This window comes from Nocardia barduliensis, assembly GCF_013315795.1.
Classification (GTDB): domain Bacteria; phylum Actinomycetota; class Actinomycetes; order Mycobacteriales; family Mycobacteriaceae; genus Nocardia; species Nocardia barduliensis.
The window spans coordinates 1-56,159 of the sequence record NZ_JABLTE010000018.1; the positions used below are offsets into that span (position 1 = coordinate 1).

Below are 56,159 nucleotides of genomic sequence, written 5' to 3' on the forward strand. Positions count from 1 at the left end.
GGGTCAGGTTGCGCAGGGCGCGGGCGGGGCGCTGACGCAGGGTTGCCATCCTGGTCATGCGGTCGGTGAAGGAGACGACGCCGAGGGCGACCGGGCGGCGGGTGGCTTCGTAGTCGTCGAGCAGAGTGTCCGGCTCGCCCGCGAGCACTCGCACCAGCAAGGGGCCGAGGGCTGCGGCGTCCTGGATGCCGGTGTTCATGCCCTGGCCGCCCGCGGGGCTGTGCACGTGAGCGGCGTCGCCGGCGAGCAGGATGCGGCCGCTGCGGTACCGGTCGGCGACCCGGTGGTGCACGCGGAAACGCGAGCTCCACAGCACCTCGTGAACCCGCACCGCGCCGCCGGGGCCGCGGGCGTCCAAGAGGGCTTGGACGTCCTCGACGGTCGAGTGCTCGGGCGCCGTCTCCAGCGTCGCGACCACACGGAAGCGGTTCGGCTCGTTCTCGTCGGGCAGCGGCGCGACCACGGTGACGCCTTCCGGTGAAAGGTGCAGGGCCACTTCTTCGCGGGCGATCGGCCAGTCCATCCGCACGTCGGCGAGCACGAAGGATTCCGGGTAGGTGGCGCCGGTGAACCCGATGCCCGCTTGCTCGCGGACGACGCTGTGCATGCCGTCGGTCCCGATGACGTAGTCGGCGCGGATGCTGCCGGGCGTACCCGCGGCATCGGTGTATGCGACGGTGACGCCCGCGTCCTCCTCGGTGACCCGGCTGACCGTGTACGGGCGGTGCACGTCGCCACCCGCCTTGCGCAGCCGCTTCAGCAGCACCGCCTCGGTGGTGTCCTGCGGCGTCATCAGGGTGTACGGGTACCGCGTCGGAAGGCCGTCGAAGTCGATGGTGGCCAGCGTGCGGCCGCCGTCGTGAATGGTGAAACGCGCGACGACGTCACCCGTGGCGACCAGTTCCTCCGCGATGCCTAGTCCCTCGAGTACTTCCAGCGTCCTGGCGTGGACGACCGCCGCCCGGGATGTGTTCGCGCCTTCGCTCAGCCGGTCCAGCAGGACGAAATCCACCCCCGCGTCGGCCAGCGTGATGGCGGCGGTGAGCCCGGCGGGACCCGCGCCGACGATCACGACGGAGGTTGCGGCGGGCAGTGGGTTCGGGGTGGCGTTCATCGGAACTCCTCAAGTCAACGTTTGTAGGCCAACGCTTGTTGGCATAACCGTAGCGCCGCATGGACTAGGAAGTCAACAATTGTTGGCCTACACTTGTTGGCATGACCGTTCAGCCTGATCAAGCCCCCGCTCGCCGCTCGGACGCGACGCGTGCGGCGATTCTCGACGCGGCCCGCGCACGGTTCGCCGCCGAGGGTTTCCGCAAGGCGACCATCCGCGCCATCGCCGCGGACGCGGACATCGACCCGTCCATGGTCATGCGGTACTTCGGCAGCAAAGACGGGCTCTTCGCAGCCGCGGTGGACGTCCGGCTGGATCTGCCCGACCTTGCCGCCGCGGAGCCGGAAACCCTGGGCGAGCTGCTGGTGCGCCGCTTCTTCGAAGTCTGGGAAGAGCAGCCGAACAAGGAGGTGCTGTTGACTCTGCTGCGCTCATCGATCACCGACGAGGCCGTCGCCGAGCGCGTCCGCGCCATCTTCACCGAGCAGATATTGCCCGCGGTCCTGCGTTTCGGCGATCCCGCCGACGCCCCGCGCAGGAGCGGACTGATCGTCACCCAGATGCTCGGCCTGGCCCTGTGCCGCTACGTCCTGCGCCTGCCCCCGGTCGTCGCCCTCACCCGCGAGCAGATCATCGCCGAGGTCGGCCCCACCCTCCAGCGCTACCTGACATCGATTCCGGCCATATGAGGAAGCGGCGGTATCGGCTGGTACCACGCGGTACTACGGTCCTATGGCTGGCCTGAACGTTCGATTCTCCGACCAGGAACTTGCCGCCTTACGCGAACGCGCGGAGGCGGAGGGGCGCAGTATGCAGCAATTCGTCCATGATGCCGTTATCAAGGCGATCAATGAGCGTTCCAGGCTTTTCAACGAGGCCGCCGATCACGTCTTGCGCGTTAGTGAGGAGCTGAACCGGAGGCTCGCCTGATGGAGTACCTGACGCTGCCGGAGCTGCTGCATCTCGCGAAACGCTTGGGTACTCCAGCGGTGCGTGACTACGGCTTGCTCGATTCCGCTCTGGCCCGACCGCAGTCCAGTGTCTTCGGACAGGATGCCTACCCCGACATCTGGCAAAAGGCTGCCGCGCTGATGGAATCGATCGCACAGTGCCTTCGTCAGGTCGGGTTTCCGGCCAGCAGCGCGCCCAGGGCGCGCAGGTGGTCGGTGCCCGCGCCGAGGGCGAACTCGTTGTGTTTGGCGGCGGTGAAGTAGTTGTGCGCGATGTGGTCGCGGTCGATGCCGACGCCGCCGTGCACGTGGACGACGGTGTGCGCCACGCGGTGGCCCGCGTCGGCGGCCCAGAATTTGGCGGTGTGCACCGCCTCGGCCGCGGGCAGGTCCTCCGACAGCAGCCAGGCCGCCTGGGTCACCGCCAGGCGCAGGCCCTGGATGTCGATGTAGGCGTCGGCGAGCCGCTGCGCGACGGCCTGGAAACTGCCGACCGCCTTGCCGAACTGCTCGCGCTCCCTGGCGTACTCGGCGACCAGCTCGAGCGCCCGTTCCAGCGTGCCGAGCTGCGCGGCGCTCAGGCCCAGCCAGGCGCGAGTGAGCAGCCAGTCCAGGATCCGCGCGCCGTCGGCGACGGTGCCGAGCAATTCGGCGGGCGTGTCGGTGAACTCGACCGCGAACTCCGGGCTGCGGTCCACGACCTGCTGCGCGGTCACCGTCGCGGCCCCGGGATCGACCAGGAACACGGCGGGCGTCCCGGAAGTCGTGGCGGGCACCAGGATTCGTTCGGCTCGGTTCGCGAACGGCACGGTGGTCTTGGCCCCGGTCAGCCGCCAGCCGTCGCCGGTCTCGACGGCGGTGGTGGTCGGCGTCGCGGGTTCCCAGTTGCGCTCCTCGGTCAGCGCCACCGTGAGGATGGCGGTGCCCGCGCCCGCCCGGGTGGCCAGATCCCGCTGTGCCGCATCGCCGAACCGTGCCAGCGCGCCCGCGCCGAGCACGATCGACCACAGGTACGGCACGGCCGCGAGGTGCTTGCCCAGCTCCCGCAGGATTGCGGTCTGCTCGAGCGCGCCGAGGTCGCTGCCGCCGACCGACTCGGGCAGCGCCGCCGCGAGCACACCGGTCTCGGCCAGCGAGGTCCACAGCGGCTGGTCGAATCGCTCGGTGTCGGCTCCCGCCCTGTCGAGTTCGCGCAGCCGGTCGGCGGTGACCAGCTTCCCGCACACCTCGCCGGTCAGCCGGCCGAGATCGAGCTGGGCTTCGGTGGGAGTGAAATCCATCGTGGTGTCCCTTTCGATCAGCGCGCCGCGGCAGGCTGCTTGAGGGCGGTCATGGCGATGATGTCGCGCTGCACCTCGTTGGTGCCGCCGCCGAAGGTGAGGATGAGCGCGGCGCGGTGCATCCGCTCCAGGCGTCCGCGCAGTTGCGCGCCGGGGGAGTCCTGGCGCAGATAGGCCTGCGGGCCGAGCACCTCCATGAGCAACCGGTAGGCCTCGGTGGCCAGTTCGGTGCCGTACACCTTGCACGCCGAGGCGTCCCACGGCCGCGGGGCAGCGTCGCCGCCCGCGTCGGCCCGGCTGGCGATCTCCCAGTTCAGCAGCTTGAGGTATTCGACCTTGGCGTGCACCTTGGCCAGGTTGAGCTGCACCCATTCCCGGTCGATCACGCGGGAGCCGTCGCTCGCCTTGGTCTCGCTCGCCCACTCGACGGTCTGGCGCAGCGCCAGCGCCAGCGGCGCGGCCGAGGTCAGCGCGACGCGCTCATGGTTGAGCTGGTTGGTGATCAGCGCCCAGCCGCCGTTCTCCTGGCCGACCAGCGCGCTCGCGGGCACTCGAACGTCCTGGTAGTACGTGGCGCTGGTGTCCGGCCCCGCCATGGTGTGCACGGGCGTCCAGGAGAAGCCCTCGGCGGTGGTCGGCACGATGAGCATGCTGATGCCCTTGTGCTTCTTGGCCGTCGGATCGGTGCGCACCGCCAGCCAGACGTAGTCGGCGTAGGCGATCAGGCTGGTCCACATCTTCTGGCCGTTGATCACGTAGTCGTCGCCGTCGCGCACCGCGGTCGTGCGCAGGCTGGCCAGGTCGGTGCCCGCACCCGGCTCGGAGTAACCGATGGAGAAGTGCAGTTCACCGGCCGCGATCTTGGGCAGGAAGAACTTCTTCTGCTCCTCGCTGCCGTAGTGCATGATCGTGGGCGCGACCGAGTTGATGGTGAGGAACGGCACCGGCGCGCCCGCGATCGCGGCCTCGTCGGTGAAGATCAGCTGGTCCATCGTGGGTCGGTCCTGGCCGCCGTACTCCTTCGGCCAGCCCAGCGCGAGCCACCCGTCGTGGCCCATCTGCTGGACTACCTCGCGATACACGTTGCCCTGCCCGTACTCGCCCGTCTGCGCGCTCAGGGCCTCCCTGCGTTCGGGAGTGATGAGCCGCGCGAAGTAGTCGCGCAGCTCCGCGCGCAGCTGCTCCTGTTGCGGCGTGTACGCAATGCGCATGGCATGAACCTCATCGGGATGGTCAGTGGGATCGGGTTCCCCCGATCATTGCATATGGACTGAAACATGTTCCAGTATTGATAGCGAATCCCCCCGATGACGCTCCGGTGGAGCGGCTCGGCTTGTTAGGCTTCGGCCGTAGCGGCGGTAAAGGAGTTGCCATGAAGATCAGTGTCGATCCGGACCAGTGCGAAGCGAATGGAATCTGTGTCGGAATCGCCCCCGACGTGTTCGAACTCGATGACGAGGACGTACTGCACATCGCGGAGGCCGACGTGCCCTCCGATCGGCTCGCCGATGTCGAGGACGCCGTCGCGCAGTGCCCCAAGGCGGCGCTACGGCTGCAGTGAACCACCCTTGCCGTAAGTTGGAACACGTTCTAGAGTCGGCCGCGTGAGCAATGATCTGAGCCTGGCGGGCCGAGTAGCGATCGTGACCGGCGGCGGCGCCGGACTTGGGCGGGCCGAGGCGCTCGCGCTGGCCGGAGCGGGCGCGTCGGTCGTGGTCAACGACCTCTCGGAGTCGGAGGCGGTCGCCGACACGCTCGGGGCGATCCGGGCGCTCGGTGCCAAGGCGGAGTTCGTCGCGGGCAGTATCGCCGAGCGCGCGACCGCCGACGCGCTGATCCGCACCGCGGAGGAGTCCTTCGGGTCGGTCGACATCGTGGTCAACAACGCGGGCATCACGCGCGACCGGATGTTGTTCAACATGTCCGACGAGGACTTCGACGCCGTGCTCGCGGTGCATCTGCGCGGTCACTTCCTGCTGTCGCGCAATGCCGCCGCCTATTGGCGCGGCAAGTCGAAGCAGGCGGGCGCGCCGGTCTACGGCAGGCTGGTCAACACCTCGTCGGAGGCCGGATTGCTCGGCCCGGAGGGGCAGGCCAACTACGGGGCGGCGAAGGCGGGCATCACCGCGCTGACCCTCTCGGCCGCGCGGGCGCTGTCCCGCTACGGTGTGCGCGCCAACGCGATCGCGCCGCGTGCGCGAACCGCGATGACCGAGGCGGTGTTCAGTCCCGCTCCGGAGGGTGGGGTCGACCCGCTGTCGCCCGATCATGTGGCCCGGTTGGTTGCCTACCTGGCATCGCCCGCGGCGGACGCCGTCAACGGGCAACTGTTCGTCGTCTACGGGGGGATGGTGGCGCTGATGGCGGCGCCGGTCGTCGAGCGCCGGTTCGACGCGGGCTCGGGGCAGTGGTCGGCCGAAGACCTCGCCGACACGCTGGGCGGCTACTTCGCCGACCGTCCGGAAGGGCGGACCTTCTCGGCATCTTCGCTGATCGAGCTGGGTTGAGTGACGGCGGCTTGCCGCCGGTGCGTTACTGATCAGCTGTCCAACTGTTGATCATGGGATCGGTGCTTGGTAGACATAGGGACGGGTTATGTCGCACCTCACAAAGGTGGGATCTTTACTCGATGACACCGGTTCCAATTTTATATGCCGATTTTTCGAAAAATTGCACTTCAAATGTGTGAAAAGTGCTACCGGCAACACGGTGAACATGTTCTAATCGTTCCGGCGGTGCGGCCACGGTTGATACGCGCCGTGTGCTGTGTGGGCCGGTTGAGCAAGGAGGATCGCGGATGAACGAGGTCCTTGCCGTGCCATTGCGGGCCGTCGGTGGATTCTTCGAACTCACCGCCGATGTCGCACGCTCCAGCGTGCGCAGGCCCTTTCAATGGCGGGAGTTCATCGACCAGTCCTGGTTCATCGCGCGGGTCTCGATCGTGCCGACATTGCTGGTGGCCATTCCGTTCACCGTTCTGGTGAGCTTCACGCTGAACATTCTGTTGCGCGAGATCGGCGCGGCCGACCTCAGCGGCGCCGGCGCGGCTTTCGGCGCGGTCACCCAGGTGGGGCCGATCGTCACGGTGCTCATCGTCGCGGGGGCCGGCGCCACCGCGATCTGCGCCGACCTGGGCGCACGCACCATCCGCGAGGAAATCGACGCCATGCGGGTGCTGGGCATCAATCCGGTACAGCGCTTGGTGGTGCCGCGGGTGCTCGCCTCGATGTTCGTCGCGCTGATGCTCAACAGCCTGGTCTGCACCATCGGCATCGTCGGCGGATTTCTGTTCTCGGTGTACCTGCAGGACGTGAACCCCGGCGCGTTCGTCAATGGCATCACGCTGCTCACCCATCTGCCCGAGCTGATCATTTCGGAGGTGAAAGCCGGGCTGTTCGGGCTGATCGCCGGACTGGTCGCCTGTTATCTGGGCCTGAATGTCAAAGGTGGACCCAAGAGTGTCGGTGATGCGGTGAATCAGACCGTAGTCTTCGCTTTTATGGCCCTGTTCGTCGTGAACGTGGTGGTCACCGCCGTCGGCATCAAGTTCACGGCCCGGTGACGCGATGGCCTTCGTAATCGAATCCCGCTTCCCCCGCACGATCCGGCGAATGCGCCGGATGTCGGACTCGCTCGATTCGGTGGGCAAGCACGCGGTGTTCTATGCCCAGGCGCTCGGATCCCTTCCGCGCGCGCTGCTGCACTATCGCACCGAGACCATCCGGCTGATCGCCGAGATCAGCATGGGCACCGGCGCGCTGGCGGTGATCGGCGGCACGGTGGTGATCGTCGGGTTCCTCACCCTCTTCGCGGGCGGCACCATCGCCGTGCAGGGCTACAGCTCGCTGGGCAATATCGGCGTCGAGGCGCTGACCGGCTTCTTCGCGGCGTTCATCAACGTGCGCATCGCGGCGCCGGTGATCTCCGGCATCGGCCTGGCCGCCACCATCGGGGCGGGCTCGACCGCGCAACTGGGCGCGATGCGGGTCGCCGAGGAGATCGACGCGCTGGAGTCGATGGCGATCCGCCCGGTGCCCTACCTGGTCGGCACCCGCGTGCTGGCCGGGATGATCGCGATCGTCCCGCTCTACGCGCTCGCGGTGATCGCCTCGTTCCTGGCCAGCCGGTTCGCCACCGTGGTGATCTACGGGCAGTCGGCGGGCGTCTACGACCACTACTTCTCCACGTTCCTCATCCCGACCGACATCCTGTGGTCGTTCGCCCAGGCGATCCTCATGTCCTTGGCGATCATGATGATCCACACCTACTACGGCTACAACGCCGCGGGCGGACCGGTCGGCGTGGGTGTCGCGGTGGGCAACGCGGTGCGGACCTCCCTGGTCGCGGTCGTCACGGTGACCCTGCTGGTCTCGCTGGCCATCTACGGCACCTCCGGCAACTTCCATCTCTCCGGATAAGCGACATGGCGGAATCGAAGCAAACGGAAAGCCGCCTCGCGCAGGCGCTGCGCGGCGGGCTCGGCCTGAAGCTGGCCGGGGCCGCGATGGTCCTTGCGATGGTCGCGATCGTCGCGGTCGCGTTGATCATGTTCGTCGGCGGGTTCACGCCGACGGCGACCGTGACGGTGGACGCCCCGCGCAGCGGGCTGGTCCTCGACCCGGACGCCAAGGTGAAGGTGCGCGGGGTGGAGATCGGGCGGGTCGCGTCCGTCGACCACACCGCCGAGGGCGCCAGACTGAAACTGGACCTCGATCCGGATCTGTTGCGGCTGGTGCCGTCCAACGCGGACGTGGACATCAGGTCCACGACGGTCTTCGGCGCGAAGTACGTCAACTTCGTCGTCCCGCAGCAGCCGTCGTCCACGCCGCTGCGGCCGGGCGCGACGCTGACCGCGCAGCGGGTGACCGTCGAGTTCAACACGCTGTTCCAGCACCTGTCGGACGTGCTCGCCAAGATCGAGCCGGAGAAGCTGAACGCGACGCTGTCGGCCCTGGGCACGGCACTGCAGGGCCGCGGGGAGAAGCTTGGCGCACTGCTGGAGCAGAGCGACGCCTACCTGCGCGACATCAACCCGTATCTGCCCACGCTGCAACAGGATCTGGCGAAGACCGGCGAGGTCACCGACCTGTACGCGGACACGGTGAACGACCTGCTGCGCACCGTGGACAACTTCACGGTCACCAGCCAGACCCTGGACCAGGAGCGCGACAGCCTCGACAACGTCCTGGTGAACCTGGTCGGGCTGGCCGACACGACCGGTTCGGTATTGCGCGAGAACGAGAACCAGCTCGGTACGGCGCTGGATCTGCTTCGCCCGACCACCGGGCTGCTCGAGGACTACGCGCCCGCGCTGTACTGCCTGATCGGCGGCCTTGGCAAGGCGCTGCCGATGGGTGAGGCGGTCTTCGGCGGTCTACAGGAAGGCGTGGCACTGAACACCGGCTTCATGTACGGCGCGAAGCCGTACACCTACCCGGAGGACCTGCCCAAGGTCAACGCGACCGGCGGCCCGCAGTGCGCGGGCCTGCTGGACCGGGTACCGGGCAGCCACGCCGACTACGTCGTCACCGACACCTCGGAGGGGCATGTGTACACGCCGTCGACGACGCTGACGGTCAACCCGCCGAAGATCTTCCAGCTCCTGTTCGCCGGACTGCCGGGGGTGCCGCGCCCGTGAAGAACACCGCGACCACCGTCAAACTGGCCATCTTCACCCTCGTGATGGCGCTGATCTTCGCCGGCCTCGCGGTCGTGTTCAGCCAGATGCGCTTCGCACGGGAGAACGGCTATCACGCCGTGTTCACCAGTTCCTCCGGTGTGCTGCCGGGGGCGAAAGTTCGCATCGCCGGCGTGCCGGTCGGCTCGGTCACCTCGGTGAAGGTGGGCAAGGACTACCTGGCGCACGTCGAGTTCGACGTCGACCGTAAGTACCGGCTGCTCACCAGTACGCGTGCGGCGATCAAATACGAGAACCTGGTCGGCGACCGCTATCTCGAGCTGTCCGAAGGACCGGGCTCGAATCGCGTGCTGCAGCCCGGCGGCACCATCGCCAAGGAGCAGACCGCGCCCGCGCTCGACCTGGACATGCTGCTCGGCGGTTTCCGGCCGCTGTTGCGCGGCCTGGACCCCGGCCAGGTGAACGACCTGACCAACGCGCTGTTGCAGATCTTCCAGGGCCAGGGCGGCACGCTGGTTTCCCTGCTCAACACCGGCGGGTCCTTCGCCAAGACGCTGGCCGACCGCGACGCGCTGATCGGCAGCGTGATCGACAACCTGAACGCGGTGCTGCAGACCATCGATCAGCGCGGCGACCAGTTCGCCACCACGATCGCCGAGTTGCAGCGGCTGATCAGCGGATTGGCGGCCGACAAGGACCAGATCGGCGACGCGATCCCGCGGATCGCCGGAGCCACCGGCGACCTCACCGGCCTGCTCGCCCAGGCCCGCCCCGATCTGCGGGGCACCATCGAGCAGACCGGACGCCTGGCCACGAATCTCGACGCCGGGTCGGACACGGTCCAGTGGGTCCTGGAGCGGCTGCCGTCGACCTATCGCCAGCTGATCCGCATCGGCGCCTACGGCTCGTTCCTCCAGCTCTACGTCTGCTCGACGAACTTCTTGGTGGACGGCCCGAACGGACAGACGATGAAGATCAACTTGCCCGGGGCGCAGACGACCGGAAGGTGTGCGGACAACCGATGAACGAGCAGCGATCACCCGCCATCACCATCGGCATCGTCGGCCTCGTGCTCGCGGTGGCGGTGGCGCTGTCGGCACTGCAATTCGACCGGCTGCCGTTCATCCGCTCCGGCACGACGTTCACCGCCTACTTCGCCGACGCGGGCGGGCTGCTCCCCGGCGACCCGGTGCAGGTCGCCGGTGTGCGGTCCGGGCGGGTGGAGGACGTGGCCCTGGACGGAGCGAAGGTGCTCGTCCGGTTCACCCTGGCGGAGTCGATCGTGCTGGGCGAGAAGACCTCCGCGGCGATCAAGACCAACACGGTGCTCGGGCGCAAGTCACTGGAGGTTTCGCCGTCCGGTCCCGGAGCGCTGCGCACCGACGACACCATCCCGCTCGAGCGCACCACCTCGCCCTATTCGCTCAACGAGGCGTTGAGCGACCTGGCGGGCACCGTGCACGAGCTGGACATGGACCGGGTCGACCAGACCCTCGACGTGCTGTCGGCGACGTTCGCCGACACACCGGCGCCGCTGCGCTCGGCGCTCGACGGCGTCACCGCGCTCTCGCGCAGCATCAACGCGCGCGACCAAGCGCTGACGGATCTGCTGAAGCGGGCGCAGAACGTCACGCGGATCCTCGCCGACCGCGGCAACCAGATCAACGCGCTGCTGCTGGACGGCAACGAACTGCTCGGTGAGCTGGACCGGCGGCGCACCGCGCTGGGACAGTTGATCGTCTACGTCAACGGGCTGGCCCAGCAGCTGTCCGGTCTGGTCGCCGACAACGAGGCGCAGCTCAAACCGGCGTTGGACAAGCTGAATTCGGTCGTGGCGCTGTTGCAGCGCAACAAGCAGAACCTCGCCGACGCGCTGGACGGGCTGGGCCCGTTCGCCGCCGCTCTCGGCGAACAGGTCGGCAGCGGCCCCTACTTCCAGGCGTACGTGATCAACGCCGCGAGCAAGACGCTCCAGCCGCTGGTGGACGCGCTGGTGTGGCCGCAGCACCTGCCGAACGATCTGCAGAGCTACCTCACGCCGCCCCCGTCGATCGAACCCGCGATACAGGAGCCGCCGCGATGAGCGAGCGAACCGACAGCACAGCCGCCCGCGCGGTCGCGCCGGAGCAGAGCGTCAGCGAGGCCCGGGCATGAACGCGATACGGAAACTGCCCCGATGGGCGCTGCTACTGGCCGGAGTGGTCGTCGCGGCCCTCGTGGTCGCCGTCGCGTGGACGGGGCTGACCCGGATCGGGACCACCAAGGTCACCGCGTATTTCTCGTCCACGTCCGGCCTGTACGCGGGCGACGACGTGCGGGTGCTCGGTGTCAAGGTCGGCCGGATCGACGCGATCGAACCCGGCCCCGACCGGGTGAAGGTGACGATGACCGTCGATCGCGGCGTCGACGTGCCCGTCGATCCGAAGGCGGTGATCATCTCGCCTTCGCTGGTCTCGGCGCGGTTCATCCAGCTCGCGCCCGCCTACACCGGCGGCCCGAAGCTGGCCGACGGCAGCGTGATCCCCATCGAGCACACCGCGGTGCCGGTCGAGTGGGACGACATCAAGGCGGAGCTGTCCAAGCTGGCAACCGCGCTCGGCCCGGTCGGCGACGACAAGCAGGGATCGTTCGGCCGCTTCGTGGACACCGCCGCCGACAACCTCGACGGCAACGGGCAGCGGTTCCGCGACACCCTGCGGGAGCTGTCGGCCACGTTGAGCACGCTGTCCGACGGTCGCACCGACCTGTTCGGCACCGTGCGCAACCTGCAGAAGTTCGTCGAGGTGCTGTCGGCGAGCAACGAGCAGATCGTGCAGTTCGGCGGACGGCTGGCGTCGGTGTCCTCGGTGCTGGCCGGGGTCTCCACCGACCTCGGCGCGGGGCTGGACAACCTGGACGCGGCGATCGTCGACGTGCGCCGGTTCATCGACGGCAGCGGCGCCGAGCTCACCGAGGGCGTGCAGCGGCTGGCCGACGCCACCCAGGTCCTGGTCGACAAACGGCCGGAACTGGAACGGGTACTGCACTCCGGCCCGACCGCGCTGGTGAACTTCTACCAGATCTACAAACCGGCCCAAGGCACCCTGACCGGCGCGATCGCGCTGAACAACCCGGCCGACCCGCTCGGTTTCCTGTGCGGTTCGGTGCGCGCGCTGGAGACCAACGACTCCGATCGCAGCGCCGACCTGTGCGCGCAGTACCTGGCGCCGGTGATCAACAGCCTGAGCATGAACTACGTGCCGATCATGACCAACCCGGCCAGCGGCGTGACCGCGTTCCCCGATCAGCTGGTGTACACCGATCCCAGTTTGGCCGGGCGCGTGGCGAACCAGACTCCGGCCCAGCCGCAGCCCGCGCCGGTGAGCGTGCCCGACGGCATCGCCGGACTGGCCATTCCGGGAGGAGTGCGATGACGCCGACGCGGCGAATGCGCCGCACCGCCGTCGTCGCGGTGGGGCTGGCGGTGGCGCTGGGCGTCTCCGGCTGTCAGTGGGACGGCTTGAATTCGCTGCCGATGCCCGGCACCGAGGGCACCGCGCCCGGCTCCTATCAGGTGCGCATCCAGATGCCGAACGTGACCACGCTGACCCGCAATTCCCCGGTGCGGGTGCACGACGTGACGGTGGGCACGGTCTCGAAGATCGAGGTGCAGGACTGGCACGCGCTGGTCACCGTCACGCTGAACCCGGACGTGCGGCTGCCTGCGAACGCCGTGGCCAAGATCGGGCAGACCAGTCTGCTCGGGTCCAACCATCTCGAACTCGCCGCACCGGCGGATCAGGCCCCCGAAGGTCAGCTGAAGGCGGGCGACGTCATCCCGCTGGCGCGAGCCGGGATCTTCCCGACCACCGAGCAGGTGCTGTCCTCGCTGTCGGTGGTGCTCAACGGCGGTGGCGTGGCGCAGCTGGAAACCATCACCCGCGAGTTGAATTCCGCGCTCACCGGGCGGGAGGACGCCATCCGGGATCTGCTGCCACAGCTGAACGAGCTCACCACCAACCTGGACCGTCAGACCGGCGACATCATCGCCGCGATGAGCGGGCTGGACCGGCTCGGCGGTCAGCTGGCGCAGCAGCGTGACGTGGTGGCGGCGGCCATCGAGCAGATCCATCCGGCGCTGACCGTGCTCGCCGACCGCAGGGCGAACATCACCAGGGCGCTCAGCGCGCTGGGCGAGCTCAGCGACGTCGTCCGGCGCATCGTCGCCGCCAGCGGCGAGGACCTGAAAGCCAACTTGGACAGCCTGGTGCCCGCCTTGAAGGCGCTGTCGGACACCGGCAACAACCTCACCGAGGCGCTGAAGATCCTGGCCACCTTCCCGTTCCCGATGAAGAACCTGGACCACGCCATCAAAGGCGACTACCTGAATCTGTTCATGACCGTGGACATCACCGGACGCAGGCTGGACTCGAACTTCCTCACCGGAACGCCGCTGGGCGGACGATTCGGCGGCGTGGAAGGCGCCCTCGGCAGCTTCGCGCCGGGCACGGCCGCGCAGAATGGTGACCCCGCCACCGGTCCGTTGCAGGCGCCGCCTCCCGAGTCGAGTCCGCCCGCCCCGTCCATTCCGGGATTGCCGCCGATACCCGGCCTGCCCGCCATACCCGGGTTGACCGTGCCGATGCCGGGCAACACCGCGCCGCAAGGGGGTCCGGGACAGTGACGCTCACCCGTTTCGTTCGTACCCAGCTGATCATCTTCTCCGTGCTGACGGTGATCGGCCTGGTGGTCATGGGCGGCACATACGTGAAGCTGCCCGCGATGTTCGGCATCGGCCGCTACGAGGTCACGGTGCAACTGGCCGCGACCGGGGGTCTCTACCCGACGGCCAACGTCTCCTATCGCGGCACGAATGTCGGCGTGGTGAAGGAAGTCCGGCTCACACCCGTCGGCGTGGACGCGAAACTGTCCATCGGCAGCGACTACAAGATCCCCTCCGACGTCGACGCGTGGGTGCGCAGCGTCTCCGCGGTCGGCGAGCAATACGTGGACCTGGTGCCCGCCCAGCAGCGCACGGGCGGGAACCTGCGCGACGGCAGCGTGATCCCGGTGGAACGCACCAAGCTGCCGCAAGACGTCGGCGCGCTGCTCGACCAGGCCGACCGGTTGCTGTCGAGCGTCGCGGACACCAGGCTGCGGCAGGTCATCGATGAGGCGTTCCTCGCCTTCAACGGCGCGGGTCCGGACCTGCAGCGGTTCATCGATTCCGCGTCGCTGCTGGTGCAGGAGGCGCAGGCCAACGCGGAACCCACCAAACAGCTGCTCGACCAGCTCGGGCCGCTGCTGGACACCCAGACCCGCTCGGACGCCGCGATCCGTTCCTGGACCGCAGATCTGGCCACCGTCACCGATCAGCTGCGCGGCCACGACCCGGCGCTGCGCGGTGTGCTGCGCGAGGGCCCGTCCGGCATGCAGCGGGTGACCAACCTGTTCGACGATCTGCGCCCGACGCTGCCGCTGCTGCTGTCCAACCTGGTCAGCGTCGGCCAGGTCGCGGTCACGTATCACGCCGGGCTGGAACAGATCCTGGTGATCTACCCGCCGCTGGTCGCCGCGCTGCTGACCGCGGTCCGCGGTCCACTCGAGTACGGCGCCCTGGTCGACTTCATGGCGGTGGTCAACGACCCGCCCGCGTGCACCACCGGCTTCCTCCCGCCGGACCAGCGGCGCTCGCCGAGCTTGTACGACACCCCGGATACCCCACCGGGCCTGTACTGCAAGGTGCCGCAGGACGCTCCCGAGGCGGTGCGCGGCATCCGCAACACGCCGTGCGCCGAGCTGCCCGGTGTGCGCGCCCCCACGCCGGAACTGTGCCGGACCGGGTACGTTCCGTTGGGCGACAACCCGCCGTTCGGGCCGCCGCAACCGGTCGCGCCCGCGGCGGCATCCGGGGATGAGCCTCCGGCCGTCGCCCCGGCGAGTTACGGCGGTGGCACTCCAGCCGCCGCGCGAGCGTACGACCCGGACACCGGCGTGTACATCGGTACCGACGGGCGTACGTACCGACAGGGCGATATCGGACCGGGCGGTTCGGGAACGGTACCGTCGAGCTGGCAGGCGATGCTCGAGGAGCAGCAACGATGAGTGAGAGCAAGGGAGCAGGTCACCGCTCGCGACGGCGTGCGGTGCGCTCGGCCGGACCACCCCCGGTCGAGGAGAACGCGACCGACCCCAACGCGCGGGTCGCGGTTGTCGACGATGCGAAGGTCGCGGTTGCCGACGGCGCGAAGATCGCAGCCGCCGACGAGGCGAAGTCTCCGACTGCTGATGAGGTGAAAGCCGCGGCCTCTGGAGGCGCGAAGGTCGCGGCTGCCGACGAGGTGAAGGCCGCGGCCTCCGACGGCGCAAAGATCGCAGCCGCCGACGAGGCGAAGTCTCCGGCTGCTGATGAGGCGAAGTCTGCGGCCTCCGACGGCGCGAGGGTCGCGGCTGCTGACGAGGTGAAGGCCGCGGCCTCCGACGGCGCGAAGGTCGCCGCTGCCGACGATGCCAAGGCCACGAACGCCGAGGGGTCCGCTGCCCGCGTGACCGGAACCGCCGCCTCGGACGAGCCGCATTCTGATGAGGCCGAGTCGAACACCCCGGGCACACCGGTACCGGCCACGGATGACGCGACCGCTGACGCGGGCAAGGCGACGGTCACCATGACGAAAGTCGCTGCCGAGCCGGCCTCTGGCGCGTCGTCCACCGAGCTGAAGACCACCCCGAGCAGAGGCCCCGGCGTCGCGCGCATTCTCGCGATGGCCGCCGCCGCGCTGCTGGTCATCGCGCTCGTCTGCGGCGCGACGCTCTCGGTGCTCGCGATGCGCTCGACGCACGAACGCGACGAGCGCCGCGCGGAATACGTGGAAACCGCCCGGCAGGCGATCGTCAACCTGACCACGATCCGCGCCGATACGGCCAAGCAGGACATCGACCGGATCCTGTCGCTGGCCTCCGGTGAGTTCAAGACCGAGTTCGACGGCCGGGTCGATCCGTTCACCAGCATCGTGCAGCAGGCCAAGGTGGTCTCCACCGGCGAGATCGTGGAGGCCGCCCTGGAGAGCGACGACGACCGCTCCGGGCGGGTCCTGGTCGCCGCCAAGCAGTCGCTGACCAACGCGGGCCAAGCCGAGCCGCAGACCAGGTACTACCGGTTCCGAGTCACGGTGTCCCGCGGCGAATCCGGGCTGACCGTATCCGACGTGGAGTTCGTGGCATGAACGGTCAGGCCCGGAGGCGGCAGCGGAGCGTGACCACGGAGGGCCCCGTTCATGCCGGAGAGGACACAGCATGAACGGTCAGGCCCGGAGGCGGCAGCGGAGCGTGACCACGGAGGGCCCCGTTCATGCCGGAAAGGGAACAGCATGAATGGAATTCGAGGCAAGATCCTGCTCGCGCTGCTCGGGGTGGTGGTCGCCGCGGCCGCGGTGATCGGCGGCGTCAACGGTTACCGCTACTGGGACGACCGGCAGGCCGAGCAGTCGCGCAAGGACGCGGTCGCGACCGCGGGGCGCACCGTCGAGGCCATGTTCACCTATACCCCGCAAACCGTGGACACCGAGCTGCCGAAGTCCGCCGACAACCTGACCGGCGATTTCCGCGCGGATTACCTGACGCTGATCGAGAAGCAGATCGCGCCGGGCGCCAAGGAGAAGCAGCTCACCGTCACCGCGACCACGCAGGCGGGCGGCGTCATCTCCGCCGATCGTTCGCACGCGCAGGTCCTGCTGTTCCTCAACCAGGTGATGACGAGCAAGGACACTCCGCAGGGCACCACCACCGGCAGCCGTGTGCGCGTCGCCTTGACCAAGTCGGACTCGCGCTGGCTGGTCGAGGCGGTCACGCCGGTCTGAGCGGGGCGGCGCGGCCTGGCGGAGACGCTAGGACTTCGTGGACGGCTTGCGCGGCAGCCGCACCGTGAACGTCGTCCCGGCCTCGGTCGAGCTGCGTACGCCGACCTCGCCGCCGTGTGCGGTGACCAGCGCCTGCACGATGGACAAGCCGAGTCCGGTGCCGCCGCTGGCTCGCGCGCGGGAGGTATCGGCGCGATAGAAACGCTCGAAGACGCGTTCGGCGTCCTGCGGCGGCAGACCCGGCCCGGTGTCGGCCACCTCCAGCAGGACGTGCTCGGGGCCGGGCATCAGCCGCACCGTCACCTTCGCGTCGGGCGCGGTGTGGGTGACGGCGTTGTTCAGCAGATTGCCCAGGATTTGGCGCAGCCGTGCTTCGTCGCCGACCACCTCGAGCGTCCCCTCGCCCGGCTCGATGCTCAGCTCGACGGTGCGGACAGGGCCGTCGGTGTGCCCGGCGGCGACCACGGCCCGCGCGTTGTGCACTGCATCGCTGGCGACGGCGAGGAGGTCCACCGGGCCCAGTTCCAGCGGGCGCTGGGCGTCCAGCCGTGCGAGCATCAGCAGGTCTTCCACGAGCACACCCATGCGCCGGGATTCGCGCTCGATGCGGTCCATGAACGTGGCGGGATCGTCCGTGGCGCCCTGGCGATACAGTTCGGCGAAGCCTCGGATCGTCGTCAACGGGGTGCGCAGTTCGTGGCTGGCGTCGGCGACGAAACGACGCATGCGTTCCTCGGACCGGCGCGCCGCCTCCTCGGACGCGGCGGTCTTGGTGAACGCGCGCTGGATCTGCGCCAGCATCCCGTTCAGTGACCTGGACAGTCGGTCGACCTCGGTGTTCGTGCCGCGCACCGGCACGCGGCGGTGCAGGTCGCCGCGGGCGATGGCCGCGGCGGTGCTCTCCACCCGGCGCAGCGGCCGCAGACTGCGCCGCACCACGAAGTACGCGATCACCGCGAGCACGGCCAGCACGATCGCCCCGACGATCAGCTCCAGCATCACCAGCCGGTGCACGGTGTCGGTGTTCTGGGTGAGCGGCAAAGCCACCGTCGTGGTGCCGTCCGGCGTGCGCACGGTCAGCGCTCGCCACTGGACCGGTCCTCCGCCCACGGACCCGACGGTGTACGGACCCGTTCGCGGCGTGGACGGCAGATCGGGTTCGGCGTCGTCGACGCCGAAGGCCCGCAGAAGGAACGTGCGCCCCTCGGTGCGCACCGAGCGCACGTAGAACTGGCTCGGGGCGTGGCGTGGGTCGGGCGCCAGCACCGGCGGCGGTGGTCCGCGCCGCGACCATTCCATCGCGCCTTGGCGCAACTGCTGGTCGGTGCGGTCGGTGAGCTGCTGGTCCAGGGCCGAGGTGACCACCATGCCGGAGACGAGCAGGCCGAGCCCTGCGGTGAGCACCAGCAGAACCATCAGCGTCACCCGCAGCGGGACCGCGGACAGCAGGCCGGAGATCTTCGCGCGCGCCGTGACGAGCCGGCCCGGGCTCATGAACCGCTCTTGCGATGGGGCGCGCGCATCACGTAGCCGACGCCGCGCAACGTGTGGATCAGCCGGGTGTCGCCCGTGTCGACCTTCTTGCGCAGGTAGGACACGTAGGTCTCCACCACGCCGACCTCGCCGCCGAAGTCGTAGCGCCACACGTGGTCGAGGATGCGCGGTTTGCTCAGCACGGTGCCCGCGTTGACCATGAAATAGCGCAGCAGCGTGAACTCGGTGGGCGACAGCGCGACCGGCTCGCCCGCCTTCCATACCTCGTGGGTGTCGTCGTCGAGCTCGATGTCCTCGAAGCGCAGACGCGAACTCTCCCGCTTCACGGGCGCGTGACCGGCACGCCGCAGGATGACCCGCAGCCGGGCCACCACTTCTTCCAGGCTGAACGGTTTGGTGACGTAGTCGTCGGCCCCGAGGGTGAGGCCGGTGATCTTGTCCTGCACGTCGTCGCGCGCGGTCAGGAACAGCACGGGCGCGTCCACCCCGTCGGCGCGCAACCGGCGTAGCAGGCCGAATCCGTCCATGCCTGGCATCATCACGTCCACGATGAGGGCCTGGGGACGGAAGCTGCGCGCCTTGTCCAGCGCCTGCGCGCCGTCGGCCGCGGTGTCCACCTCGAAGCCCTGGTAGCGCAGGCTCACCGCGAGCAGCTCGACGATCATCGGCTCGTCGTCGACCACCAGGACCCTGGCTTCGGGTGTCTGCTGCACGGACCCACCACTCATGGCTTCATGGTCCGGCACGTGCCTGCGAAGTTCCTGGACCGAAGCTGGGTGGTTCCTGTGAACGAGCGATTCAGCGTGGGTCGCGGTCCTCGGGGTAGACGTCGTCGTCGGTCAGCAGCGCGCTGCCCGCGACCTGGTCCTGCGCCAAGGCGTCGAGGAAGGCCCGCGCCCAGCGATCCACGTCGTGGGCCAGCACCTGCCTGCGCAGCGAGCGCATCCGCCTGCGCTTGACGTCGCGCTCGTCCTCCAGCGCGGCGACGATGGCGTCCTTCACGTCGTCGAGGTCGTGCGGGTTGCACAGGTACGCCTGCCGCAGCTCGGCCGCCGCGCCGGTGAACTCGCTCAGCACCAAGGCGCCGTTGAGCCCGCTGTGACAGGCGACGTACTCCTTGGCTACCAGGTTCATGCCGTCGCGCAGCGGCGTCACCAGCATGACGTCGGCGGCCACGAAGAACGCGATCAGCTCGTCGCGCGGGATCGGGCGGTGCAGGTAGTGCACCACCGGATAACCGACCCGGGCGAACTCGCCGTTGATCCGGCCGACCTGGCGTTCGATGTCGCCGCGCATCTGGATGTAGCTCTCGACGCGCTCGCGGCTCGGGGTGGCCAGCTGGATCATGACGGTGTCGGTGGGGTCGACCCGGCCCTCGATGAGCAATTCCTCCAGCGCGTTGAGCCGGATGTCGATGCCCTTGGTGTAGTCCAGCCGGTCCACGCCGAGCAGGATGGTCTTCGGGTTGCCCAGTTCGGCCCGGATCTTGGCGGCGCGCTCGCGCACCGACCTGCGCCTGGAGTGCTCGTCCATCTCGGCGGAGGCGATGGAGATCGGGAACGCGCCGACCCGCACGGTACGGAACCCCACCTGGACGACGCCGAGCTTGGAGCGCACGCCGACCGAGCCGCGTGAGGTCGGCTGGCCGGCCAGCCTGCGGGCCAGGTAGAGGAAGTTCTGCGCGCCGCCGGGCAGGTGGAAGCCGATGAGGTCGGCGCCGAGCAGGCCCTCCACGATCTCGGTCCGCCACGGCATCTGCATGAACAGCTCGACCGGCGGGAACGGGATGTGCAGGAAGAACCCGATGGTCAGGTCCGGGCGCAGCATGCGCAGCATCTTCGGCACCAGTTGGAGCTGGTAGTCCTGCACCCACACGGTCGCGCCCTCGGCGGCGACCTTGGCGGTGGCCTCGGCGAAGCGCCGGTTCACGGTGACGTACGCGCTCCACCACTTGCGGTCGTAGACCGGCCGCACGATCACGTCGTGGTAGAGCGGCCACAGGGTGCCGTTGGAGAAGCCCTCGTAGTAGTCGGCCACCTCTTGCGCCGACAGCGGGACCGGATGCAGCTCGAGGCCGTCCTCGATGATGGGATCGACGTCCACGTCCGGGACACCCGCCCAGCCGACCCAGCCGCCTTTGTTGTTACGGAGGACCGATTCCAGGGCGGTCACCAGACCGCCGGGGCTGCGCTTCCACCTGGTGCTGCCGTCGGGCAGTCGTTCGAGGTCGACCGGGAGCCGATTGGCGACGACGACGAAACCGGAGCCAGCACCGGAGCCGGTGGTTTCCGTCGTGGTGCCGGCAGTCGAGGTTTCTCTGGCGTGTACGGAGTCGTCGGACGGGTTCATCTGGTCCACTCACGCATCCTTTGCGCGTTGCTGTATCCCGCTGGAGTCGAGTCGACGTCGCCGTTGGCGTCGAGAACGAGGCTATTCGCCTCGAGCGCTCGGTCCAATACCCAGCATGGACAACAACATCCGGCATTCGTCGGCGTCCTCGGCGTAGGCCGCGACCACCCGCTGAGCCTGACGCGCGGTTTCGTCGGCAAGCGGTTCCAGATCGTCGTCCGCAATGTCGTTCGCGCTGCCCTTCGCGGCCATCGTCAAGTCCTCCCGGCTTAGTGCGCTCTTACCCTGCGAAAACCCAATGGTATGCGACGCTGGAAGGTGCGCCTGCCGGGGCGTTGGCCGAAGCGCGGCACGCGCCGCCAGGGCACCCCGGTCGGTGCGCCGACCCCTGCGGTCCCTATACCGTGGGGGAGCAGCACCAACTCCACGAAAGGGTCGACATGCCGCTGGCCACGGTGAACGGAATTTCCCTCAACTATCAGGTGAAGGGTGACCGTGCCAAGGGCTCCGCGCCGCTCGTCGTCATGATCATGGGCACCGGCAGTCCCGGCCGGGTGTGGGAACTGCACCAGGTCCCTGCCCTGGTCGCGGCCGGTTACCGGGTGTGCACGTTCGACAACCGCGGGATCGCGCCGTCCTTCGAGGCGGCCTCCGGCATGACCATCGACGAGCTGGCCGCCGACACCGCCGCCCTGATCGAGTTCCTGGACGAGGGACCCGCGCTGGTGGTGGGGACGTCGATGGGGGCGCGCGTGGCGCAGGAGCTGGCGCTGGCCCGCCCCGAGCTGGTGCGCAAGGCGGTGTTCATGGCCGGACACGGGCGGCTCGACCAGTTCCAGAAGACGCTGTCGCTCGGCGAACACGAGCTCGACGCGGCCGGGGTGAAACTGCCGCCGAAATACGAGGCGGCGATCACCGCGGTCATGAACCTCTCGCCCGCGACCATGGCCGAGCCGAACGCCGCGCGCGACTGGCTCGACCTGTTCGAGTTCACCGGCGGGCCGGTTCCGCCGGGCATCCGGGCGCAGCGGCGGATGGACCACGACTTCGACCGGGTGCAGGCCTATCGGGCGATCCGCGTGCCCTGTCTTTCGATCGGTTTCGCCGACGACCGGATGATTCCGCCGTATCTGTCCAGGGAGATCGCCGAGGTGATTCCGGGCGCGCGGTACCAGGAGGTTCCGGACGCGGGGCATTTCGGGTATTTGGAACGGCCGGAGGCGGTCAACAAGATTCTGCTCGACTTCTTCGCCGGCTGATTGCGCGTCGGCGAGGCGACAGCATAGGTAACTGCCCAGGCGTAACGTCTTGCTTGCTAGTGTCGAAACAACGCTCGGGTCTCTCGGCGCCAGGGGTTGGCAGCAACCCGGCACCGTGTGAACCAGGAGCGATCCCGTACATAGCGCCAGTATCCAGTGAGGTGAAATTGAGCACCAACCCCTTTGATGATGAAGACGGCCGCTTCTTCGTCCTGGTCAACGACGAGGAACAGCACTCCCTGTGGCCGGCCTTCGCGGAGGTTCCAGCCGGATGGCGAGTCGTGTTCGGTGAGGACAGCCGCGCCGCCTGTGTCGAGTACGTGGAGAAGAACTGGACCGACATGCGTCCGAAGAGCCTGCGCGACGCCATGGCCGCGGACGACGCGGCCCGTCAGGGCGCCCAGTCCTGATCGGTCCGCCGCGTGCCGCGCTCCCGGCGCGGCAGGTTCGTGGTCCCGTCGTGTCTCGCGTCCGAGCGACCGCCGCTGACGACTTCGTCGTGGGCGGGACGGTCGCTCGGACCTGAGCGGACCGCTAACGAGCAATGCTCGATCTCGCTTCACTCGAAAGCGGTTGTCGGGCCGGTACGGTCGCGTTTGTCGCCGAACGCGAATTCCGTTTGTCACACAGACGGCGCGCCCGGTTATGATGACAACCGCTTTCCCGCCTCCTTAGCTCAGTGGTAGAGCACTCGCCTTGTAAGCGAGCGGTCGTCAGTTCAATCCTGACAGGGGGCTCTTTCTCAGCCGCTGCGCGTCTGAAGCTCAGTGGTAGAGGCCGTGCCCGATGTTGTAAGCGAGCGGTCGTCAGTTCAATCCTGACAGGGGGCTCTTTCTCAGCCGCTGTACGGCTCGAACTCAGTGGTAGAAGCCGTGCCGATAAGGGGCGAAGTCACCCGTCGCGCTCCCTTGCCGTGGCTTCGTTCCCCGCGCCGCGCTCACGGAGATAGCGCTCAGCGACCAGCTTCCGCGGACATGGCGGTGTGCAGCTCGCGTGCAGCTTCATCAGCCCCTGCGCGTGCTCGTCATCGACGGGCACATTGCCGTCTTCGCAGTAGTCCTCCACCCAGGAACGCCGCGTCATCGCTGCTCGTCCTCCAGCCGCGCGAAGATCTCCCGCGCGGGGACCGACTCGTCCGGCTCGTCGCCGAGTTCGAGTAGCCACGGAAGAACCCAGAACAGCAGGATCAGCAGGCCACCGACAGCGGCGATGACTATCAGGACGATTGCGAGTTCTCCGGTCATTCGGTGACCCTTCGGCGCGTTGTAGTTTGGTTGGCAGGCACCCGGCGCCGGGGGTCGCCCATTCGGGGTGGCATCGACCCGGCGCCGAGGCCAACTCGAGCATCGACCGAATTGGGTTGAAGCTGACCTGAATACGCGTCCGCAGGCGTCCACACCCGCGCTACCGTGGTCTGTATGGAACCCGGTGCGGTGCTGCGCGCCGCTCGCGAGGCGGTGGGTATTTCGCTTCGCGGGATGGCCGAGCGGACCTACTACGGCAAGACTTACCTCTCGCTGATCGAGACCGGACAACGACCGGTACCCGCCGGTGTCGTCGCCGCCTATGAAAGGGTGTTGGGCGCGGATCTCGGGAGGCTTACGGCGGTAGCGCGAACACCGGCCAGCGTGGACACTGCCGCCTTGTCCGACGTTGCGGTGATGTTGGCGGCCACGCGTCGGATCGAGGACGTCGCCGGGGCTGTGACAGTACTTCCGGCGGTGCGTGGCATATCCGCCATGACCGAGGCGTTCGCCCGTGAGGCGCGCACGGCACGGAACGAAGCGGCCGCTCTCGCGTCGGAGGTCACGCAGTACCGCGGATGGCTGGAGCACGCGATCGGCGCTGATGGCACCGCCCGGCGTAGCCTCGGCGCGGCGGTGAGTCTGGCGGAGGAGTCCCGCGACCCGGACCGGCTTGCGCACAGCCTAGGTTTCCTCGGTTACGTGACTATGAGTGCGGGGAATCACGGGGAGGTCGTCGCCCTATCGGATGCCGCGCTGGCGGTGCGGGACGCGCACCCGACTGTCAAAGCCTACGGGCGAATGCGGCGGGCTGAGCTGTTGGCCGCACATGGGGAGGCGCGGGAAGCGCAACGCGCGCTGGCAATGGCCGACGCGGCGGCAGAAGCTGCGGATGGCATCGAACCCCCCGCGTCGATGTATTGGTGGAGTTCTGGGTTCGGCGCTGTGCAGCGTGGGGGCGTCCTGTCGCTGCTGGGACGCACAGCAGAAGCAGTCGAGGAAGCAACTCACGGGCTGAGTGCGATGCCGGCCGAGCACCGCCGGTCCGAATGGTTGGCATCAGCGCTGCGCCGCGTCGACCCGGACATGAGCGCTGACGCTTGATATCCGATCTTGGCCTCATCCCCGAGCGCCGTGCGACCGGCTGACGTCCGTTCCCCGATTCGGTGATGTCCGTCCCGGCTCGGCCGGGTGGACTACAACTGTCATCGACGTCCGTGAATAGTGCGACCGAGGTGTCCGGTTCGAATTCGTTGGAAGCCTCGGACGATTTGTCGTTCAGATCCGGATGGAATGGCTGAGCGAAGCGGACGACCAGTTTGTCCTTGGTCATAGCGAATGCTCAGCAGATCTAATTACCGACCGACGAGCATGTTTTCGGCTACGAGTCCGTTTTCGGTCTGGTGTGCGCAAACAGATCTCGCGATGCGCCTGGTCAGGTCACGCGCAAACAGCGGATGGGCTACGAATGAAACATACTGGCATACTTCGCGCATATTCGGGAAAATCAACGGTGTCGGGATCTTCATCTGCCGAAAGTTGCTGAGATGTACGAATACAACGCGTTGCCTTCGACCGATACGCGGGCTCGTACGATTCAGGGGGGTGTGCGATGACCGAGCTGATCGACTTCTCCGCCGCACTCATCGAGCCGCAAGCGATCAAGGACGCCGGATACGCGGGCGTCATAGGCTACTTCAGCGATTCCCGTCCTGGCACGAACTTCGGTGCGAAACCGCTGCGGCGGGAATACTGCGACCGATTGCGTGCCATCGGGCTCGAAATAGTGACCAACTACCAGTACGGCAAAGGTGAGACGTCGGACTGGAAAGGCGGTTACGACGCGGGCGTGCATCATGCGCGGATCGCGCTCGATTACCACTTCGCGGCAGGCGGACCCGGCTTCCGTCCGCTGTATGCCCCGGTCGACGCGAATCCTTCCCTTGCCGAGTGGAATTCGCTCATCGCGCCATTCCTGCGGGGCTGGGCATCGGTCGTCGGGTTGGAATGGACCGGCATGTACGGCAACGCCCGATGCATCGAATGGGCGCTCGAGGACGGCGTCGCCACTTGGTTCTGGCAGCACAACTGGTCCGGCGACTCCTCGATCAACGGCGACCATCCGGCCGCGCACATCCATCAGATCCGCATCGATCGCGACCAGGTCGCCGGTGTGGTGGTGGACGTCAACAAAGTCCTCGCCGACGACTACGGCCAGTGGTCGAAGGCCGCTTCGAATCCAGGGGGAGCAGTGCAGAAACCGGAATACGTCGAACTGGAACGAATGGGCAACTCCGCGTCGAGCCGGCACGGTGCGCGCATCGAGAACTTCCTGCTGCACACCCAGGAAGGCAACGGAACGGCCGAGAGCCTGGCCAACTATCTCAACAATCCGGCGAACGGCGTGAGTTACCACTACACCGTCCGCGACCGCGTGGTGGTCGACGTGGTCGACACCGATCTGGCCAGCTGGTCGGTGCTGGACGCGAACCCGTTCACGATCAACCTCTGCTTCGCGGGCAGTCGTGCCGCATGGAGCCGTACCGAGTGGCTGCGCATCCGCGACGACATCCGCATCGCGGCCTGGCTCGCGGTGCAGGACGCGCGCAAATACAGGTTCGACACGCACGTCATCGCGCCGCCTTACCAGCGCCGTCAAGGAATCTCCGACCACAAGTACGTCACCGAGTGTCTCGGCATCGGCACGCACACCGACGTGGGACCGAATTTCCCCTGGGACGTGTTCGCCGACGACGTGCGAGCTTTCGCCACGGGCGACCCGGGCGGGTCGGAGCCGAACGCGATCAACGATTGCGCGGCCGCGAATCCTTGGCTGGGCAACCGGATCACGCAGGGTGAGATCGCCACGCCCGACGGTGCGGGGCGCTTCGCCCAATTCGAGCACGGCTACATCTATTGGCATCCGGACACCGGCGCGCACGCCATCCCGGAGACGCTGTGGCGGAAGTTCGAGGCACTGGGCTGGGAGGCCGGTCCGCTCGGCTACCCGATCACCGGTCGCGCCGTTCTGCCGGGGCCGGACGGCCAACCGGCGGGTGAGGTGCAAGGCTTCCAGGGCGGCGCGCTCTATCGGAGGCAATCGAGCGCTGATGTCTTCTGGGTGCACGGCGCGATCCGCGACCGATGGAACCGCTCGGGTTACCAGAACGGGCCGCTGGGCTGGCCGATGAGCGACGAGATCCCCTGGGACACCGGCGCCTATCAGGATTACGAGCACGGCCGCATCTTCTGGACGCCGGCCCAGACGCTGGCGACCGTCGCGGTCGGCGGGGTGGACACTCCGCTGCGCGACGCGCAGGGCTGACGGAAGAAGACGGAAGGTCCGACCACGCTGTGGCCGGACCTTCCGTCGCGCCGAACGCGGTTCAGTCGGGGACGTTGGCGCCGTAGCCGAGGTCGCGCAGCGCCTGCTTGATCTTGGCCTGCGCCTCGTCCAGGGATTCGGGGCTCGGATTCGGGTCGGCGCCGGAGATGTCGAAATTACCCAGGGAGAAGGCCGGGAACACGTGCAAGTGCAGGTGCGGCACCTCCATGCCAGCGATCAGCAGACCGGCCCGCGGGGCGTCCCATGCCGCGCACACGGCCTGGCCGATCTTCTGGGCGACGGCGGTCAGCCTGGCGAAGGTGTCGCCGTCGACGTCCTGCCAGTGGTCGATCTCCTTGCGGGGCACCACGAGCGTGTGACCAGGGGTGACCGGGGCGATGGTGAGAAACCCGACGGACTCGTCGTCCTCCCAGACGAAACGGCCCGGGATCTGACCGGCGATGATCGCGCTGAAGACAGAAGCCATGTTCCGCAGCGTAGACCGGCCGCTGCGCCGAGGCGCCGGACCGGCCCGCGCTACACCGCGACGAAGTGCGACAAAATGCCCTGGACCTCGTAGATGTCCACCTGCCGGTTGAACCGCTTCAGCAGCGGCTCGGCGGTGCCGGCGATCCAGATGGCCAGCTCGGCGTCCAGATCGAAGGTGCCCGCGGTCTCCACCGAGAAATGGGTGATCGCGCGATAGGGAACGCTGTGGTAGCTCACCTTGCGGCCGGTGACGCCCTGCTTGTCGATCAGGATCAGGCGGCGGTTCGTGAACAGCATCGCGTCGCGGACCAGCAAGTACGCGGCGTAGACCTGTTCACCGTTGCCGAGGAGTTTGGCGTACTCCTGTTGTGCCTGCCCCGGATCGATCCGGCCGGCGTTTCCCATCAGTCCGTCGATCAGACCCATTTGTCAGCACATCCTTCGGTGCTCCAGTGGCAAGAGCGCTCACGCCCCCGCGCATGCCGGAAAGAAAGCGGGCCCGATGCGCCCACATTCGTTGTCCCCATTCATCATCCCCTTCGCGCGCACCGGCAGCGGCGAAGACGCGGAACGGCTCGTTTAGGCTGTCTGCCGTGCGTGTACTCGTCATCGGTTCCGGAGCCCGTGAACATGCCCTCGTCCTGGCGCTGCGCCGGGACCCCGCGGTGACCGCGCTCTTCGCCGCCCCCGGCAACGCCGGGATCGCCCAGCACGCGCAGGTGCGGCCGGTCGACCCGTGCGCCGCCGAGGACGTGGTCGCGCTCGCCACCGAGGTGGACGCCGACCTGGTGGTGATCGGTCCCGAGGTGCCGCTGGTGCTCGGCGTGGCCGACGCGGTGCGCGTGGCCGGTATCGCCTGTTTCGGCCCGTCGGCCGCGGCCGCCCGGATCGAGGGCTCCAAGGCCTTCGCCAAGGATGTGATGGCCGCCGCGGGCGTGCGCACCGCGCACAGCGAGGTGGTGGACAACCCGGCCGAGCTGGACGACGCGCTGGACCGCTTCGGTCCCACCTGGGTGGTGAAGGACGACGGCCTGGCCGCGGGCAAGGGCGTGGTGGTGACCGCCGACCGCTCCGCCGCGCGCGAGCACGGCGCCGAACTGCTCGAGCAGGGCCACCCGGTGCTGCTGGAATCGTTCCTGGACGGACCAGAAGTGTCGCTGTTCTGCCTGGTGGACGGGGAGACGGTGGTTCCGCTCCTGCCCGCGCAGGACCACAAGCGCGTCGGCGACGGCGACACCGGCCCCAACACCGGCGGCATGGGCGCCTACACCCCGCTGCCCTGGCTGCCCGAGGCGACCGTCACCGCGATCGTGGACGACGTGGTGAAACCCGTTGCCGCCGAACTGGTGCGGCGCGACAGCGGTTTCTCCGGCCTGCTCTACGCCGGGCTGGCGATCGGCGCGGCCGGTCCCGCCGTGGTCGAATTCAATTGCCGTTTCGGCGATCCCGAGACGCAGGCGGTGCTCGCGCTGCTCGACAGCCCGCTCGGTGAGCTGCTGCACGCCACCGCCACCGGCACGCTGGCGCAGGTCGCACCACCGCGCTGGCGTGAGGGATCGGCGATCACGGTGGTCCTCGCCGCGGAGAACTACCCCGGCCGCCCGCGTGTCGGCGACGCCATCTCGGGGGCGGGCGAGGGCGCGTTCGACGCGCACGCGATGGTCCTGCACGCGGGCACCGCGCAGCGCGAGGACGGCGCGCTGATCTCCGCGGGCGGACGGGTGCTGAACGTGGTCGGCGTCGGCGCCGACCTCGTCGAGGCGCGCACGCGCGCCTACGACCGCATCGCCGCGATCAAACTGCCGGGCAGCCACTACCGCACCGATATCGGCTTGGCTGCCGTGGAAGGTCGCATCGAGGTCTGACCGGCGGTTCGATCGGCGCACGTCTCGATGGCCGAACGGCCGGATCGGGAGCGTCGGCGACCGGTCGGCAGTGTCCGCGCGATCCGCTACGCCGACGCAAATCCGACCGGGCGGCTGCCGCCCTCGGGAGCCGATCCGGGCACAGGTCTGCGGATCGTCTCCGCTGCCGCGCGGCGGCTCAGCCGAACGTGAGTCCGCGCAGCGCCAGCCACTGCTGCGGGTCCACGTGCTGTCCGCCGACGATCACCTCGAAGTGCAGGTGCGGGCCGGTGGAATCGCCGCGGTTGCCCATGCGAGCGATCTGCATGCCCGCGGGCACCCGCTCGCCGACCGAGACGAAGAAGTCGTACATGTGCCCGTAGACGGTGATGCTGCCGTCGTCGTGACGGATGCGTACCCACAGCCCGAAGCCCTGCGCCGGTCCGGCGTCGATGACCGTGCCGTCGGCGACCGCGTAGATCGGGGTGCCGATCGGGCCAGCAATATCGATGCCGTTGTGGAACGTGCCCCAGCGGGTCCCGAAGCCGGAGGTGAACAGCCCGCGGGTGGGCAGGACGAAGCCCCTGCCGCTCGGCGCGATCGCCCCCGGCTGCACCGGCGCGGTTCCGGTCATCCACGGCTGACGCTCGCCCGCGACGGCGGCGGCCGCCTCGGCCTTGGCGCGTTCGAGCGTCGCGCGCGCGGCCGCGGCGACCACCGCCTGCTCGCGCAGCCGCTCACCGTTGGCGATCGCGTTCAGCAGCCGGGTCACCGACGGCGGGGTGTTCTGCATTTGCAGCGGATACGCGACGGCGACGCGCTGGGCGCGATCCGGCGCGGGCGTGCGATCGGTGACCGTCCCGGCGAACGACGCGTCACCCGCCGCGAACACCGCGGTAGCGGTGAGCCCGGCCAAGAGCACCTGGTGCTTGCGCGCCAGCGCCAGCAACTCTTCGCCGGTGGGTTTGCGCCGCCACAGGTCGCGGGGGGTGGGCTTACGCTCCCACCAGGCGCGCAGGCGACGGCGGCGTGCCCACAGGACGCGCGGATCGAGCTTGCCGCCACGCCGGAGAAGTCGCCGCTCGGCGCGGCGCGGCGAGCGCGCGCGCCAATCGCGCGGAATGACGCCGATACCGCCGACTCCGCGCACCCGGTCGAGCCCGTCTCGTCGAGACCTGTCGAGCATCAGGGCAGACCGTAACCGCGACCGTGCGGTTGCGCGTGCTCTACCGTCTGTCGAGTGTCCAGAGAATCTCGCCGGTCGACCATTCCACCTTTCTACGTGATGGATGTCTGGAAAGCCGCCGCGGAACGCGCCCGGACCCACGGAGATGTGCTCGTTCTCGCCGCCGGGCAGCCGTCGACGCCTGCGCCCGCGCCGGTCCTGCGCGCGACCCGGCTGGCCATCGAGTCCGAATTGCTCGGTTACACGGAGACTTTCGGCATTCTCGCGATCCGGGAAGCGATCGCCGAACACCATCGGGAAACCTACGGTTACCAGGTCGAGCCGGACGACGTGGTGGTGACGACCGGTTCCTCCGGCGCGTTCTCGCTGATCTTCCTGGCCGCCTTCGACCCGGGCGACACCGTCGTGGTCGCGCGCCCCGGCTATCCGGCCTATCGCAACACGCTCGCCGCGCTCGGCTGCCGGGTGCTGGAGTTGGACTGCGGCGCCGCGACCAGGTTCCAGCCCACCGTCGCGATGCTCGACGCGCTCCCCGAACCGCCCGCCGGTCTGGTCGTGGCCAGCCCGGCCAATCCCACCGGCACCATGATCGCCCCGGCCGAGCTGGCCGCACTGGCTCGCTGGTGCGAGGAGCACGGCACCCTGCTGATCTCCGACGAGATCTACCACGGCATCACCTACGACAGCGCGGGCGCCGACAGCGCCACCTCCTCGGCGTGGGAGACCTCGCGGGAATCGGTGGTGATCGGCTCGGTCTCCAAGTACTTCTCCATGACCGGCTGGCGCCTGGGCTGGATGCTGGTGCCGACGGGCCTGCGGCCCGCGCTACAGCGGTTGGCCTCGAACCTGACCGTGTGTCCACCCGCCATTTCGCAGTACGCCGCGCTGCACGCGTTCGGGGCGGAGGCCAAGGAGGAACTCGACGGGCACGTCCGGCGGTACGCGGTGAACCGGCGGCTGCTGCTCGACGGGCTGCCTGAACTCGGCATCGGCGACCTCGCCCCGGCCGACGGCGCCTTCTACGCCTACGCCGACATCGGCCACCTCACCGACGACTCCCGGGCCTGGTGCGCCGACGTGCTGAACCACACGGGCGTCGCGCTCGCCCCCGGGGTGGATTTCGACACCGTCAACGGACACCGCACGGTTCGTTTCTCCTTCGCCGGAGCCACCGCCGACATCGAGGCGGCGCTGCTGCGTCTAGGGCACTATCTAGCGGATTGAAACACCTACCGGGCAAGAACTTTCCGCAGTTCGGCACCCTGGCCGCGCGGATGCGGTAAAACATCGATGGTTGCTTTTCCTCGCTGATTTCCCCTGGAAGAACTGATGACGACTGGCACGATGGCACGGTGATCACCGCGACGACCCCGAAAGGCGAACGGCGTCGCCAGGCTTTGATAGCCGCCGCTGCCGAACTCCTGCTCGAAGGCGGATTCGAGGCGGTGCGGCATCGTTCGGTCGCGACGCGCGCCGATCTGCCCCTGGCGTCGACCACCTACTATTTCGAATCCCTTGACGACCTGATCGCGCGGGCGGTCGAGTTCAGCGGCAACGCCGAGCTGGACGCGATGCGCAGGCGGGTCGGCGAGGTGAGCCACCGCCGCCGCGGCGCGGAGGCCACCGTCGACCTCGTGCTCGACCTGCTGGTCGGGGCCGACGGGGCCGACGAGGGCGCGCGCGGGCAGCTGATCGCCCGCTACGAGCGCTCGGTTGCCTCGGCGCGGCACCCGGAATTGCGCGAGGTCCAGTTGCGGCTGCGCGCTCAGCTGGACGAACTGCTGGCCGACGTGCTGCGCCGGTCGGACCGCATGGTGCGGCCCGAACAGCTGCGCAGGCTGGTCGCCGTGGTCGACGGAGCGGTGGTCGCCGCGCTCACCGAGATGGACCCGGAACCGCGGCGGATGGCCCGCGGCGCGCTGCTCGAGGTGATCGACATCGTCGCGCCCCCGGCGCGGGGGGCGGGCCCGGAGTCGGCGGCATACCTGACCACCGACGGCCCCGTTCGCGCCACGCCTGGGCAAGTGGATCGCTACCGGGCACTAGACTGACCCGACGTGAGTCTTGTCCCCAACGTTCTCGCCACCCGTTACGCCAGCCCCGAGCTGGTGCACCTGTGGTCGCCGGAGCACAAGGTCGTGCTCGAGCGGCGGCTGTGGCTGGAGGTGTTGCGGGCGCAGGCGCAGCTGGGCGTAGCGGTGCCCGACGGCGTCGTCGCGGATTACGAGCGCGTGCTCGACGAGGTGGACCTCGCCTCGATCGCCGAGCGCGAGCGGGTCACCCGGCACGACGTGAAGGCGCGGATCGAGGAGTTCAACGCGCTGGCCGGGCACGAGCACGTGCACAAGGGCATGACCAGCCGCGACCTCACCGAGAACGTGGAGCAGTTGCAGATCCGGCTCTCGCTCGAGCACGTGCACGCGCACGGCGTCGCGATCGCCGCGCGGTTGGCCGAGCGTGCCGCCGAATACCAGGCGCTGGTGATGGCGGGCCGCTCGCACAACGTCGCGGCGCAGGCCACCACGCTCGGCAAACGGTTCGCCTCCGCGGCCGACGAACTGCTGATCGCCTTGTCGCGGCTGCGCGAACTCATCGATCGTTATCCGCTGCGCGGGATCAAGGGGCCGATGGGCACCGCGCAGGACATGCTCGACCTGCTCGGCGGCGACTCGGCCAAGCTCGCCCGCCTGGAGCAGCAGGTGGCCGGGCATCTGGGCTTCGCGACCGTGCTCACCAGCGTCGGCCAGGTCTATCCGCGCTCGCTGGACCACGACGTGCTCTCCGCCCTGGTGCAGGTGGGCGCCGGCCCGTCCTCGTTCGCGCACACCATCCGGCTGATGGCCGGGCACGAGCTGGTCACCGAGGGTTTCCAGCCCGGGCAGGTGGGCAGCTCGGCGATGCCGCACAAGATGAACACCCGCTCCTGTGAACGGGTCAACGGCTTGCAGGTGGTGCTGCGCGGTTACGCCTCGATGGCGGCCGAGCTGGCGGGTGCGCAGTGGAACGAGGGCGACGTGTTCTGCTCGGTGGTCCGCCGCGTCGCGCTGCCGGACGCGTTCTTCGCCATCGACGGGATGATGGAGACCTTCCTCACCGTCCTGGCCGAGTTCGGCGCCTACCCGGCCGTGATCGCCCGCGAACTCGACCGGTACCTGCCGTTCCTCGCCACCACGCGCATCCTCATGGCGGCTGTCCGCGCCGGCGTCGGCCGGGAGACCGCGCACGAGGTCATCAAGGAGCACGCCGTCGCGGTCGCCTTGGCCATGCGCGAGCAGGGCCGCGAACCCGACCTGTTGGACCGTCTCGCCGCCGACGCGCGCCTCCCGCTCGACCGCCCCGCCCTCGACGCCGCGCTCGCCGACAAGTCCGCCTTCGTCGGCGCCGCCGATGCCCAGGTGGCCGACGTCATCGGCCAGGTGCAGAAACTGGTCGACCAGCATCCGGACGCGGCACGCTACACGCCGTCGCCGATCTTGTAGCGGGAGTAGGACTTTCGCGGCGGATTCGCTCGTCGGCAGGACCTACGGCCGGTATTGTCCCTCGGTGCCCATTCACGCCTTCGTGGACGAGTCGATCCGCCGCGACCGCTACATACTGTGCGCTGCTCTCGTTCCCGCTCGGCAACTCGACCATGCACGAACGCTCGTCCGCAGTTTGTGTCTGCCGGGACAACGGCGGTGGCATTTCGCGAAGGAACCAGATCAACGGCGTCGGCAAATCCTTGCCACCATGGCCCGATGCGAAGGCGTGCGCGTTGCGGTCTTTGTCGGCAAAGGAGCCGAGGTGCGTGTTTGCGACGAGTGCATGGCTCGCTTGGTCACCTACCTGGTGGACCTCGAGGCTGAGCGGCTCGTTATCGAGTCTCGCGAGAGCTTGGACCATCGAGACCGCAACTGTATCGCCGCAGTCCTTCGTAAGGCGTCGGTAGAACTGCCGTACGTACATCTTCCGCCGCACAGCGAGCCAGGACTGTGGTGGCCCGACGCTGTCGCGTGGGCGTTCGGTGCAGGGGGAGTGTGGCGGCCGCTGGTTGCGCCCTTGGTCTGCGACATCGTGGAGGTGGACAGCCGCTCCAGATAGCGCGAAACCCGACTGCTCACCGTCCGGAGAGGAGCCGGGTCCACTTCTCCCAGCTAGTGCCAGGAGCTGATTCGATCGTACCGCACCCGTTGCGTTCGAGCTATGCGATTGCGTGGCACGAACACGACCGATGAGCGCATAGGCTGCGGCTTGTGAATCCGTACACGATTTTCGCCGACATCGTCGCCGGCCGGGCGCCGTCGAGCAAGGTCTACGAGGACGACGATGTGGTGGCGTTCATGGATATTCGGCCGATGACGCCGGGACACCTGCTGGTGGTGCCGAAGGTGGCGGCGCGGAGTCTTGCGGAACTCGATCCGGTCGTCGGGGGGAAGTTGTTCCAGGTGGGGCAGCGGTTGGCGGCGGCGTTGCGAGCCAGCGAGGTCGGGTGCGACGGGGTCAATTTCTTTCTGGCGGACGGCGTGACGGCAGGGCAGGAGGTCTTTCACGTGCACCTGCACGTGATTCCGCGTACGCCGGGCGACGGGTTCGGTCTGCGCGGGCGTCCGACCAGTCCGCGGCGGGAGGATCTGGACTACCTCGCCGCCTCGATCCGCGGCGCGCTGGGGAACTGAGTCCTCGTATCGCCGCTCTCCGCTGGGCCGGACGCCGGAGTCGAGGCGCCCGGCACGCAGCGGTAGAGGGAGCCCGGCGCGACGGGATCGACGCTGAGGATCGCCCGACTCGCCGCGGCGACGAGCTAGTCGCGCACCAATTCGGCTGACGACCAGTTCGGATAGTCGCTGTAGCCCTCGGCGGTACGGCCGTACAGGAACTCCTCGCGGATGGGCGCCAGCGGCAGGTCGTACCGGATACGGTGCACGAGATCGGGATTGGCGATGAACGCCCTGCCGAAGGAGACCAGGTCGGCGAGCCCGGCCCGCAATACCTCCTCCGCACCCGCGGCGGAGGTCGGCGCACGGTTCTCGCCGATGTTCGCGATGAGCGTGCCGTGCCACCGCGGCCGCAGGTCGTGCAGCGCCCGATAGCGGTCGTTGTCGGTGAGGTGCAGGTAGGCGAGGTCGCGCCGGTCGAGTTCGGCGACGAGTGCGCGGTAGAGCGGGGCCGGATCGGCCTCGAACATGTTGAACTGCGGGTTGCCCGGCGAGAGCCGGATGGCGGTGCGGCCGGCGCCGATCGCTTCGGTCACCGCGTCCACCACCGCCAGCGGCAGCCGCATCCGGTTGACGATCGAACCGCCGTACTCGTCGTCGCGCAGGTTGGTGTTGTCGGCGAGGAACTGGTGCAGCAGATAGCTGTTGGCGCCGTGCAGCTCGACCCCGTCGAAGCCCGCCGCCACGGCGTTGCGGGCGGCGTCGGCGTAGTGCCGCACGGTGGCGGCGATATCGGCGCGGTCGAGCGCGGCGGGCGTGATCGGATCGGCCTTGCCGCCTGCGATGAGATGCACCCGGTCGTCGTCCAGCACCGCCGACGGCCCGGCGGGCCAGGACCCATCGATCCGCGCGAGCGGGTGACCCTTGCGTCCGCCGTGCATGAGCTGCGCGAAGATCCGCCCGCCGCGCGCGTGCACGGCCTCGGTGACCCGGCGCCACGCCGCAACGTGGGCGGGTGTCTGCAATCCGGGCGCCCAGGCTTCGCTCTGGCCGGTCGAATGCGGCCAGATGCCCTCGGTGACGACGAGCCCGGCGGTCGCGCGCTGGGCGTAGTAGTCGGCGACATCGCCGGTCGGGGAGCCGTCGGGCAGTGAACGCAGACGGGTCATCGGCGCCATAACGATCCGGTTGGGCAGGTCGAGCGGGTGGTTGCGGTATTCGGTCAACAGCAGCATGGCTGTACCGTAAAACCTGACATTGATGTTAGGTCAAGGAGCGAATGTGCGGATCGGTGAACTGGCCGAGCGAACCGGCGTGAGCGTCCGGTCGCTGCGGTACTACGAGTCGAAAGGTCTGCTGGCCGCGCGGCGGACCTCCGGTGGTCAGCGGGAGTATCCGGAGGCGGCGGTCGACCGGGTCCGGCGTATCCAGGAGATGTTCGCGGCGGGCCTGCACAGCGACACGATCGGCGAACTGCTGCCGTGCATCCACGACGTCGACGGCACCCCCAACGCCCGCGCGACGCCGTTCCTGGTGGAGAAGCTCACCGAGGAACGCGCCAGGATCGACCAGGCGATGCGCGATCTGCGCCGGACCGGCGACGTGCTCGACGGCATCATCCGAGCTGCGGGCGGCGCGCCCGCCGAACAGTAGGGTGGACGCCATGGCTCTCGACAGCTCAACGATCTCCGAACCCGGTAGCGGCGCGGTGGCGCCGCCGGTCGCCAAGACGGTGCCCAGCGAGCGCGTGCACCACGGCGACGTCTTCGTCGACGAGTACGAGTGGCTGCGGGAGAAGGAGAATTCCGACGTCATCGCCTATCTGGAGGCGGAGAACGCCTACACCGAGGCGCAGACCGAGCACTTGGGCACGTTGCGCGAGACGATCTTCGACGAGATCAAGGCGCGCACCCAGGAGACCGACCTCTCGGTACCCACCCGGCTCGGCGACTACTGGTACTACTCGCGCAGCTTCGAGGGCAAGCAGTACGGCGTGCACTGCCGGTGCCCGATCGCTCCTGGCGCCGCGGGCATCGACGCCTGGACCCCGCCGCAGCTCGACGCCGAGACCGAGGTCCCCGGCGAAGAAGTGCTGCTGGACAGCAACGAGCTGGCCGAGGGTCACGATTTCTTCGCGCTCGGCGCGTTCTCGATCAGCCATGACGGCAACCTGCTCGCCTACTCGGTGGACAACGTCGGTGACGAGCGATACGTGCTGCGCTTCAAGGACCTGCGCACCGGGGAACTGCTCGGCGACGAGATCGCGGGCACCGCTCCCGGCGCGACCTGGTCGCTGGACGGCAGCCACGTCTTCTATCAGACCGTCGACGAGTCCTGGCGGCCCGACACGGTGTGGCGGCACCGGCTCGGCAGCGCCGATCCCGACGTCAAGGTCTTCCACGAGCCGGACGAGCGCTACTGGGTGAGCATCGGCGCGACCCGCTCGGAGAAATACCTGATGATCTGGGTCGGTTCCAAGATCACCAGCGAGGGCTGGGTGCTGGAGTCCGACGATCCCGAGGGCGAGTTCCGCGTACTGCTGCCGCGCCGCGAGGGCGTCGAGTACTCCGCCGAGCACGCCGTGATCGGCGGTGCGGACCGGTTCCTGATCCTGCACAACGACGTGGTGGACGGGGTCAAGGCGGAGAACTTCGTGCTCGCCGAGGCTCCGGTCGACGACCCGTCGAACCTGACCCAGCTGATCGGGCATCGCGACGACGTGCGCCTCGAGGACATCGACGCGTTCCGTGACCACCTGGTGCTCAGCTATCGGCGCGAGGCGCTCACTCGGATCGCGGTGTGGCCGCTGACCGAGTCGGGCTACGGGGAGCGGCGCGAACTCGACTTCGACTTGGAACTCTTCGCGGTCGGTGTCGGCTCCAACCCGGAGTGGGCACAGCCGACCCTGCGCATCGGGCTGACCTCGTTCATCACGCCGATGCAGGTGTTCGACTACGTCCCGGCCACCGGCGAGCTGCTGTTGCGCAAGGAGCAGCCGGTGCTCGGCGGCTACGACGCGGACGACTACGAACAGCACCGGGACTGGGCGGTCGCCGAGGACGGCACCCGGATCCCGATCTCGCTGGTGCGGAAGAAGACGACGGCCGCCGACGCGCCGAAACCGTTGCTGCTCTACGGTTACGGCTCCTACGAGGCGAGCATCGACCCGGCCTTCTCGGTCGCCCGCCTGTCGCTGCTGGACCGCGGCATGGTCTTCGCGGTCGCGCACGTGCGCGGCGGGGGCGAGATGGGCAGGCTCTGGTACGAGCACGGCAAGACGCTCACCAAGAAGAACACCTTCACCGACTTCGTGGCCGCGGCGCGGCATCTGATCGACACCGGGGTCACCGCCGCGGACCGGATGATCGCCGACGGCGGCAGTGCGGGCGGCTTGCTGGTCGGCGCGGTGGCGAACCTCGCTCCCGAGCTGTTCGCGGGCATCCTGGCCAACGTGCCGTTCGTCGACCCGCTCACCTCGATCCTGGACCCGTCGCTCCCGCTGACCGTCATCGAGTGGGACGAGTGGGGCAACCCGCTGGCGGACAAGGACGTCTACGACTACATGAAGTCCTACTCGCCGTACGAGAACGTCGCGGCCAAGGACTACCCGGCGATCCTGGCCATCACCAGCCTGAACGACACCCGCGTGCTGTACGTCGAGCCCGCGAAGTGGATCGCCAAGCTGCGCGCCACCGCGACCGGCGACGCGCCGCTGTTGCTGAAGACCGAGATGAGCGCGGGCCACGGCGGGGTCAGCGGACGCTACGAGAAGTGGCGGGAAGTGGCCTTCGAGCACGCGTGGGTGCTCGACGCGGTCGGTCTCGCCGACGCGTAGCGGATCGGATCGCCGCCGGTGGCGGGCGGGTAGCCGCGGCGCGCCGCGCGCGGGGTGGCCGCCCCGCGCAGGCGTGACGGAGTGTTCGCCACCTGGTCACGCGGCCTGCACGTCGAGGACATGTGCGGCTGGCACCGTAGGTTCATGAACGCTGAGCTGATCGTATCGATTTCCGGGATCAGGGACACCACCCGGGACGCGGCGATGGAGTTCGCCGAGCAGATGGATCGGCGCGGCGTGCCGCTCTCGCTGCTGGTCGCGCCGCGGCTGAAGGGCAAATACCGGTTGCTCGACGATCCGGCGACGCAGGCCTGGCTGCGCGGGCGCCGAACCCGCGGTGACGCCATCGTGTTGCACGGCTACGACCAGGCGGCCACCAAGCGGCGGCGCGCCGAGTTCGCCGCGCTGCCCAGGCACGAGGCGCGGCTGCGCTTGACCGCGGCGGACCGGGTGCTGGAGCAGGTCGACCTGCGCACCCGCCTGTTCGCGGCGCCGCGCTGGGACGCTTCGGCGGGCGCGCTCGCCGCGCTGCCCGAGGCCGGTTTCCGGCTGGCGCTCGGTCTCACCTCGATCATCGACCTGGAGCGCAATGTGGCGCAGAAGTCCAGGGTCTACGGCATCGGCGAGGGTTTCCGCGCGGAGCCGTGGTGGTGCCGGGCCTTGATCATGGGCGCCGCGCGCACGGCCCGGCGCGGCGGGGTGCTGCGGCTGGCCGTGTCCGCGGCCCAGCTGGCTCGTTCCGGCCCGCGACAGGCCATGCTCGACGCGGTAGATCTGGCGCAGTACCACGGGGCAGCCGGTACCACCTACCGCTGGGAGCCCTTCCCGTCCCTTCGAGCCGCATGACTGACGCCGCGGCGCGCGGTGCGGTCGGCACCGTCGCCCGCGGCCGGTCGGGACCGCTTTCGCGCGACCGATCGGCGCCGCCGCCCGCGAATGGCGTAGCCGGGCGGCGGCGCTGTCACGACCGGGACGCGGCGATCGTCGTCTGCGGGACCGAAGGCGTCGCGTCGTGCGTGAAGCCGCCCGCCTCCTCCCGCGTGAGCGAGGTCGAGAACGGCCGCTGCCGCAGCTGCCGCATGCAGCGGGCGAGATCGGCGATCAGCAGATCGGCCATGTCGACGGTGAAGCCGTGGCGCAGCACCGCGCGCATGACCGTCTCGTCGCCCCGGTCTGCGGGCAGCGGATACGCCGCGATCAGCCAGCCGCGGGAGCGCAGCCGGTCGGACAGGTCGTAGAGATTGAAGCCGGGGTCACCGGTCAGCCGCCAGCACACCGCGGTGATGCCACGCTGTGGGTCACCGTCGTGGATCAGCTCGAAGACTTCGAGCCCGCGCAACCCCGCGGCGAGGTGCTGGGCCACCCGATAGATCGCGGACTGCACCCTGGCGTAGCCGGCGCGCCCCAACCGGATGAATTCGTAGTACTGGGTGATCGCCTGCCCGCCGGGCCGGGAGAAGTTCAGGTTGAAGGTGGCCATGCTGCCGCCGAGATAGTCGACGTCGAAGATCAGCTCCTCGGGCAGGTCGGCGGCGTCGCGCCAGATCGCCCAGCCCGCGCCGAGCGGAGCCAGCCCGGTCTTGTGACCCGAGGCGTTGATCGACTTCACCCTGGGCAGCCGGAAGTCCCAGACCAGATCCGGAGCGGTGAAGGGGGCGAGGAAGCCGCCGCTGGCCGCGTCGACATGGATCGGGATGTCCCAGCCTTTCTCGCGCTCCAGCGCGTCGAGCGCCGCGCTGACGCCTGCGACGTCTTCGAACAGGCCGGTGTAGGTCTGGCCGAACGTGGGGACGACCATCATGGTGTTCGCGTCGCAATGTTCCGCGAGATCGTCGGGGCGCATGGTGAGCCGGTCGCCGCGCAGCGGGATCTGCCGGATCTCGACGTCGAAATATCTTGCGAATTTCTCCCAACAGACCTGCACGGGGCCGCACACGAAATTGGGTGTCCCGGCCCCGCCGCGTTTGCGCCAGCGGAACTTCGCCGCGAGGCCGCCGAGCATGGCCGCCTCGCTGGACCCGATGGTCGAGGTGCCGTGCGTGGTGGCCGGATCGGGCGCGTGCCACAGGTCGGCGATCATCCGGACGGCGCGGCGCTCCAATTCCGCCGTTTGCGGATACTCGTCCTTGTCGACGATGTTCTTGTCGAGGCATTCGGACATCAGCCTGCGCGCCTGGTCGTCCACCCACGTGGTGCAGAAGGTGGCCAGGTTCATCCTGGAGACGCCGTCGAGCATCAGTTCGTCGTGCACGATCTCGTAGGCGACCTGCGGGAACATTTCGTGCGCCGGAAATCCGGCCCGCGGCGCGGACCGGCTGAGCCCCGGCAGGGCGAACAGGTCATCGGCTCCTTCGGACATGAGAACGGCCTCCCGGTTCGACTTGTGCGCGGGCGTGCACGCGGAGTATGCCAACTGTTTGCCAGTACCCTTGATCCCCAGCTTGGCACACCCTTCCCGCCACCGGACGCAGTTCGCGCATACCTCGGATTCCGCGCTGACGGCCGGCCGGGCGCGCGGCCCCGCCCGGCGGTGCGGACTTCGTTCGCGGTGCGGGCGATAGGGTGAGGGAATGGCGGAGGATGTGCGGGTAGCGGAATTGCGCGGTGCCGTGGCCGGGTTGATGGAGCAGGCGAGAATTGATCTGGCGCAGCTTGTTTCGTTCCGTTCGGTGGCCGATCCGCGGCAGTATCCGCTGGAGGAGTGCGACATGGCGGCGCAGTGGGTGGCCGACGCGTTCGTCGCCGCCGGACTGACCGCGGTGGGTCTGCACGAGACGCCGGACGGCACCAAGGCCGTCGTCGCGTCGCGGCCGGCTCCCGATGGCGCGCCGACAGTGTTGCTCTACTGTCACTACGATGTTCAGCCGCCGATGGACGAGGCGGCATGGCGCACCCCGCCGTGGGAGCTGACCGAGCGGGACGGCCGCTGGTACGGCCGCGGCAGCGCGGACTGCAAGGGCAACATCGTCATGCACCTGACGGCGCTGCGCGCGCTTGGGCCGGACCTGCCGCTGGGCGTCACCGTCGTCGCGGAGGGCTCCGAGGAGCAGGGCACCGGAGGACTTGAGCGATTCGTCGAAGCCAACCCGGACCTGCTGCGTGCGGACGCGATCGTGGTCGGCGACTGCGGCAACTTCGCCGCGGGCGTGCCGACGCTGACGCAGACGTTGCGCGGCGGGGTGAACGTGGTGGTCACCGTCGAAACCCTGGCGGGGCCACTGCATTCCGGGATGTTCGGCGGCCCGGCCCCCGACGCGCTTGCCGCGTTGATCCGGCTGCTCGCCTCGTTGCGCGACGAGCGCGGCAACACCACGATCGACGGACTGCCCAACGATCAGGTGTGGACCGGTGTGCAATATCCGAACGAGCAGTTCCACGCCGACGCGCGCGTCCTGCGCGGTGTCGACCTCGTCGGCGACGGCACCGTCGCCGACATGCTCTGGGCGCGACCGGCGCTGACGGTGCTCGGCATCGACGCGCCCCCGGTGGTCGGATCCGCCGCCGCGATCCCGCCGATCGCGCGGGCCCGCCTCAACCTGCGCGTTCCGCCGGGCACCGACCCGGAGCAGGCGCATCGGGCGCTCGTCGCGCATCTGGAGGCGCACACGCCGTGGCACGCGACGCTGACCGTCGAACTGGAAGGAACCGGCGCGCCCTTCCGCTCCCCGACCGGCGGACCGGCGCGCGCCGCGATGGAGGCGGCTCTGGCCGCGTCCTACGGCCGCCCGGCGACCACTCAGGGACAGGGCGGATCGATCCCGCTGTGCAACGTCTTCGCCACCACCTACCCGGACGCGGAGATCATGTTGCTCGGGGTCGAGGAACCGAAATGCCTCATCCACGCGCCCAACGAGAGCGTCGATCCGAAGGAGATCGAGCACATGGCGCTGGCCGAGGCGCTGTTCCTCGCGACCTATACCGGGTAGCGCCCTACAGTTCGGTGGCGTCCTCCGGCTCGAGCACCCGAAATTCGGTTCCCTCCGGTGCCATCTCGGTGAGGCGTCCGAAATAGATGCCCCGCGCTTCGCGCTGGATGATGCCGAAATGGATCGGCAGGGCGACACGCGGGGCGACCGCGCGCAGGTAGTCGACCGCCTCGCTGATCCGCATCCACGGAGCCGCGGCCGGGGCGGCCAGGACGCCGACCGGCACCGGCGGCACCCACAGCGAGTCACCGGGATGGACCAGTTGGGCCGGATCGCCCGGGGTGCCCAGCAGGAAGACGGTGTTGTCGATCACGGGGATCTCCGGATGGATGACGGCATGCCTGCCCCCGCCGCCGGTGATCTGCAGACCGCCGATGGTCAGCACGTTGCCCGCCCGCACCGCCTCCCACCGCTCGCCGCGCTGCTGGGCGGTCTGCGGATCCGACAGCAACCGTGCGCCGGGGTTGGCTTCGATGAGCGCCTCGATCCGGTTCGGGTCGATGTGGTCGGGGTGCTGGTGGGTGACCGCGATCGCGTCCAGGCCGGTGAGGCCCTCGAAGCCGTGCGAGAAGGTGCCCGGGTCGAACAGGATCTTCTTGCCGTGCAACTCGACGAGGAGGCAGGAGTGACCGAAGTGGGCTATGCGCATGCCGCCATGCTATCCACGCGCGGTGTGTTCTCCGCGACAGCGCCGATGTCTCGGCGACCCCGCGGATGCCGCGTCCCACCAGCACAACTACGCTGCTGAGGTAACCCCACAACCACATGAGGAGCAACGCGTGGCACGAGTCGTGGTCGAGGTGATGCCGAAAGCCGAGATCCTGGATCCGCAGGGGCAGGCCATTGCCGGCGCACTCCCGCGCCTGGGATTCGAGGGCGTCTCGGACGTGCGGCAGGGCAAGCGATTCGAACTCGACGTCGATGACAGCGTCGACGACGCGGCACTCGAGCGGATCGCCGAATCGCTGCTGTGCAACACGGTGATCGAGGAGTGGAAGGTGGTTCGCGTCTCATGACCGCCCGGATCGGGGTCATCACGTTTCCCGGCACGCTCGACGACGTCGACGCCGTACGGGCGGTGCGCTTGGCCGGCGCCGAGGCGGTCAACCTGTGGCACGCCGACGCCGATCTGAAGAGCGTCGACGCGGTGATCGTGCCCGGCGGCTTCTCCTACGGTGACTACCTGCGTGCCGGGGCCATCGCCCGGTTCGCCCCGGTGATGGACGAGGTCGTGCGCGCGGCGGGCGGCGGGCTGCCGGTGCTGGGCATCTGCAACGGCTTCCAAGTGCTGTGCGAGGCCGGGTTGCTCCCCGGCGCCCTGACCCGCAACGAAGGGCTGCACTTCATCTGCCGGGACGAGTGGCTCACCGTGGAATCGGTGTCGACGGCGTGGACCTCCCGCTTCGAGCCGGGCGCGCAGATCCTCATCCCGCTCAAATCCGGTGAGGGGCGCTACCAGGCGTCGGAAGCCGTGCTGGACGAACTGGAGGGTGAGGGCCGGGTGGTCTTCCGCTACGCGAGCGGCAACCCGAACGGCTCGCAGCGCGGTATCGCGGGCATCGCCTCGGCCAACGGCCGCGTGGTCGGCCTGATGCCGCACCCCGAACACGCCACCGAGCCGTTGACCGGCCCCAGCGACGACGGCCTCGGCCTGTTCCTCTCGGTGCTGGACACGCTGGTAGGGGTGTAGGGGGTTATTCGCGGGCGTGCACGACGCCAGTTGGCCAGGTAGGTGGTATCGGTTCAGCTGATGCGGTCGATGATGTGGAAGTCGACGCCTTCCGCGCGGGCGAGGTAGCCGTGCTGGAGGGCCTGGTTGCCTCGGAAACCCCGGATGCCGGAAGGCATTTCGAGTATCAGGCCGTGATCGAGGGCGTGGAGGATTTCGGGCACGCCCAGTGAGCCGACCGTCCGCGCGAGCGCGCCCAGCGTGTGGACGGCTTCGTAGGTGGCGTTGCCGAAGCTGGTCAAACGCGGGGGCGAACGCGCCGTGGCGCGCGTGGTAGCGGGTCAGGCGGTCGCATCCGTCGGCGGTGCGTCCGTCGAGGAAGAAGCTGGACGCCACGAAGAAGTCGTTGTTGGCCTCCGGGCCCGCCGCCAGCAGCACGTTCTCGTCGGCGGACGGGCTGACCCGCAGTTGGCTCGCCCGCGCGGCCGGTGGCCGTGTACTGCCGGTTGAAGCGGGCGACGTCCGCGCCCACCATCAGGATCACCACGCCGTCGGCGAGGTCGAGTGCCGGATCGGCCAGGCTCGCGCGACGGTCCGGCGGACCGCGGAGGTGTGCCACCCGGTGATGGCGTGCACCATGCCGGTGGACAGCAGTGCGGAGACCTCGGCGGCGACCTCCCGCGGCGGCCGACCGCCGTCGATATTCGTGGTACGAATTTCTCGTCCCAGAATTCCCGCGCTCCGGTTGATTTCCTCGACCGCCAGCGTTATCGCCGCATCGCGGGACGGTGCGACGATACCGCCCGGTCCCAGCCGCGGAACTATGTTGCGGATCTCGATCGTGCCGTCGAGGCTCTCGATCGGCGTCGGTATTCGGTACTCTTCTTCTCGTTCGAGTGAATTTCACGGCAGGCAGGGAAATAATGACGTCCATTGTAAGCGGAAATTCGACGCTGCATGGCGCGCTGCGTGCCGCTGAGCGCGGGTGGGTGCGGCACTTGGACGCGGCACTGTGCGCCAGGCAACTCTCGCCGGATCAGTGGTCGATGCTGTCGAATCTGTGCGGGGACGCGGGGATCACGATGACCGAGCTGGCGGCCCGATCGCAGCTGGCGCCGTCCTCGGCCACCAGGCACGCCGACTATCTGGCCGAGCGCGGCCTGATCTTCCGGCTCGCCGCGCAGGACGATCGGCGGCGCATCCTGATCGGTCTCAGCAGGCTCGGGGCGGACTTGGTCGCCGAGGTGCGCGCGGAGGAGGCGCGTGCCGAACAGGAGTTGCGCGGGCGCATCGGAGCGCGTCGATATACCGAACTCATGCGATTGCTCGACCTGGTTTCCATCGCCTCGGAGTAAATACTTCGAAGTACCGGACATTCATCCGATGAATGCCCCGATCGTCCGATTCGTGATCACTCGGCAAACCATTATCGGCGTTATGTTCCGACGGGAATCGGTGCATCGCGGATGGCTGCAACGGGTGGATTCTCGGCGATTTCGGTATCCACCACACCGGCCCGGATCCGGTATTCGGCACGCGTGGCTACTCGACCGCGACAGGCCGGTCGCGGTCGGCTTGCCTAGGATCGCAGGCATGCCCGTCTCCACCACCGCAGCCACCGCCGCCGGGTTGTGCGCGTTCATCGATGCGTCTCCGTCACCGTTCCACGTCTGCCGCACGGTCGCCGCGGAATTGGACGCGCGCGGATTCACCCGGCTCGCCGAATCGCAGCCCTGGCCCGTGGACGGCGCGGGCAGGCACTACGTGGTCCGTGGAGGATCGCTGGTCGCCTGGGCCGCGGGGGAGGCCGCGGGCGCGACCCCGTTCCGCGTCGTCGGAGCGCACACCGACAGCCCCAACCTGCGGGTGAAGCAACACCCCGACCTGACTTCGGCAGGGTGGCAGTTGGTCGGCTTGGAGCCGTACGGCGGCGCGTGGCTGAACTCCTGGCTGGATCGAGAGCTCGGCATCTCGGGGCGACTGAGCGTGCGCGACGGGAACGCGGTGCGCGAGCACGTGATCCGCATCGATGAGCCGATCCTGCGCGTGCCGCAGCTGGCCATCCACCTGTCCGAGGACCGCAGGGGCGTCACCCTGGATCCGCAACGGCACGTCAACGCGATCTGGGGTGTGGGGTACGAGGCGGACGCGTTCGTCGACTTCGTGGCCGATCGGGCCGAGGTCGATCCCGGCGACGTGCTCGGCTGGGAGCTGATGACGCACGATCTGACGCCGAGCAGGCTGGTCGGCCGCGACCGGGATCTGGTCAGCGCGCCGCGCCTGGACAACCAGGGCACCTGCTACGCGGGCCTGCAGGCGTTCCTCGCCGCACTCGACGAGCCGGGCGCGGCGACGCCGGTGCTTGCCATGTTCGACCACGAGGAGGTCGGCAGTCAGTCCGACCGTGGCGCGCAGTCGGATCTGCTGCCCGCGGTGCTGGAGCGCATCGTGCTCGCGCGGGGCGGCGGTCGCGCCGATTACCTCGCCGCGCTGGCCGGTTCGGTGTGCGCGTCGGGTGACATGGCGCACGCGACGCATCCGAACTATCCGGAGCGGCACGAGCCCGCGCACCGCATCGAGGTCAACGGCGGGCCGGTGCTGAAGGTGAACCAGAACCTGCGCTACGCGACCGACGCCACCGGCGCGGGCGCGTTCGCCCTGGCCTGCGCGCAGGCCGGAGTCTCGCTGCAACGCTACGTGCATCGCGCCGACCTGCCCTGCGGCTCCACGATCGGACCGATGACGGCGGCGCGGACCGGCATGCCGACCGTCGACGTGGGCGCGCCGCAGCTGGCGATGCATTCGGCGCGTGAGTTGATGGGCGCGTCCGACGTTCCGGCCTACGCGGCGGCGCTGGCCGCCTTCCTCACACCCGAGACCACCGGGCGGTAGGTGGCCACCGCCACGACGAACACCGCGAGAGTGGCGAGTACGTAACTGCTTCCGATGATCTGCTGCCACCAGGCCCAGTCCAGCTCGCGGTCGCGCGAGTGCGGCAGCAGCCAGTGCGGGCCGATCAGGAACAGCACGCAGCCCGCCGCGACCGCGCCGATCACGCGCGGGCTGCGCGCGCCGCGCACCATGAGGTCGGCGGTGAGCACCAGGGCGGGCGCGATCCACACCCAGTGATGCGACCAGGACACCGGCGAGACCAGCAGCACCGCCGCGGCGTTCACCAGCAGCGCCGCCACGGTCGCGCCCGCGTCGATCAGCCTGCGCATCCACACCGCGGCGAGCGCGACGGCCAGCACCGACAGCGTGATCCACAGCAGGGTGGCCACCGTGTCGCCGACGCCCAAGCGGAACGCCATGCCCTTGATGGATTGGTTGCCCGCGAAGTACGGCGGTCCGATCCGGCCGGTATCGGCCAGGGTGTGGAACCAGTAGTCCACGGAATCGCTGGGGAACAGCAGGAATCCGAGCCCCACCGCCGCGATCGCGGAGACCACCAGCGTGCCCGCGGCCTTCCAGTCCTTGCGCAGCACGAAGTACAGCAGGTAACCGGCCGGGATCAGCTTCACCGAGACGGCGATGCCGATCAGCATGCCGCGCGGCCAGAACGGCTTGCGCATAAGGCAGTCCAGCGTGATCGCGGCCAGCAGCACCAGGTTGATCTGGCCGAAACCGAAGGTCTGGCGGATCGGTTCGAAGAACTGCGCCACCGCGACCGCGGCGATCACCAGGGTGAGCACGGCCGGGCGGGACAGCTCGGGACGCAGGCGCGCCAGCACCAGCCACAGCGAGATGCCCAGGCTCGCCACGTTGGTCGCGACCACCAGCACCTCGGCGAGCAGCAGCGGCATCAGGGCCAGCGGCGCGAAGAACAACGCGGCCAACGGCGGATAGGTGAACGGCAGCCCGATTCCCTCCACCGGTGGCATCGGACCGTACAGGTCGCCGCCGTCCAACCACACCCGGGCGCCGTTGCGATAGACCTGCAGGTCGATGTAGCCGTGCCACCAGTGCGCCAGCAGCGAAACTAGTGCCGACACGGCGAACAACGCGATCGCAGCAATCAGCCAGCGCACTTGCGGCGCCCGCTGGTTCGGCGCCGCGACATCGGACGCGGTTCCCGCTTGCCCGATCCGGGTCGACGCGGTGTCCGTGGTGATCGATCCGCCACCCGGAGTCGCGGCTCCCGATCCTTCGTTCACCGGCTCAGAGTAGCCGGTGCGTGGGGCCGCTACCCACTGCCTCTAGACTTACACCAGGCATCTCGCCGCCACCCAGTGACAACGCTCGTCGCTTCACAATGCCCGGCCGAAAGGACCCTGGTACTCCGTGACTCCGCAGGTCGACACCGTCAGCGCAGCCGCAGCAAACCCCGACGTGCCGCAACCCTATAAAGAACTCGGCCTCAAAGACGACGAGTACGCCCGCATCAAGGAGATCCTCGGGCGCAGGCCGACCGACGCCGAACTGGCGATGTACTCGGTGATGTGGAGCGAGCACTGCTCCTACAAGTCCTCGAAGGTGCACCTGCGCTACTTCGGCCAGACCACCACCGACGAGATGCGCGAGTCCATGCTCGCGGGCATCGGCGAGAACGCGGGCGTGGTCGACGTCGGCGACGGCTGGGCGGTCACCTTCAAGGTCGAAAGCCACAACCACCCCTCCTACGTCGAGCCCTACCAGGGCGCGGCCACCGGCGTCGGTGGCATCGTGCGCGACATCATGGCGATGGGCGCGCGCCCGATCGCGGTGATGGACCAGCTGCGCTTCGGCGCGGCGGACGCGGCCGACACCCGTCGCGTGGTGGACGGCGTGGTGCGCGGCGTGGGCGGGTACGGCAACTCGCTCGGCCTGCCGAACGTCGGCGGCGAGACCGTGTTCGACGCCTCCTACCAGGGCAACCCCCTGGTGAACGCGCTGTGCGCAGGCGTGATGCGGGTCGAGGATCTGCACTTGGCCTTCGCATCCGGCACCGGCAACAAGATCGTGCTGTTCGGCGCGCGCACCGGCCTTGACGGCATCGGCGGCGTCTCGGTGCTCGCCTCGGACACCTTCTCCGGTGACGAGTCCGGCGCCGGCCGCAAGAAGCTGCCCTCGGTGCAGGTCGGCGACCCGTTCACCGAGAAGGTGCTCATCGAGTGCTGTCTCGAGCTGTACGCGGCGAAGCTGGTGGTGGGCATCCAGGATCTCGGCGGGGCCGGATTGTCCTGCGCCACTTCCGAGCTCGCGGCGGCCGGCGACGGCGGCATGCACATCGAGCTGGACAAGGTGCCGCTGCGCGCGGCCGGAATGACGCCCGCCGAGGTGCTCTCCAGTGAGTCGCAGGAACGCATGTGCGCGGTGGTAACCCCCGAGAACGTCGAGGCGTTCATGGCCGTGTGCCGCAAGTGGGACGTGCTGGCCACGGTGATCGGCGAGGTCACCGACGGCGACCGGCTGGTGGTCACCTGGCACGGCGACACCGTGGTGGACGTGCCGCCGCGCACCGTCGCGCACGAGGGCCCGGTCTACGAGCGCCCGGTCGCGCGGCCCGAGGAGCAGGACGCGCTGATCGCGAACACGCCGGACGGGCTGGCCAGGCCGAAGACCGCGGACGAACTGCGCGCCACGCTGCTGCGGATGATCTCCAGCCCGCAGCTGTGCAGCCGCAAGTGGATCACCGAGCAGTACGACCGCTACGTGCGCGGCAACACCGTGCTCGCCGACCAGGCCGACGCGGGCGTCATCCGGATCGACGAGCGGACCGGCCGCGGGATCGCGCTGGCCACCGACGCCTCCGGCCGCTACACCAAGCTGGACCCGTACGCCGGTGCGCAACTGGCGCTGGCCGAGGCCTACCGCAACGTGGCCACCACCGGCGCGACGCCGAAGGCGGTCACCAACTGCCTGAACTTCGGCTCGCCGGAGGACCCCGGTGTGATGTGGCAGTTCCAGCAGGCCGTGCGCGGCTTGGCGGACGGCTGCGTGGCGCTGGGCATCCCGGTCACCGGCGGCAACGTCAGCTTCTACAACCAGACCGGCCAGACCGCGATCCTGCCGACCCCGGTGGTCGGCGTGCTCGGCGTGATCGATGACGTGCACCGCCGCATTCCGACCGGGATCGGCCTGGAACCGGGCGAGACGCTGATCCTGCTCGGCGAGACGCGCGACGAGTTCGGCGGCTCGATCTGGTCCCAGGTGGCGCACGACCATCTCGGCGGCGTCCCCCCGAAGGTCGACTTCGCCCGCGAGCAGTTGCTCGCCGATGTGCTGACCGCCGGTTCGCGCGACGGCATGATCAGCGCCGCCCACGACCTCTCCGAGGGCGGTCTCGCGCAGGCCGTCGTCGAGGCCGCGCTCGCAGGCGAGACCGGTTGCCGCATCCTGCTCCCCGAGGACGCGGACCCGTTCGTCACCCTGTTCTCCGAGTCGGCGGGCCGGGTGCTGGTCGCCGTGCCGCGCTCGGAGGAGACCAGGTTCACCCGCATGTGCACCGCGCGCGAACTGCCGTGGGTGCGCATCGGCGTGGTCGACCAGGGCGCGGATTCGGTCGAGGTGCAGGGCCAGTTCTCGATCACGCTGGACGAGTTGCGCGCCGCGCACGAAGGCACGCTGCCCAAGCTGTTCGGCGCGGGCGCCGTCTGAGCCGGACGCCCACCTGGGCGGGCCTGGACCCCTCGTTGCCGGGCCCGCCCAGGTGCGCGTGATCAGGCGACGGAATTGAACGGATCGTGCTCGGCGAGCAACTTCTCCATCCGCGCCTGGTCGATGCGACCGTGGACGGTCGCCGCCTCGTGCTGGTCGCGAACCACTTTCGCCAGCGTGAACGTGCTCGTGACCAGGAAGAGCATCGACATCCCGAGGAATCCGCGCTGCCAGATGTCCAGGGGCAGTCGGCAGATGCCGATGCCCGCTCCGACGAAGCTGATCCCGAAGGCGATCGCGGCCTGCGCGACGTAAGCGGCGGTAGCCTTCGTGCGGGCGGTCGATGTGCTCATGGACAAGAAGTTTCCGGGCGGCGCGGCCCCCGCACCCCGGTACAACTACTCGAGCGGAATGGGTAGTTGCCATCCGTGCCCGCGCGTTCGATTACCGGGCTTTCCAGCGCCGGGCGGCGTGATCTGCGTCGACCGCTTCCGCGTCACGCCGGGCGACGCGCCGGATCGTCGGAGGCGCCCGCCATACTTGTCGAATGTTGGAGACCGCCGGTGCCATGCGGCGGCTGCGCAGACGCGCGGTCGCGGCGACCCGGCGCGCCGAGGACGTCATCGATCTCAACTACGTCGGCTTGGTGGTCGCCACGGTGTTCTTCGCCCTGTCGGTGACGCCGTCGCTGCTGCCGCGCGACTGGCTGTTCCAAGGGTTGATCAGCGGGATCAACGCCGCGCTCGGGTACGGCGTCGGTTGCCTGCTGGAGTGGCTGTTCCGGCTCTGGGTGCGGCCGCGGCTGAAGATCGCCGCCCCGCCCACCTGGGTGCGCTACGCGGTCAAGTCGGCGGTGCTTTTCACGGCCGCGCTCAGTGCCGCCCTGATGCTGGTGCAGTCGGCGCGCTGGCAGCGCGAGATCACGGCGTTGATGGGCATGGAGGGCACCACCACGCCCGCCTATCTGCGCACCGGCTTGCTCAGCCTGGCCGTCGGCGCCGCGGCGGTCGCGGTGTACCGCACGGTGCGCGAGGTCATCCTGTTCCTGGCCCGTTTGCTCAACCGGTGGGTGCGAGTGCCGCGCGAGCTGGCGCCGGCCGCCGGGTTCCTGGTGCTGGTCGTGCTGGCGGTGACGATCTTCAACGGCGTCGCCACGCGGGCGTTCTTCGCCGTGGCCAACTCGGCCTTCAGCGTGCGCAACGACCACACCTCGGTGAACGCCGTGCAGCCGCAGCGGCCGGAGCGCTCCGGCAGCCCCACGTCGCTGGCGAAATGGGAGACCCTCGGCTTCGAAGGGCGCTGGTTCGTCTCACACGGCCCCACGGCGAGCCGTATCAGCGCCCTCACCGGCCGTCCGGCGAAAGAACCCATCCGCGCCTATGTCGGTTTGGAATCGGTCGAAGGCGACCGGAAACCGGCCGAGCTGGCGGTGGCCGAGCTGGAGCGCACCGGGGCATTCGAGCGCAAGGTCATCGTCGTGGTCACCACCACCGGCACCGGATGGGTGAACTCGCTGGCCGCGGCCGCGCTCGAGTACATGTACGACGGGGACACCGCGATCGTCGCCACTCAGTACTCCTACTTGCCGAGCGTGCTGTCGTTCCTGGCCGACCGCGGGAAGGCCGCCGCGGCGGGCAAGGACCTGTTCGACGCCGTGTACGAGCACTGGACCGCACGCCCGCCGCAGGTCCGTCCCAAGCTGCTGGTGTACGGGGAGAGCCTGGGCTCGCAAGGATCAGAGGCGGCCTTCGACGGTCTCGCGGACCTGCGGGCCAAGGTCGACGGTGCGCTGTGGGTCGGTCCGCCCAACTCCAACCGGCTGTGGCAGCAGTTCGTCGCGCGCCGCGATCCGGGTTCCCGTGAGGTCCAGCCGCTGTACGCGGACGGACTGGTGGTCCGGTTCGCCTCCGACAGCGCCGACCTGGCGCGGCCCTCGACGGAGTGGCGGTCGCCGCGCATCGCCTATCTGCAGCACGCGTCCGACCCGATCGTCTGGTGGTCGCCGGATCTGATCTTCTCGCAACCGGATTGGCTGTCGGAGTCGCGTGGTTCGGACGTCTCCTCCCAGATGCGCTGGTGGCCGTTCGTCACCTTCTGGCAGGTGGCCGCCGACCTGACCAACGCGCAAGCCGTCACCGACGGGCACGGGCACCGCTACGGCAGCCTGGTGCTGGACGGCTGGGCGGCCATCGCGGCCCCGCCGGACTGGACCGCGGAGCGTTCCGAACGGATCCGCCTCGAAGTGGAGGCCGCGGAGGACTACGAGCGGACGACCAAGTGAGTTCGCGTCGCACCGCGAGAACAATTGCGGCCGTGGCGCTTCCGCTGCTCTGGAACAACGCGGTGCTGCCCCGCCTCGGTCTCGGTGTGCGCGGCCGGACCGCCGCCAACGCCGGTTTCGCCACCGCGTACGCGCTCGCGCTGCGCGCCGAGCCGGGCCGATACTCGGTGCGCGGGGTGCGCTACGGGCTGCTCGCGGCCTCGGTCGTCGTGGCTGGTTACGGTGTGGCCCTTACCGTTCCGTCGCTGCGGCGGCAGCTGGCCGAGCTCGCCGTCCGCGGGCCCGAGGTGTCGACCGCGGAGTGGGTGGCGGTGCACATCCCCGTCGGCACCGTCTACAGCGAGGAACTCGTCTTCCGCGGCACGCTCGATCCGCTGTTGGACAACGTTTTCGGCCCGCGAACCGGGGTCTGGCTCGGCGCGGCGACTTTCGGCCTCTGGCACGTGGCCCCTGCGCGCGCGGTGGGTGACAGTGTGCCCGCCACTGTCGCGGTGACCACGGCGGGCGGCCTCGTGTTCGGTTGGCTGCGCCGCCGCACCGGGGGCGTGGTGGCCCCCGCGCTGTTGCACCTGGCCATGAACGCCGGTGGGGCGATTGCGCCACGCGTGGCCCGCCGTCTGGAGGTTTCCGCACGCGGAGGTGGCGCGCCGCGCTCGGGCCCAAGCGCCCGGATCTCGCGCCTTCGAGGGAACGCCGGGCGACCCGGCCGAGTGCGCAGAAGGGGGAAGTAGGGTCGGGAACGTGGCAGGACGAGGGACGGTCGACCCGGCACAGACGCGGGCGGCGGTGGCGGTGGTGAGCCAGTGGTTGCGGGACGAATCGGTCGATGCCCCCGCGCGTAGCGAACTCGCGGCGGCGGTGCGGACGACGGCGCGGTCACTGGCCGCCGCCGCGCCCGGGCACTCGGTCGAGGTGCGGGTGCCGCCGTTCGTCGCGGTGCAGTGCATCGAGGGTCCGCGGCACACCAGGGGCACCCCGCCGAACGTCATCGAGACCGACCCGCGCACCTGGTTGCTGCTGGCCACCGGCCTGCTCGACTTCGACGCGGCCCGCAGCTCCGGCGCGGTGAGCGCCTCCGGCAGCCGCGCGGCCGAGATCGCCCATTGGCTACCGATCGTCCGGGTGACGACCGGCTGACACCGCGCGCAACCGAACGACATATCTGAACTGTGGTGGGGCGCAACGCCTTCGGTGTCGTACGCGAAATCAGCATCGGTACGCGGCGAACTGCCGATCGCCCGTGCCTGCGGGCGGGCGACTCACACCTTGAGGATGTTGCGGCGCTCGAGCCCCTTGCGGTCGTAGAAGCGGGTGACCGCCGCGCCGAAGACCAGCCCGATCGCGAGCCCGAGGACCGCCATCCACACGCCGCGGGTGAGTCCGGCCTCGAACTTCGCGTCGAAGTACAGGATCGCCCGCACGCCGAGGAACACCTGGTGCATGGGCTCGAAGGAGGCGAGCCAGCCGAAGTACCGCGGCGTCGCCTCGATCGGCACGGTGCCGCCGGAGGACGGCAAGCCCAGGATGACGAACAAGATCAGGTTCACCAGCAGGCCCGCCGAGCCGATCGCCGCCAGCATGGACAGCCCGGTCACGCCGACGGCGGTCAGTGCGAGCGCGCTGTAGAGGTACAGGGCGAGCGGATTGCCGATCGGCATGTCCAGCAGCTTGCCGACGACCAGGAATACCGCGGCGACGATGTTCGCCGCCAGCACGAACACACCCCACTTGATCAGCAGCGTCTTGAACCGCGAGATCGGGGTCGGCGGGTAGTGCACGTACCACGGGCCGTACTCGGTGGGCACGAAGCCGAGCTGCGCGTCGATCATGGTGTGGATGACCATCGCGCCGACCACACCGGCCAGCAGCAGTAACAGGGCGTAGAAGAACGCGGTCAGGCCCTGGCCGCTGCCGTGCGGCAGCGGGTGGTACTGCTGTTCGACCACCTGGATCGGCGACGCCAGCGCGACCTTCGTCGCGCCGGTCAGTTCGGGCGCGGGCGGGCCGCCGGGGCGCGGGGCGAGCTGCGCGTTCACTTGGTCGAGCAGCTGCTTGCCGACCTGCTTGTTCACCTCGGTCAGCGCCTGGTCGCCGATCCGGAGCACGATCTGGGTGCCGAACGCGCCGGTGCGCGGGTTGGTCTGCAGTGTGATGATCGGCCGCTGGATATCGCCCGGTATGACACTGCCCACACCCAGATTGCCGAGCCCCTTGCTGAAATCGCCCGGGATGACGATCGCGCCGTAGACCTGCCCGGACTGCATCTGCCGCTCGGCCTCGCTGATGCCGAGCACGCGCAGGTCGACCTTGTCCGAGGGCACCCCCGCGATGAGCGCTTCGGTGATCCGATCGCCGAAATTGACCTGCTGCCTGGTGTCCCCGCTGCCGATGGTGTCGCCCACGTCCTGGTTGACCAGGGCGATCGGGAAATCGTGCAGGTTCTTCTCCGGATCGACGACATAGTCCAGGTACATGATGCCCAGCAGCGCGGTGAGCAGGCTCAGTACCGCCAGCGGGAAGAGCACCATCCGCGGCCATGGCCTGCGCCCGGCGCCCGCCTCGGTCTTGCTCGTGTCGTCCGTGGTCGTCACGGTGCGCACCGTAACAGTTGCGGACGCCGGAAATACCCGGGTTCGGTCACCTCGGATTGCTGCCCGGATGCGGCGGCGTGCGAGTGCGCCGCCGCCCACCCGTAGAATGAAATCTGCCCCCAGCCCGCCCGAACAGGGAGCAAACGGTGACCAACGCCGAACTGCCGGTCGACAGCATTTCCGCCACCTCCTGTCCCGCCCCGGACGTCAACGAGAACGAGCCGCGCGAGGAGTGCGGAGTCTTCGGAGTCTGGGCGCCGAGCGAAGAAGTGGCGAAGCTCACGTATTACGGTCTCTATGCCCTGCAACACCGTGGGCAGGAGGCGGCGGGCATCGCGGTGTCGGACGGTTCGCAGATCCTCGTCTTCAAGGACCTGGGTCTGGTCAGTCAGGTGTTCGACGAGCAGACGCTGGCGGCCATGCCGGGTCACATCGCCGTCGGGCACTGTCGTTACTCCACCACCGGTGGCGTGACCTGGGAGAACGCCCAGCCCATCTTCCGCACCACCGCTGTCGGTTCCGGCCTTGCGCTCGGGCACAACGGCAATCTGGTCAACACCGCCGAACTGGCCGGTCGCGCCCGCGAACTCGGCCTGCTCGGCGCCTCCGTTCGGGGCGGGCGTCCACAGCCAGCCGCGGC

The 56,159-nt window shown here is 69.0% G+C and carries 57 protein-coding genes and 1 tRNA gene (1 of these 58 running past the window's edge); 38 read left to right on the top strand and 20 right to left on the bottom strand.

Annotated elements, in window-relative coordinates:
* A partial coding sequence (locus HOV91_RS10425; RefSeq protein WP_174185252.1) for an FAD-dependent monooxygenase occupies window positions 1-1,114 on the bottom strand: 1,114 nt, incomplete at its 3' end.
* Window positions 1,115-1,215: 101 nt separating this feature from the next.
* Between HOV91_RS10425 and HOV91_RS10430 the strand changes: the two genes are divergently transcribed.
* Together HOV91_RS10430 and HOV91_RS10435 are read left to right on the top strand one after the other, a co-directional pair.
* A complete protein-coding gene (locus HOV91_RS10430; protein WP_174185253.1) occupies window positions 1,216-1,803 on the top strand; it encodes a TetR/AcrR family transcriptional regulator in 588 nt (195 codons plus the stop codon).
* 43 nt (window positions 1,804-1,846) lie between these two features.
* Complete coding sequence (locus HOV91_RS10435; RefSeq protein WP_174185254.1) at window positions 1,847-2,044, top strand: hypothetical protein; 198 nt, start codon at window positions 1,847-1,849, stop codon at window positions 2,042-2,044.
* 187 nt (window positions 2,045-2,231) lie between these two features.
* Here HOV91_RS10435 and HOV91_RS10440 read toward each other — a convergent pair whose 3' ends face one another.
* Window positions 2,232-3,344 carry an acyl-CoA dehydrogenase family protein gene (locus tag HOV91_RS10440; protein WP_174185255.1) on the bottom strand — a complete coding sequence of 371 codons (1,113 nt, stop codon included), beginning with the start codon at window positions 3,342-3,344 and terminating at the stop codon, window positions 2,232-2,234.
* 17 nt (window positions 3,345-3,361) lie between these two features.
* Window positions 3,362-4,555 (bottom strand): acyl-CoA dehydrogenase family protein, encoded by a 1,194-nt coding sequence (locus tag HOV91_RS10445; RefSeq protein ID WP_174185256.1) that lies wholly within the window; start codon window positions 4,553-4,555, stop codon window positions 3,362-3,364.
* Window positions 4,556-4,716: 161 nt separating this feature from the next.
* On the opposite strand from HOV91_RS10445, the gene HOV91_RS10450 reads away from it, so the two are divergent.
* From HOV91_RS10450 to HOV91_RS10505, 12 genes are all read left to right on the top strand, one after another.
* A complete protein-coding gene (locus HOV91_RS10450) occupies window positions 4,717-4,905 on the top strand; it encodes a ferredoxin (protein WP_174185257.1) in 189 nt (62 codons plus the stop codon).
* A 43-nt stretch (window positions 4,906-4,948) separates the two neighbouring features.
* A complete protein-coding gene (locus tag HOV91_RS10455) occupies window positions 4,949-5,851 on the top strand; it encodes a 3-oxoacyl-ACP reductase (RefSeq protein ID WP_174185258.1) in 903 nt (300 codons plus the stop codon).
* 290 nt (window positions 5,852-6,141) lie between these two features.
* Window positions 6,142-6,906, top strand: a complete 765-nt coding sequence (locus tag HOV91_RS10460) for an MlaE family ABC transporter permease (RefSeq protein WP_174185259.1) — start codon at window positions 6,142-6,144, stop codon at window positions 6,904-6,906.
* A gap of 4 nt (window positions 6,907-6,910) precedes the next feature.
* Window positions 6,911-7,762 carry an MlaE family ABC transporter permease gene (locus HOV91_RS10465; protein WP_174185260.1) on the top strand — a complete coding sequence of 284 codons (852 nt, stop codon included), beginning with the start codon at window positions 6,911-6,913 and terminating at the stop codon, window positions 7,760-7,762.
* 5 nt (window positions 7,763-7,767) lie between these two features.
* Window positions 7,768-8,982, top strand: a complete 1,215-nt coding sequence (locus tag HOV91_RS10470) for an MCE family protein (protein ID WP_174185261.1) — start codon at window positions 7,768-7,770, stop codon at window positions 8,980-8,982.
* Complete coding sequence (locus tag HOV91_RS10475) at window positions 8,979-10,007, top strand: MCE family protein (RefSeq protein WP_174185262.1); 1,029 nt, start codon at window positions 8,979-8,981, stop codon at window positions 10,005-10,007. The genes HOV91_RS10470 and HOV91_RS10475 overlap by 4 nt, the downstream gene beginning before the upstream one ends.
* Window positions 10,004-11,065, top strand: a complete 1,062-nt coding sequence (locus HOV91_RS10480) for an MCE family protein (protein WP_174185263.1) — start codon at window positions 10,004-10,006, stop codon at window positions 11,063-11,065. The genes HOV91_RS10475 and HOV91_RS10480 overlap by 4 nt, the downstream gene beginning before the upstream one ends.
* A gap of 67 nt (window positions 11,066-11,132) precedes the next feature.
* The gene (locus HOV91_RS10485) at window positions 11,133-12,395 is read left to right on the top strand and encodes an MCE family protein (protein WP_174185264.1); all 1,263 of its coding nucleotides are present in this window, start codon (window positions 11,133-11,135) and stop codon (window positions 12,393-12,395) included.
* Window positions 12,392-13,645: an MCE family protein gene (locus HOV91_RS10490; protein WP_174185265.1), complete on the top strand. Its 1,254-nt coding sequence runs from the start codon at window positions 12,392-12,394 to the stop codon at window positions 13,643-13,645. The genes HOV91_RS10485 and HOV91_RS10490 overlap by 4 nt, the downstream gene beginning before the upstream one ends.
* Window positions 13,642-15,066 carry an MCE family protein gene (locus tag HOV91_RS10495; protein ID WP_174185266.1) on the top strand — a complete coding sequence of 475 codons (1,425 nt, stop codon included), beginning with the start codon at window positions 13,642-13,644 and terminating at the stop codon, window positions 15,064-15,066. The genes HOV91_RS10490 and HOV91_RS10495 overlap by 4 nt, the downstream gene beginning before the upstream one ends.
* Window positions 15,063-16,184 (top strand): Rv1363c family protein, encoded by a 1,122-nt coding sequence (locus HOV91_RS10500; RefSeq protein WP_174185267.1) that lies wholly within the window; start codon window positions 15,063-15,065, stop codon window positions 16,182-16,184. Before HOV91_RS10495 ends, HOV91_RS10500 begins: the two co-directional genes overlap by 4 nt.
* A gap of 144 nt (window positions 16,185-16,328) precedes the next feature.
* Window positions 16,329-16,817, top strand: a complete 489-nt coding sequence (locus HOV91_RS10505; RefSeq protein WP_174185268.1) for a h domain protein — start codon at window positions 16,329-16,331, stop codon at window positions 16,815-16,817.
* Between the two features lie 27 nt (window positions 16,818-16,844).
* Here the strand turns inward: HOV91_RS10505 and HOV91_RS10510 are convergent, their stop codons facing one another.
* From HOV91_RS10510 to HOV91_RS10525, 4 genes are all read right to left on the bottom strand, one after another.
* Window positions 16,845-18,311 (bottom strand): sensor histidine kinase, encoded by a 1,467-nt coding sequence (locus HOV91_RS10510; RefSeq protein ID WP_174185269.1) that lies wholly within the window; start codon window positions 18,309-18,311, stop codon window positions 16,845-16,847.
* Complete coding sequence (locus HOV91_RS10515) at window positions 18,308-19,039, bottom strand: response regulator transcription factor (RefSeq protein ID WP_174185270.1); 732 nt, start codon at window positions 19,037-19,039, stop codon at window positions 18,308-18,310. The genes HOV91_RS10510 and HOV91_RS10515 overlap by 4 nt, the downstream gene beginning before the upstream one ends.
* A 70-nt stretch (window positions 19,040-19,109) precedes the next feature.
* A complete protein-coding gene (locus HOV91_RS10520) occupies window positions 19,110-20,660 on the bottom strand; it encodes an alpha,alpha-trehalose-phosphate synthase (UDP-forming) (protein ID WP_174185324.1) in 1,551 nt (516 codons plus the stop codon).
* Window positions 20,661-20,741: 81 nt separating this feature from the next.
* A complete protein-coding gene (locus tag HOV91_RS10525; RefSeq protein ID WP_169333842.1) occupies window positions 20,742-20,912 on the bottom strand; it encodes a hypothetical protein in 171 nt (56 codons plus the stop codon).
* Between the two features lie 188 nt (window positions 20,913-21,100).
* Here HOV91_RS10525 and HOV91_RS10530 point away from each other — a divergent pair, with 188 nt between their 5' ends.
* From HOV91_RS10530 to HOV91_RS10540, 3 genes are all read left to right on the top strand, one after another.
* Complete coding sequence (locus HOV91_RS10530; RefSeq protein ID WP_174185271.1) at window positions 21,101-21,919, top strand: alpha/beta fold hydrolase; 819 nt, start codon at window positions 21,101-21,103, stop codon at window positions 21,917-21,919.
* A gap of 167 nt (window positions 21,920-22,086) precedes the next feature.
* Window positions 22,087-22,329, top strand: coding sequence for an MbtH family protein (locus HOV91_RS10535; protein ID WP_011207082.1), 243 nt, complete (start codon window positions 22,087-22,089; stop codon window positions 22,327-22,329).
* A gap of 255 nt (window positions 22,330-22,584) precedes the next feature.
* Window positions 22,585-22,656, top strand: a tRNA-Thr gene (locus HOV91_RS10540).
* A gap of 154 nt (window positions 22,657-22,810) precedes the next feature.
* Here HOV91_RS10540 and HOV91_RS10545 read toward each other — a convergent pair.
* Complete coding sequence (locus HOV91_RS10545; RefSeq protein ID WP_174185272.1) at window positions 22,811-23,002, bottom strand: hypothetical protein; 192 nt, start codon at window positions 23,000-23,002, stop codon at window positions 22,811-22,813.
* On the bottom strand, window positions 22,999-23,163 hold the full coding sequence (locus HOV91_RS10550) for a hypothetical protein (protein ID WP_174185273.1): 165 nt from the start codon (window positions 23,161-23,163) through the stop codon (window positions 22,999-23,001). Before HOV91_RS10550 ends, HOV91_RS10545 begins: the two co-directional genes overlap by 4 nt.
* 174 nt (window positions 23,164-23,337) lie before the next feature.
* On the opposite strand from HOV91_RS10550, the gene HOV91_RS10555 reads away from it, so the two are divergent.
* Complete coding sequence (locus HOV91_RS10555) at window positions 23,338-24,267, top strand: helix-turn-helix domain-containing protein (protein WP_174185274.1); 930 nt, start codon at window positions 23,338-23,340, stop codon at window positions 24,265-24,267.
* Between the two features lie 508 nt (window positions 24,268-24,775).
* Window positions 24,776-26,488: a glycoside hydrolase domain-containing protein gene (locus HOV91_RS10560; protein WP_174185275.1), complete on the top strand. Its 1,713-nt coding sequence runs from the start codon at window positions 24,776-24,778 to the stop codon at window positions 26,486-26,488.
* Between the two features lie 61 nt (window positions 26,489-26,549).
* Here HOV91_RS10560 and HOV91_RS10565 read toward each other — a convergent pair whose 3' ends face one another.
* Window positions 26,550-26,975 (bottom strand): HIT family protein, encoded by a 426-nt coding sequence (locus tag HOV91_RS10565; protein WP_174185276.1) that lies wholly within the window; start codon window positions 26,973-26,975, stop codon window positions 26,550-26,552.
* Between the two features lie 50 nt (window positions 26,976-27,025).
* Entirely contained in the window at window positions 27,026-27,403 is a 378-nt protein-coding gene (locus HOV91_RS10570; protein ID WP_043718981.1) for a PH domain-containing protein, read from the bottom strand.
* 167 nt (window positions 27,404-27,570) lie between these two features.
* Between HOV91_RS10570 and purD the strand changes: the two genes are divergently transcribed.
* The gene (purD, locus tag HOV91_RS10575) at window positions 27,571-28,842 is read left to right on the top strand and encodes a phosphoribosylamine--glycine ligase (RefSeq protein WP_174185277.1); all 1,272 of its coding nucleotides are present in this window, start codon (window positions 27,571-27,573) and stop codon (window positions 28,840-28,842) included.
* A gap of 178 nt (window positions 28,843-29,020) precedes the next feature.
* Here the strand turns inward: purD and HOV91_RS10580 are convergent, their stop codons facing one another.
* Window positions 29,021-30,007, bottom strand: a complete 987-nt coding sequence (locus HOV91_RS10580) for a M23 family metallopeptidase (protein ID WP_174185278.1) — start codon at window positions 30,005-30,007, stop codon at window positions 29,021-29,023.
* 54 nt (window positions 30,008-30,061) lie between these two features.
* Between HOV91_RS10580 and HOV91_RS10585 the strand changes: the two genes are divergently transcribed.
* The 5 genes from HOV91_RS10585 to HOV91_RS10605 all read left to right on the top strand — a co-directional run bounded on the left by HOV91_RS10585 (window position 30,062) and on the right by HOV91_RS10605 (window position 34,662).
* Window positions 30,062-31,231, top strand: coding sequence for a pyridoxal phosphate-dependent aminotransferase (locus HOV91_RS10585; protein ID WP_174185279.1), 1,170 nt, complete (start codon window positions 30,062-30,064; stop codon window positions 31,229-31,231).
* A 128-nt stretch (window positions 31,232-31,359) separates the two neighbouring features.
* On the top strand, window positions 31,360-32,058 hold the full coding sequence (locus tag HOV91_RS10590; protein ID WP_312884553.1) for a TetR/AcrR family transcriptional regulator: 699 nt from the start codon (window positions 31,360-31,362) through the stop codon (window positions 32,056-32,058).
* 6 nt (window positions 32,059-32,064) lie between these two features.
* Window positions 32,065-33,486 (top strand): adenylosuccinate lyase, encoded by a 1,422-nt coding sequence (purB, locus tag HOV91_RS10595; RefSeq protein WP_174185280.1) that lies wholly within the window; start codon window positions 32,065-32,067, stop codon window positions 33,484-33,486.
* A 64-nt stretch (window positions 33,487-33,550) separates the two neighbouring features.
* On the top strand, window positions 33,551-34,087 hold the full coding sequence (locus HOV91_RS10600) for a hypothetical protein (protein WP_174185281.1): 537 nt from the start codon (window positions 33,551-33,553) through the stop codon (window positions 34,085-34,087).
* A gap of 152 nt (window positions 34,088-34,239) precedes the next feature.
* Entirely contained in the window at window positions 34,240-34,662 is a 423-nt protein-coding gene (locus tag HOV91_RS10605) for an HIT family protein (protein WP_174185282.1), read from the top strand.
* 125 nt (window positions 34,663-34,787) lie between these two features.
* Here HOV91_RS10605 and HOV91_RS10610 read toward each other — a convergent pair whose 3' ends face one another.
* Entirely contained in the window at window positions 34,788-35,876 is a 1,089-nt protein-coding gene (locus tag HOV91_RS10610) for an alkene reductase (protein WP_174185283.1), read from the bottom strand.
* A gap of 46 nt (window positions 35,877-35,922) precedes the next feature.
* Here HOV91_RS10610 and HOV91_RS10615 point away from each other — a divergent pair, with 46 nt between their 5' ends.
* The 3 genes from HOV91_RS10615 (at window position 35,923) to HOV91_RS10625 (ending at window position 39,322) form a co-directional block, all read left to right on the top strand.
* Window positions 35,923-36,294 carry a MerR family transcriptional regulator gene (locus tag HOV91_RS10615; RefSeq protein ID WP_174185284.1) on the top strand — a complete coding sequence of 124 codons (372 nt, stop codon included), beginning with the start codon at window positions 35,923-35,925 and terminating at the stop codon, window positions 36,292-36,294.
* Window positions 36,295-36,304: 10 nt separating this feature from the next.
* Complete coding sequence (locus HOV91_RS10620) at window positions 36,305-38,476, top strand: S9 family peptidase (protein ID WP_174185285.1); 2,172 nt, start codon at window positions 36,305-36,307, stop codon at window positions 38,474-38,476.
* 144 nt (window positions 38,477-38,620) lie between these two features.
* Complete coding sequence (locus HOV91_RS10625; protein ID WP_174185286.1) at window positions 38,621-39,322, top strand: DUF2334 domain-containing protein; 702 nt, start codon at window positions 38,621-38,623, stop codon at window positions 39,320-39,322.
* Between the two features lie 115 nt (window positions 39,323-39,437).
* Here the strand turns inward: HOV91_RS10625 and gad are convergent, their stop codons facing one another.
* Window positions 39,438-40,835 (bottom strand): glutamate decarboxylase, encoded by a 1,398-nt coding sequence (gene gad, locus HOV91_RS10630; protein WP_174185287.1) that lies wholly within the window; start codon window positions 40,833-40,835, stop codon window positions 39,438-39,440.
* A 211-nt stretch (window positions 40,836-41,046) separates the two neighbouring features.
* Here gad and HOV91_RS10635 point away from each other — a divergent pair, with 211 nt between their 5' ends.
* Complete coding sequence (locus tag HOV91_RS10635) at window positions 41,047-42,402, top strand: dipeptidase (RefSeq protein ID WP_174185288.1); 1,356 nt, start codon at window positions 41,047-41,049, stop codon at window positions 42,400-42,402.
* A gap of 4 nt (window positions 42,403-42,406) precedes the next feature.
* Here the strand turns inward: HOV91_RS10635 and HOV91_RS10640 are convergent, their stop codons facing one another.
* Window positions 42,407-43,051 (bottom strand): MBL fold metallo-hydrolase, encoded by a 645-nt coding sequence (locus HOV91_RS10640; protein WP_174185289.1) that lies wholly within the window; start codon window positions 43,049-43,051, stop codon window positions 42,407-42,409.
* A gap of 130 nt (window positions 43,052-43,181) precedes the next feature.
* Between HOV91_RS10640 and purS the strand changes: the two genes are divergently transcribed.
* Entirely contained in the window at window positions 43,182-43,418 is a 237-nt protein-coding gene (purS, locus tag HOV91_RS39805; protein WP_174185290.1) for a phosphoribosylformylglycinamidine synthase subunit PurS, read from the top strand.
* Window positions 43,415-44,092 (top strand): phosphoribosylformylglycinamidine synthase subunit PurQ, encoded by a 678-nt coding sequence (gene purQ, locus HOV91_RS10650; protein ID WP_174185291.1) that lies wholly within the window; start codon window positions 43,415-43,417, stop codon window positions 44,090-44,092. The genes purS and purQ overlap by 4 nt, the downstream gene beginning before the upstream one ends.
* Window positions 44,093-44,145: 53 nt before the next feature.
* Here purQ and HOV91_RS39810 read toward each other — a convergent pair whose 3' ends face one another.
* Window positions 44,146-44,373 (bottom strand): hypothetical protein, encoded by a 228-nt coding sequence (locus HOV91_RS39810; protein ID WP_246349974.1) that lies wholly within the window; start codon window positions 44,371-44,373, stop codon window positions 44,146-44,148.
* 238 nt (window positions 44,374-44,611) lie between these two features.
* Complete coding sequence (locus HOV91_RS39815) at window positions 44,612-44,944, bottom strand: ABC transporter substrate-binding protein (RefSeq protein WP_312884558.1); 333 nt, start codon at window positions 44,942-44,944, stop codon at window positions 44,612-44,614.
* 50 nt (window positions 44,945-44,994) lie between these two features.
* On the opposite strand from HOV91_RS39815, the gene HOV91_RS10660 reads away from it, so the two are divergent.
* Window positions 44,995-45,426: a MarR family winged helix-turn-helix transcriptional regulator gene (locus tag HOV91_RS10660; protein ID WP_063049273.1), complete on the top strand. Its 432-nt coding sequence runs from the start codon at window positions 44,995-44,997 to the stop codon at window positions 45,424-45,426.
* Window positions 45,427-45,664: 238 nt separating this feature from the next.
* Complete coding sequence (locus HOV91_RS10665; RefSeq protein WP_174185292.1) at window positions 45,665-46,963, top strand: M18 family aminopeptidase; 1,299 nt, start codon at window positions 45,665-45,667, stop codon at window positions 46,961-46,963.
* On the opposite strand, the gene HOV91_RS10670 is transcribed toward HOV91_RS10665, so the two are convergent.
* Complete coding sequence (locus HOV91_RS10670) at window positions 46,912-48,225, bottom strand: glycosyltransferase 87 family protein (RefSeq protein WP_312884554.1); 1,314 nt, start codon at window positions 48,223-48,225, stop codon at window positions 46,912-46,914. The genes HOV91_RS10665 and HOV91_RS10670 overlap by 52 nt on opposite strands.
* A 127-nt stretch (window positions 48,226-48,352) precedes the next feature.
* On the opposite strand from HOV91_RS10670, the gene purL reads away from it, so the two are divergent.
* Window positions 48,353-50,647, top strand: coding sequence for a phosphoribosylformylglycinamidine synthase subunit PurL (gene purL, locus HOV91_RS10675; protein WP_174185293.1), 2,295 nt, complete (start codon window positions 48,353-48,355; stop codon window positions 50,645-50,647).
* A gap of 62 nt (window positions 50,648-50,709) precedes the next feature.
* On the opposite strand, the gene HOV91_RS10680 is transcribed toward purL, so the two are convergent.
* Complete coding sequence (locus tag HOV91_RS10680) at window positions 50,710-51,000, bottom strand: YiaA/YiaB family inner membrane protein (RefSeq protein WP_174185294.1); 291 nt, start codon at window positions 50,998-51,000, stop codon at window positions 50,710-50,712.
* Between the two features lie 194 nt (window positions 51,001-51,194).
* On the opposite strand from HOV91_RS10680, the gene HOV91_RS10685 reads away from it, so the two are divergent.
* Genes HOV91_RS10685 through HOV91_RS10695 form a run of 3 tightly spaced genes read left to right on the top strand, consistent with a single transcriptional unit; the run spans window position 51,195 to window position 54,065 of the window.
* Window positions 51,195-52,928: an alpha/beta hydrolase gene (locus HOV91_RS10685; protein WP_174185295.1), complete on the top strand. Its 1,734-nt coding sequence runs from the start codon at window positions 51,195-51,197 to the stop codon at window positions 52,926-52,928.
* A 32-nt stretch (window positions 52,929-52,960) separates the two neighbouring features.
* On the top strand, window positions 52,961-53,659 hold the full coding sequence (locus tag HOV91_RS10690) for a CPBP family intramembrane glutamic endopeptidase (RefSeq protein WP_312884555.1): 699 nt from the start codon (window positions 52,961-52,963) through the stop codon (window positions 53,657-53,659).
* Between the two features lie 10 nt (window positions 53,660-53,669).
* Window positions 53,670-54,065: a sterol carrier family protein gene (locus HOV91_RS10695; protein WP_174185297.1), complete on the top strand. Its 396-nt coding sequence runs from the start codon at window positions 53,670-53,672 to the stop codon at window positions 54,063-54,065.
* 122 nt (window positions 54,066-54,187) lie between these two features.
* On the opposite strand, the gene HOV91_RS10700 is transcribed toward HOV91_RS10695, so the two are convergent.
* Complete coding sequence (locus tag HOV91_RS10700) at window positions 54,188-55,456, bottom strand: YhgE/Pip domain-containing protein (RefSeq protein ID WP_174185326.1); 1,269 nt, start codon at window positions 55,454-55,456, stop codon at window positions 54,188-54,190.
* Between the two features lie 209 nt (window positions 55,457-55,665).
* Between HOV91_RS10700 and purF the strand changes: the two genes are divergently transcribed.
* On the top strand, window positions 55,666-56,159 hold the 5' portion of the coding sequence (gene purF / locus HOV91_RS10705; protein WP_174185298.1) for an amidophosphoribosyltransferase. Its footprint extends 1,099 nt past the window's final position; the window shows 494 of its 1,593 coding nt (coding positions 1-494); the start codon lies at window positions 55,666-55,668; its stop codon lies beyond the right edge, outside the window.

Coding starts and splice junctions, on each gene's coding strand:
- HOV91_RS10510 (WP_174185269.1), bottom strand. CDS start 18,311: ATGAGCCCGGGCCGGCTCGTCACGGCGCGCGCGAAGATCTCCGGCCTG.
- HOV91_RS10665 (WP_174185292.1), top strand. CDS start 45,665: ATGCCCGTCTCCACCACCGCAGCCACCGCCGCCGGGTTGTGCGCGTTC.
- HOV91_RS10625 (WP_174185286.1), top strand. CDS start 38,621: ATGAACGCTGAGCTGATCGTATCGATTTCCGGGATCAGGGACACCACC.
- HOV91_RS10515 (WP_174185270.1), bottom strand. CDS start 19,039: ATGAGTGGTGGGTCCGTGCAGCAGACACCCGAAGCCAGGGTCCTGGTG.
- HOV91_RS10560 (WP_174185275.1), top strand. CDS start 24,776: ATGACCGAGCTGATCGACTTCTCCGCCGCACTCATCGAGCCGCAAGCG.
- HOV91_RS10500 (WP_174185267.1), top strand. CDS start 15,063: ATGAGTGAGAGCAAGGGAGCAGGTCACCGCTCGCGACGGCGTGCGGTG.
- HOV91_RS10680 (WP_174185294.1), bottom strand. CDS start 51,000: ATGAGCACATCGACCGCCCGCACGAAGGCTACCGCCGCTTACGTCGCG.
- HOV91_RS10685 (WP_174185295.1), top strand. CDS start 51,195: ATGTTGGAGACCGCCGGTGCCATGCGGCGGCTGCGCAGACGCGCGGTC.
- HOV91_RS10490 (WP_174185265.1), top strand. CDS start 12,392: ATGACGCCGACGCGGCGAATGCGCCGCACCGCCGTCGTCGCGGTGGGG.
- HOV91_RS10450 (WP_174185257.1), top strand. CDS start 4,717: ATGAAGATCAGTGTCGATCCGGACCAGTGCGAAGCGAATGGAATCTGT.
- HOV91_RS10530 (WP_174185271.1), top strand. CDS start 21,101: ATGCCGCTGGCCACGGTGAACGGAATTTCCCTCAACTATCAGGTGAAG.
- HOV91_RS10550 (WP_174185273.1), bottom strand. CDS start 23,163: ATGACCGGAGAACTCGCAATCGTCCTGATAGTCATCGCCGCTGTCGGT.
- HOV91_RS10435 (WP_174185254.1), top strand. CDS start 1,847: ATGGCTGGCCTGAACGTTCGATTCTCCGACCAGGAACTTGCCGCCTTA.
- HOV91_RS10570 (WP_043718981.1), bottom strand. CDS start 27,403: ATGGGTCTGATCGACGGACTGATGGGAAACGCCGGCCGGATCGATCCG.
- HOV91_RS10480 (WP_174185263.1), top strand. CDS start 10,004: ATGAACGAGCAGCGATCACCCGCCATCACCATCGGCATCGTCGGCCTC.
- HOV91_RS10440 (WP_174185255.1), bottom strand. CDS start 3,344: ATGGATTTCACTCCCACCGAAGCCCAGCTCGATCTCGGCCGGCTGACC.
- purQ (WP_174185291.1), top strand. CDS start 43,415: ATGACCGCCCGGATCGGGGTCATCACGTTTCCCGGCACGCTCGACGAC.
- HOV91_RS10445 (WP_174185256.1), bottom strand. CDS start 4,555: ATGCGCATTGCGTACACGCCGCAACAGGAGCAGCTGCGCGCGGAGCTG.
- HOV91_RS10460 (WP_174185259.1), top strand. CDS start 6,142: ATGAACGAGGTCCTTGCCGTGCCATTGCGGGCCGTCGGTGGATTCTTC.
- HOV91_RS10620 (WP_174185285.1), top strand. CDS start 36,305: ATGGCTCTCGACAGCTCAACGATCTCCGAACCCGGTAGCGGCGCGGTG.
- HOV91_RS10470 (WP_174185261.1), top strand. CDS start 7,768: ATGGCGGAATCGAAGCAAACGGAAAGCCGCCTCGCGCAGGCGCTGCGC.
- HOV91_RS10465 (WP_174185260.1), top strand. CDS start 6,911: ATGGCCTTCGTAATCGAATCCCGCTTCCCCCGCACGATCCGGCGAATG.
- HOV91_RS10545 (WP_174185272.1), bottom strand. CDS start 23,002: ATGACGCGGCGTTCCTGGGTGGAGGACTACTGCGAAGACGGCAATGTG.
- HOV91_RS10520 (WP_174185324.1), bottom strand. CDS start 20,660: ATGAACCCGTCCGACGACTCCGTACACGCCAGAGAAACCTCGACTGCC.
- HOV91_RS10580 (WP_174185278.1), bottom strand. CDS start 30,007: ATGCTCGACAGGTCTCGACGAGACGGGCTCGACCGGGTGCGCGGAGTC.
- HOV91_RS10525 (WP_169333842.1), bottom strand. CDS start 20,912: ATGGCCGCGAAGGGCAGCGCGAACGACATTGCGGACGACGATCTGGAA.
- HOV91_RS10565 (WP_174185276.1), bottom strand. CDS start 26,975: ATGGCTTCTGTCTTCAGCGCGATCATCGCCGGTCAGATCCCGGGCCGT.
- HOV91_RS10635 (WP_174185288.1), top strand. CDS start 41,047: ATGGCGGAGGATGTGCGGGTAGCGGAATTGCGCGGTGCCGTGGCCGGG.
- HOV91_RS10505 (WP_174185268.1), top strand. CDS start 16,329: ATGAATGGAATTCGAGGCAAGATCCTGCTCGCGCTGCTCGGGGTGGTG.
- HOV91_RS10700 (WP_174185326.1), bottom strand. CDS start 55,456: ATGGTGCTCTTCCCGCTGGCGGTACTGAGCCTGCTCACCGCGCTGCTG.
- HOV91_RS10660 (WP_063049273.1), top strand. CDS start 44,995: ATGACGTCCATTGTAAGCGGAAATTCGACGCTGCATGGCGCGCTGCGT.
- gad (WP_174185287.1), bottom strand. CDS start 40,835: ATGTCCGAAGGAGCCGATGACCTGTTCGCCCTGCCGGGGCTCAGCCGG.
- HOV91_RS10640 (WP_174185289.1), bottom strand. CDS start 43,051: ATGCGCATAGCCCACTTCGGTCACTCCTGCCTCCTCGTCGAGTTGCAC.
- HOV91_RS10610 (WP_174185283.1), bottom strand. CDS start 35,876: ATGCTGCTGTTGACCGAATACCGCAACCACCCGCTCGACCTGCCCAAC.
- HOV91_RS10485 (WP_174185264.1), top strand. CDS start 11,133: ATGAACGCGATACGGAAACTGCCCCGATGGGCGCTGCTACTGGCCGGA.
- HOV91_RS10430 (WP_174185253.1), top strand. CDS start 1,216: ATGACCGTTCAGCCTGATCAAGCCCCCGCTCGCCGCTCGGACGCGACG.
- HOV91_RS10555 (WP_174185274.1), top strand. CDS start 23,338: ATGGAACCCGGTGCGGTGCTGCGCGCCGCTCGCGAGGCGGTGGGTATT.